Source organism: Chryseobacterium oranimense, from assembly GCF_900129755.1.
Classification (GTDB): Bacteria; Bacteroidota; Bacteroidia; order Flavobacteriales; family Weeksellaceae; genus Chryseobacterium; species Chryseobacterium oranimense.
In genome coordinates, this window is sequence record NZ_FQWT01000004.1 from 288,358 (window position 1) to 346,028 (window position 57,671).

Consider the following 57,671-nt stretch of genomic DNA (forward strand, 5'->3'; position numbering starts at 1 on the left):
TAAACGGAGGGTTTTCTCAATACACAAGATTGATGTATACTCTGAATGTAATTTCTACCGATGAAGCTGTAATTGGCTGGAACGATGGAAACTTGCATACTATCCATAAAATGACCTGGGATTCTTCCAATGAATTTGTGGCTGCAATGTATTACCGAATTTTTACAGAAATTGCTTTCTGTAATGAATTCCTTAGAAACGTGACAGATGAAAAGCTGACATCTAACAATATCACCGGAGATAACCTGGCAGAAGCTAAGCGTATGCGTGCTGAAGCAAGATTTTTAAGAGCACAATCATACTATCATGCTTTAGATCTTTTTGGAAACGTTCCATTTGTGGACGAAAATTATCTTCCGGGATCAGTTAATCCGCCTCAAAGAATAGAAAGAGGAGCTTTATTTAATTATGTTGAAAAGGAGTTATTAGCTTGTGAAAGTGATTTAAGAGATCCAAAAACAAATACATATGGAAGAGCTGATAAAGCAGCTGCATGGTCATTGCTGGCAAGATTATATTTAAATGCAGGAGTATATACAGGTACACAAAGAAACAATGATGTTATCACATACTGTAATAAAATTATTGGTGCAGGATATTCATTGAAATCTAATTATGGTTCTTTATTCTTAGCAGATAATAATGTCAATAATCCGGAAGCAATTCTTACAGTGAATTTTGATGGAATTAATACTCAGACAAATGGTGGAACAACCTATTTGGTACATGCTTCAGTAGGAGGAACAATGCCAGCTTCAGATTTTGGGATAAATGGTGGATGGAGTGGTATCAGGACAACAAAAGCGTTCGTAAATAAGTTTCCGACAAATGGAAGTGATAAAAGAGGTAATTTCTATACAAGCGGACAAAACTTAGAAATAAATGATTTAGGATCATTTAATGATGGATATGCATTCATCAAATTTAAGAATGTTAAAAGCGATGGAACTCCGGGAGCTAATAATAACTGGGTTGAAGCAGATATTCCTTTATACCGATTAGCAGATATTTACTTAATGTATGCAGAGGCAACACTTAGAGGAGGAAACGGAAATATGGCCACTGCAATTAGCTATGTTAACCAATTAAGACAGAGAGCTTACGGAAATACAAGCGGAAATGTAGCTTCAATTTCTTTGGATTTCATTTTGGATGAAAGAGCAAGAGAATTATCTTGGGAAATGACGAGACGTACTGACTTGATCAGATTCGGGAAATTTACAACAGGAGATTATCTATGGCCTTGGAAAGGAAATATAAAAGATGGAAAAGCAGTAGAAAATTACAGAAATCTTTATCCGATTCCTGCTAAAGATATCATTGCGAATCCTAATTTGATTCAGAATCCTGGATATTAATTAAAAACACTATAAAATGAAACAAATATTTAGATTTTTAACCATAGCCTTGATTGGTTTTCTGGTTATTTCCTGCGAGAAAGATGAAGATCAGGCAGTCATTAATGAAACAACTACAGGCAAGCTATCTGCTGATAAAAGTGCTGTAATTCTTAATGAGCTTACTGCCAATGATGCGGCAATCAGTTTTACATGGACAAAACCCACATTTAATATTGCTGTAGTTTCCACTCAGCAGATTGAGTTTGGAATCAAAGGAGACAATTTTAAAAAAAGTGCTACTGTTGATTTCGCCAATGATGCTACATCAGGTGCTATTACCCACGCTGCAATGAATGCTGCGATGTTCAGTATTGGTGCAACAGCAGATGCTGTAAATGATATTGAGGCAAGATTAAAAACATCTGTAGGAGCAGCAGCTTTCTATTCAAATGTTTTAGCTCTTAAAGTAACGCCTTATACTCCGAACCCGGATTTGGTATATCCTAAGATCAATGTACCTGGCGGATATGCCGGAGCAGCAGGATATGCAACTTGGAATCCTGCTAATTCTCCTAACTTATTCTCGCCTGAGAAAAATGACAAATACAGAGGATTTATTCTAATTAGTAGTCTTACAGGTGAAAACGGGCAGTATAAATTTGCTATAAACCAGGATTGGCCAGGAAATAAGGGTGATGATGGAACTAATACAGGAAAACTAGTTGGGGACGGAGCAAATATAAAAGCACCTGCAATAGGGACATATTATATTAAAGTTGACTGGGCTGCGAATACCTATTCTTCCGTATTGGCAAACTTCGGAGTGATCGGAGATGCTACACCTACGGGATGGGGTTCAGATACAGATTTTGTATATAATCCAGCTACTAAAACTTATGTAATTAACTCCATTGCTTTAAATAATACTGGAGTATTCAAATTTAGAGCAAATGACGACTGGGCAATGAAGTTCCAGCCCAAAAAAGATGATCAAACTCTGGTTTCAGGAAAGGCTGTACAATCTTATTTCAGTGCTGAAAATACAGTAGACGGTGATCCTAATTATAAAGTATCCGAAGCAGGAAACTATAAAATAGAACTGGATTTACATAATTCAGCGTTTTATAAGCTAACTGTTACAAAATTGTAAAACATACAAATAATTTGATAAAGTGTTGCTTTACCGCAGCACTTTATCTATTTTTAAGGTTATAAATAATCATTATGAAGAAAATTACAGTTGGAGCGATGTTGCTCACAATGATGTTCGCAGGTGTTAATGCACAGTCTTTGAAATCACCGGATGGAAAGTTCGAAATGAATTTTCAGTTGAAGCAAGGGGTACCTTATTACAATCTGAAATATAATGGTGCCGTAGTGGTAGAAGATTCTAAATTGGGATTGAGATTATTTAAGGATACTTCCATAAAATTCGCATCAGAAATTGCGAAACCCGAAGATGTAAAGTTTGACCTTAACAACGGTTTCACTAAAACGGACGAAAAAAGAGATTCTAAAAATGAAACCTGGCAGCCTGTTTTAGGTGAAAAGAAAAATTATATCAACAATTATAACGAATTGGCTGTTACCCTTAATCAGGCTTCAACAGAAAGAAATATCGTTGTAAAATTCAGATTGTTCAATGATGGGTTGGGATTCAGGTATGAATTTCCACAGCAGAAAAACCTGAACTATTTCACCATCCGTGAAGAAGATTCTGAAATCGATTTCCCGACAGATATGAAGTCTTGGTGGATTGTAGCGGACTACGATTCTCAGGAATACAAATATCAGGAAACAAAGATTTCTGAAATTCCGGCAAGATGGCCGCAGGCGGCAGATGCAAATGCTTCTCAGACTTTAATTAAAAATGCGGTTCAGTCACCTTTAATGCTTAAAAAAGAAGGAAAAGAGCCATTATATATCAACGTAGCTGAGGCAGCAGTGCTGGATTATCCTGCTTCACATTTAGAAGTAGACGCTCAGAATTTTAAGCTTAAAACACATCTTACTGCTGACAGACAAGGAGCGAAAGGTTATATTCAGACCCCTTCCGTAACGCCGTGGAGAACGATAATCGTAGCACCGAAAGCGGAAACGGTAATGGATTCGAAAATGATTTTCAATCTTAATGAGCCTACAAAATACAAAGACACTTCTTACATTCACCCTACGAAATACATGGGAGTTTGGTGGGAAATGATCATTGGAAAATCTCAATGGGCATACGGTCAGCCTGAATCTAACGTTCGTCTTGGGGTAACAGATTTCTCCAAATTAACGCCGAACGGAAAACATGCAGCCAACAATACAAAAGTTAAAGAATACATCGATTTCGCTGCAGAAAACGGTTTCCAGGGTCTGTTGATTGAAGGCTGGAATGTTGGTTGGGAAGACTGGTTCGGTCACTCCAAAGAATTTGTTTTCGATTTCATTACGCCTTACCCGGATTTTGATATTAAAATGTTAAATGAATATGCTCATTCTAAAGGAATTAAATTAATCATGCACCACGAAACTTCAGGTTCGGCAACGAACTACGAAAGATGGGCAGATAAAGCATTCCAGTTGATGAACAAATATGGTTATGATGCGGTGAAAACAGGTTATGTGGGAGACATCATTCCAAGAGGAGAGCACCATTATTCTCAGTGGACGATCAACCATTTCTACAGAATTGCGGAGAAAGCCAATGAATACAAGATCATGGTCAATTCTCACGAATCTGTACGTCCGACAGGGGAAAGCCGTACCTATCCGAACTATATTTCTGCAGAAGCAGCTCGTGGAACGGAGTACGAAGCATTCGGAGGTAACAACCCCGATCACCAGACTATTCTTCCTTTCACTAGATGGATGGGAGGATCTATGGACTATACACCGGGAATCTTCCAGACAAAACTGGATTATTACTTCCCGGGTGATAAGCGTTTCGTAAAAACAACACTTGCAAAACAGCTTGCTTTATATGTAACCATGTACATGCCACTTCAGATGGCGGCAGATCTTCCTGAAAATTACAAAAAGCACATGGATGCATTCCAGTTCATCAAAGATGTTGCAGCAGACTGGGACGATACTAAAATCTTAGCTGCAGAACCGGGAGATTATGTAGTGACAGCCAGAAAAGCAAAAGGTACAGATAACTGGTTTGTAGGAGGGATCACTGACGAAAATAAACGCGATTACACCGTAGATTTCTCTTTCCTGGACAAAGGGAAAAAATATGAGGTAACCGTTTATGAAGATGGAAAAGATGCAGATTATATTGATAATCCTCAAAGTTATAACATCTATAAAAAACAGATCACCAGCAAATCCAAATTGAATTTCAAAATGGCGAGAAGCGGCGGTTTTGCAGTTTCTGTCAAGCCTGTCAATTAAGATTTAATTTAATAAGTTTGTTATGCCCCGGTTCATTATATTCGGAAAAATGGGCCGGGGCATTACTTTTAACCAAAACACTGAGAAATATAAGATACAGAACAGAATTAACCTTGTTGATCAAAATACATCCATAAATGAAAAAAATATACACAATTTTTGCTCTTTCAGCAGCTTCAGTGGCTTTTTCCCAGATTCAGAAAGTAGAACCTGCTTTTTGGTGGAAAGGAATGAAAAATCCTGAACTTCAGATTTTAGTGTACGGAAAAAATATTGCCAATAACGAAATTGAGCTTTCGGATCATATTCAGATTAAGGATATTCAGAAGGTAGAAAACCCTAATTATGTTTTCATTACGGTAAATACAAATGAAATTAACGTCCCGGCCTTTAAAATCAACCTGAAAAAAGGAAAGAAAAATATAAATTCTTATTCGTATGAATTGAAACAGAGACTTCCCGGATCTGCAGAACGTGAATCTTTTACCTCAAAAGATGTCATGTATCTCATCATGCCGGACCGTTTTGCCAATGGCGACGAAAAGAACGATTCAAGACCGGATCTTACTGAAAAAGCAGATAGAAAGCTGCCCAACGGAAGGCATGGCGGTGATCTTCGCGGAATTATCAATAATCTTGATTATATTCAGAATCTCGGTGCCACATCTGTATGGCTTACTCCTGTTAATGAAGACAATGAAAAAGTATACTCCTATCACGGATATGCACAGACCGATCTTTATAAAATCGACGGACGATTTGGTACCAATGAAGAATACCGTGAGCTTTCGCAGAAGCTGAACAAACGCAATATGAAGCTGGTTATGGATTATGTGACCAATCACTGGGGTGTTTCCCACTGGATGATCAAAGATCTCCCTTCCAAAGACTGGATTCACTGGTTTGATGAAGGAAAGAACGGCTTTTACCGTTCCAATTACAAAACGACCACCCAGTTTGACACCAATGCTTCAGAAATTGATAAAAAGTATGCCCTGAACGGATGGTTTGATACTACAATGCCCGATATCAACCAAAAGAATCCTTTAGTTCTGAAATACCTTACCCAAAATGCAATCTGGTGGATAGAATATGCAGAATTGGGAGGATTCCGTGTAGATACTTATCCGTACAATGATAAAGAAGCTATGGCCAAGTGGGCAAAAGCCATCACCGACGAATATCCGAAATTCAATATCGTAGGAGAAACATGGCTTAATACGGCAGGACAGATCTCTGCGTGGCAGAAAGGCTCCAAAACCGGGGAAGCGGCAGGCTACAATTCAAATCTGCCTTCTGTCATGGATTTTATGCTGTATGGCGATATGCCGAAAGCGATTAAAGAAAAAGAAAGCTGGGACACCGGAATGGTTAAGCTGTACAACGTTTTTACCAGCGATTTCCTGTATCCCGATATCAATAACGTTTTAGTCTTCTTTGAAAATCATGACACCGAAAGATGGAACGAAATCTTCAATGCGGATCCTAAAGCTTACAAACTTGGACTTACCTTAATCTCCACCGTTCGTGGAATTCCACAGATCTATTACGGCTCAGAAATTGGTATGAAAGGAGACAAAAACAAAGGAGGAGATGCAGATATCAGAAGGGATTTTCCGGGCGGTTGGAAATCAGATGTTCAGAATGCCTTAAACCCTTCGTCTCAGACTCCTGAACAAAAGGATTTTTATCAGTTTACCCAAAAGCTGTTGAACTGGAGAAAAGGAAAAGAGGTGATCCATACCGGGAAAACTAAAAATTACGTTCCGCAGGATGGCGTTTTTGTATATTTCAGATACGATGGTAAAGAAAGTGTAATGGTAGTCCTTAATAATAACGAAAAAGACCAGACACTGGATTTAAAACGTTTTGCAGAATCTCTGGGGAACATCACAAAAGGGAAAGATATCATTTCAGGAAAAGAACTTTCTGTTCAGAATACCTTAACAGTTCCGGCAAAGACTTCGATGGTTATTGAATTACAGAACTAAATAAACAAACTATGAAAAATATAACACTTATCTGCGCGATGGTACTGCTCATATCTGGTATTACAGGAATGTATGCACAGTCCGGTAATACCAGATTTGAAAAAGATAAAACAGAAATAGGAACAATGCTCGATGGTTTCAATATTGCAGCAGCAAAAGCTGACTTCAATACTTATTTCAACTATTTTGCAGACGAATCTACATTTATCGGAACCGATGCTACAGAAGTTTGGGACAAAAAAGCCTTCATGATCTGGGCAAAACCTCATTTCGACAAAAAGAAAACCTGGAACTTCACTTCACTTAAAAGAAATATTTATTTCAGCAAAGATGGAAAGCTGGCCTGGTTCGATGAGCTGCTCGATACCCAGATGAAAATCTGCCGCGGTTCAGGCGTTGTAGAAAAAATAAACGGAAGCTGGAAAGTGAAGCAATATGTACTTTCTGTAACCGTTCCCAATGATGTTGTAGATAAAGTGGTTGTAGAAAAAGCTCCAATAGAAGATGTATTAATTCAAGAATTAAAAACTAAAAAATAAACACAATGGCAGAAATGGCAGGCAAGTATGATGCCGGTAAATCAGTTAGAAAGAAAAAGCCGAATTTATCGATGCTTCAGATTATTAATATGAGTATGGGATTTTTAGGAATCCAGATGGCTTTCGGTTTGCAGAATGGTAACGCAAGCAGGATTCTTGCCAATTTCGGGGCAGATGTCCACGAATTATCATGGTTCTGGCTCGTTGCACCCATTACTGGACTGATCGTTCAGCCGATTATCGGGCACATGGGAGACAATACCTGGAGTCCGCTTGGCAGGAGAAAACCTTACTTTTTAATCGGTGCCGTTTTATGTGCAATCGGTCTGGTGATGCTTCCTAATGCAGCTTCTGCAACACAGATGATGGCCGCCAATGTTTTACTGATGGCCGTGATTTTCCTTGCTATGATGGATGCTTCAATCAATGTAGCGATGGAACCTTTCCGTGCATTGGTAGGAGATATGCTTCCTAAACATCAGGCAACGGTCGGCTTTTCTGTTCAGACTATTTTAATCGGAATAGGTGCTGTTATTGGCTCCGATTTACCGAATTGGTTAACAAAATTAGGGGTTTCGAATGCTGCCCCAAAAGGTTTTGTGGCAGATAATGTGATCTATGCATTCTATATAGGAGCAGCCGTTTTGATCCTTTCAATTTTATATACGATTGTTACCACCAAGGAATATTCTCCGGAGGAATTTGCATCATTTGAAGGTGGAAAACCTATAGCAGAGCATAAGTCGAAACTTTCGGACATTTTTAAAGACTTCAGGAATGCTCCTTCTCAAATGAAAAAGCTGGGAGTTGTACAGTTTTTTTCATGGTTTGCGTTATTTACCATGTGGGTTTTCACAACCAGCGCTTTGGCCACCCATCATTTCGGTCTTTCCCCTGAAGATACCCATTCTGTAGAGTTTAACAAGGCAGGGGACCTTACGGGAAGTTTATTTGGCAGCTATAATTTTTATGCGATTTTCTTTGCGTTTGCCTTAACCCCGATTGCAAAATTTATAGGTAAGAAGCAAACTCACGCTTTAGCTCTTGCTTGTGGCGGATTGGGCTTGATTTCCATGTATTTTATTAAAGACATCCACAGCCTATGGATTTCAATGGTAGGATTAGGGTTTGCATGGGCAAGTATTCTGGCAATGCCTTATGCCATGCTGATCGATTCAATCCCGCAAAAGAAAATGGGAGTGTATATGGGAATTTTCAACTTCTTTATTGTCATTCCGCAAATTATCAACGGGGTTTTCGGAGGGCCTATTGTAAGCGGTATTTTTGGAAAACAGGCCATCGATTATATCGTAGTGGGAGGTGTCTGCATGCTGATTGGAGCTGTCGTTACCATGGTCTTTATAAAATCAGAGGACGAAACTCCAAAGGAAATAGAAGAAGAGATCCAGCAGGTACATTTTTAATCATCGATCTTGAAATTGGATATCAGAGAATGAAAATCTGAATATCTCTTACAAATTATTATAATAAAAATTCAATAGGAGCGGGCTTTAGCCCGCTTTTATATTTTAACGACAATACAAAACGGCTTTAGCCAAAACATAAAAAATAAACCAAGGTTTTGACCCTTTACACATCGTTTTATAAAGACAATCGTATATAATGTATCCATTTTCCATTTATATAATCAATTGAAATTTAATTTTTTATTAAGCTACCCAGTATTTTAATTTTTTACCTTACATAGATTAAAATAGTAAAAAATGTACGACATCATTATTATAGGAAGTGGGGCAGGAGGAGCAACCATGGCATATAAGCTTGCAGACAGTGGGAAAAAAATCCTGATCGTGGAAAGAGGAGATTATGTACCTGTAGAAAAAGAAAACTGGGATTCTGTAGAAGTCTTTGAAAAAAATAAATACACTACCACTGATCTGTGGCTGGATAAAGACGGGAGGCAGTTTCGTCCCGGAATGCATTATAACGTAGGCGGAAACACTAAATTTTACGGAGCAGCTCTGTTCCGTTTGAGAAAAGAAGATTTTAAGGAAATAAAACATTACGGAGGTGTTTCACCTGCATGGCCTATTCAGTATGAAGATTTAAAAGATTATTACCTGGAAGCCGAGAAACTTTTCCATGTACACGGAAAAAGAGGTTCGGATCCTACAGAGCCTTTCGACTCAGAACCCTATCCCTATCCGCCTTTACCCCATGAACCCAGAATTCAGGAAATTGTTGATGAGTTGCGGGATTATGGTCTGCATCCTTTCGAATTACCGATAGGAGTCAATTTTAAGCCTCATGAAACAGCTAACGCTTCCTATATCCTGAACCGTTTCGACGGATTTCCCGATGCTGCTGAAAGAAAGGCTGATGCCCACCTTTGTGCTCTGGCAAAAGCTTTGGAGCATCCTAACGTTGAGCTGATGACCAATACAAAAGTGATAAAGATCAATACCAATGATTCAGGAACAAGAGTTTCAGAAATTGTGGTAGAACAACAGAATGGTAATACACAAACATTAATCTGTGATCTGCTGATTCTTTCTGCAGGCGCCATCAATTCTGCTGCGCTGTTACTGCAAAGTAAAAATGAAAAATTTCCTGATGGCCTGGCCAATACTTCAGATCAGGTCGGGAGAAACTATATGTTTCATCAGAATACCGCGTTAGTAGCTTTATATACCCAACCGAATCCCACCAAATTCGGGAAGACATTCGGCATTAATGATTTCTACCATGCAGGCAGAGATTACGATTTTCCTTTGGGGCATATCCAGATGCTGGGGAAATCAGATGAATATCAGATCAGGGCTGATAGTCCTGTGGCAGCACCGGGTTTCACTTTTGAACTCATGGCTGAACACGCCGTTGATTTCTGGCTTACTTCAGAAGACCTTCCCGATCCGGAAAACCGGGTAACTTTAGAAAACGGACAGATTAAAATAAGTTACAGCTCCAATAACGAAGAAGGACATCAGCACCTTAAATCCGAACTGATAAAAGCGCTCAAAGCATCAGGTAAATTTGAAAGCTTCCTGTTTAAAGGTATTTATTTCAGCAAAGGAATGGATATCGCCTCTCCGGCCCATCAGAACGGAACCACAAAGATGGGACTGGACCCTAAAACTTCAGTGGTGGATACCCATTGTAAGGCACACGACCTGGAAAATTTATACATCGTGGACGGCGGCTTTTTCGTTTCCAGCGGAGCGGTAAACCCTGCTCTTACTATTATCGCGATGGCCCTGAGAGTGGGAGAGCATCTTAAAAAGAATATTCTGACATGAATTCCAAACCGGTCAAAATTATAATCATCTTTTTATTAGCTTTTCTTACAGGAGTTAATTTTGTTGTATTTCCTGCATTGGGAACTGCTTTTACAGATTCTTCACTCTTTGGGCTTTCCTCCTCTCAATTTGGAAATTTATTTATCCCACAGGTCATCTGTATTATTATTTCCTGCCTTGCTGCCCCGTTTTTAGTTAATAAATGGGGTCCGAAGATCATTTTGGCTATTGGATTATTACTGATGATTATTTCCACCGGAACTTTATGGATACTTCAGTATCATATGAAGGATGCATCCTTATTATTCCCGGTATTAATGATTCTGGTGGCATTTACAGGCTCAGGTTTCGGCCTTTCGATAACGACTTTGAATCCTTTGGCGGCAAGTCTGTTTGAAGATAAAAAATCTTCTGCAATCCTGATTCTGCAATTCCTTGTAGGCCTGGGAACATCTGCCGCTCCGCTGATGATGAACCTGATAGGAAATGTAAAAAACTGGATGTATGTTCCGGGATGCATATTTGTTTTGGTAAGTACAGCATTCATAGCTTTTTTGCTTTTAAAATTAGAAAAAGGAACTTTTTTCGAGCTTCCGGGGCATTTTAAGATTCCCCCGAAACTGTGGGGCTTTTTTCTGGCAATTGTTCTCTATGGCTTTGTTGAAGGAACTTTCGGAAGCTTTGGAGCTATCATTCTTACCAATCAGGGGATAGACAGCAGTAAAGCCAGTCTGGGACTTTCCTTATTTTGGGGCGGGATTGCCTTGAACCGTCTGCTTTTTGGAATATTTTCAGAAAAGAATAACCTGTCCGGTGTGTTCCTTATTTCTCCTTTAATAGTAGCGGGATTATTGCTTTTACTCATATATGCCAATCCGTACATCATTCTGCTTATAATGTTTTTGATCGGTTTTTTTATGGGAAGCATATTTCCGGGGTCTATTGGTTGGGGAACTGTAGAATTTCCTACACTTTCAGTATTGGTTTCCGGATTTTTAATGGCAGCCAATCAGGTTGGAACGGGCAGTATAACCAATATTCTGGGGCATTTTTCCAATGAGAATACCACTGTTTTCCGGTTTCTAATTCTTTGTCTGCTTATCATCTTCGGTTTATTTTTCTACCTGAAAAGAAATTCTAAAATAAAAGAGGCTTTTTAAAATAATGCGAGGAACATTTATACGGCTGCCGGAAGCAATTTGTCCCTTTAATAAACCCTGAAATCCTTTCTTAACCTACATCAACACTTTCAGACGCCGGTTTCCCTACTTTTGTACCATAAATAATCACAATATGAAAACAGTATATCATAAAGCAGATTCAAGAGGCCATGCGGATCATGGATGGTTAAACAGCTACCATACCTTCAGCTTTGCCAACTATCAGAATAAAGACAGAACGAACTTCGGGGTATTAAGAGTTTTAAATGATGATACCGTTTCTCAGGGAATGGGATTTGGTACCCACCCGCACAGGGATATGGAAATCATTTCTATTCCTCTGGAAGGAGACCTGGAGCATAAAGATTCAATGGGAACCACTGCCGTGATCAAAAAAGGAGAGATCCAGGTAATGAGTGCGGGAACAGGTGTAATGCATAGCGAATACAACAAAAATAAAGATGAAGCGGTAAAATTTCTTCAGATCTGGATATTTCCCAAAGAACTGAATGTTGAGCCGAGGTATGACCAGAAAAGCATCAAAGAAGGTGAAAAAATTAACGGGTTCCAGCAGATTTTGTCTCCCAATAAAAACGATGACGGCGTTTGGATTCATCAGGATGCCTGGTTTAATCTGGCGAATTTTAAAGCCGGAAACGGTAAAAACTATATGCTGAACAAAAAAGGAAACGGTGTTTATGCATTTGTTTTAAAGGGAAGCGCCAAAGTAGGAGACAGAATCATGAACGAAAGAGACGGTCTTGGAATCTGGGATACCCAGAGCTTCAACATTGAAGCCGTGGAAGATACAGAAATCCTGTTAATGGAAGTCCCAATGGAACTGCCGGCATATTTAAAATAATAAAAAATAATGATTGTCCTGTTTTTGAATGTCAATACCTTTGTGATCTTTAAAAATAGGACATTCATTAAAAAAACTTAGCGATCTTTGCAGTAAAAACAGAACACAATATAAATTAAAATAGACAATACATGAAAGTTTTAGCAATAGCAGGAAGCAACTCGGAAGTTTCCATGAACAGACAGCTGGTAGCCTACGCATCATCACTTTTCGAAAATGCAGAAGTAGAAGTAATAGACCTGAACCCTTTTGAAATGCCTATCTATAAGCATGAAAGAGAACTTACGGGTGGAGTTCCGCAGCAGGCCCATGATTTTGCATCAAAAATTGATGGAGCTAATATTCTTTTGGTTTCATTGCCTGAGCATAACGGAACTTATTCTACAGCATTTAAAAATGTTTTTGACTGGGTGTCCAGAATTAAAGACAGAACCGTATGGAATGAAGTGCCTATGTTGCTGATGTCTGCTGCCCCGGGAGGTAGAGGCGGAGCAGGAGTTTTGGAAGCTGCAACCAAGCGTTTTCCTTTCCACGGGGGAAATATTGTAGAAACTTTTTCACTTCCTTTCTTTAATGACAACTTTGATAAAGCTGAGCAAAAAATCTCTAATGAAGAGAAAAACAGCGAATTAAAGGAAAAAATAAAGAAGATGGCGGCCCTTGAAACGATCCTTGAAAAATAGAGTTTGAATATTAATTTAAAATTACTATTTTTGCAAAAAGAAAAAAGATGAAAATTCAGACCACTTTTAAAGAATGTTTTTCAAAGAAAGGGAAAACTATGGGCTCTGAAATTCTGAGATAAAATAACGGCCGATAATCTACCAAGATTGTCGGCTTTTTTATTTTCTAAATTTGAATAAAAAGTAAATAGAAATAAATGTACCAGTATATCAATGTATCAATATATCAGTTTTTGGGTTTCCCAAACAATATGATTGTTACATTGTTAGACTGATAAATTGCTACATTATAAAATTATTAAGCATGAGCAACACTTACAAATCAGCAGGCGTAGACAAAGAAGAAGGATACAAAACGGTTGACAAGATCAAGAAAGCAGTGGGAGAAACCCATAATTCAAACGTATTGAACCACCTGGGAAGTTTTGGTGCTTTCTATGAAATCGGAGGATACAAAAATCCTGTACTGGTTTCCGGAACAGACGGTGTGGGAACAAAGCTGAAAGTAGCCCTGGATACCAAACAATACGACTCTATCGGTATCGATTGCTTTGCCATGTGTGCCAATGATATCCTGTGCCACGGTGCAAAACCTTTATTCTTTTTAGATTATCTTGCTTGCGGAAAGCTTGATTCTGAAATCGCTGCCGAAATCGTTCTTGGAATGGTAAAAGCATGTAAAGATAACAACTGTGCACTGATTGGTGGAGAAACTGCCGAAATGCCCGGAATGTATCAGGCCGGAGATTATGATGTAGCTGGATTCTGTGTAGGAATCGTTGAAAAAGACCAGATCATTGACGGTTCTGCGATCAAAGCCGGAAATAAGATTATAGCTCTGCCAAGTTCAGGATTCCACTCCAATGGGTTTTCACTGGTAAGAAAAGTATTCCCGAATTTCGAAGAAGAATTTGAAGGAAAACCTTTATACGAAACCCTTTTGGTACCTACAAGACTTTATTACCAGGACATTCACAAAGTTTTGGAAGAAGTTAAAGTTTCAGGGATTGCCCATATTACAGGAGGCGGTCTTTATGAGAATGTACCAAGAATTATCCCGGAAGGATTATGTGCTTCCATCGATGCAGCTAAGATTAAAATTCCTAGTATCATGACCGAGCTTGAGAAAAGAGGTGGAGTATCCCGTGAAGAAATGTTCGGAACCTTCAATATGGGAGTAGGGATGATCATCGTTTTAGATGCCGATCATGCTGAAAAAGTATTACACCTTTTAGATGATGCTTACGAAATAGGAGAGATCACGGAAGGAAACGAAAAGATTAATTTAGCAATATAACAATTGATCAATGTACCGGCGTACCAATTAAATTTATTGTTACATTGTTAGACTGATACATTGTTACATTAACAATATGAAGAACATTGTTGTACTCGTTTCAGGTTCCGGAACCAATCTGCAAAGGATCATAGATACTATTGATAACGGAGAGATCCAGAATGCAAAAGTAACTTTGGTGGTGGCAGACAGAGAATGTTACGGACTTGAAAGAGCAAAAAACCATAAAATAGAAAACATCCTGATCCCAAGAGGGAAGAATTTCAGCAGTGAATTGGCGAATGTGATCCCAACAGATACGGACCTGATCGTATTGGCCGGGTTCTTATCCATTCTGAAGCCTGAATTCTGTGAGAAATGGAACGGTAAAATTATCAATATCCATCCGGCTTTGCTTCCGAAATTCGGAGGAAAAGGAATGTGGGGGCATCATGTTCATCATGCGGTGATTGAAGCCAGAGAAAAAGAAAGCGGAGCAACAGTACATTTTGTAACCTCCGGAATTGATGAAGGTGAAGTTATTCTTCAGAAAGCATTTGAAGTTACAGAAGAAGATACTCCGGAAACCATAGCAGAAAAAGTACACCATATTGAATACGAAATATTTCCAAAAGCGATCAACAAAGTATTGGGAAACAATTCGTAGGATCATATTCCCCTCCCTCGGAAGGGCAAAAATTCAAAGAATTTTTGACGGGGTGGTCATATACCAAAGTATAAAAAAAACACATTAGATTTTTAAAAATATTTCGAAAAAGCTAAAAAATCTAAGTAAAATAAAGTAAACCGGAGGTGAAAGACCCGGCTACAGTTTGAAATAACTGTAAAAAGTAAAAAATTGAAAGTAATGAGTAAAAAGAGAGTTTTAATCAGTGTTTCTGACAAAAGCGGATTGATCGAATTCGCCCGGTTCTTGGAAGCCCAGAATTATGAGTTGATTTCTACGGGAGGAACGTTCAAACATTTGAAAGATGCTGGTTTAAATCCGATTCAGATCGATGAAGTGACCAATTTCCCTGAAATGCTGGATGGAAGAGTAAAAACCCTTCACCCGAAAGTTCACGGAGGCCTTTTGGCTGTACGTGCCAACGAAGAGCATATGAAAACCGTTCAGGAACACGGAATAGAGCTGATCGATATGGTTATTGTGAACCTTTATCCTTTCTTTGAAAATGTAAACAAAGACATTTCTTTACATGAAAAAGTAGAGTTTATCGATATCGGAGGCCCTTCAATGCTTCGTTCTGCAGCTAAGAATTTCGATTCTGTTACCGTAATTACCGATGTGGAAGATTACGCAACCGTAAGACTGGAAATGGAACAGAACGGTGATTCGTACATCGAAACCCGTAAAAAACTTGCCGGAAAAGTATTCAACCTGACTTCAGCGTATGATGCTGCTATCTCCAGAATGCTTTTAGATGAAGAATATCCGACTTATCTTAATGCATCTTACAAAAAAGTATCCGACCTAAGATACGGCGAAAACCCTCACCAGACTGCTGCTTATTACGTTTCAACATTCGAGAACGGAGCAATGAAAGATTTCGAACAGCTTGGCGGTAAAGAGCTTTCCTTCAATAACCTTCGTGATATGGACCTTTGCTGGAAAGTAGTCACTGAGTTTAAAGAAGAAATGGCTTGCTGCGCTGTGAAACATTCCACTCCTTGTGGTGTAGCCATCGGAACTTCAGCTCTGGAAACTTACCAGAAGACTTTCGAATGTGATCCGGTTTCCATCTTTGGCGGAATTGTTGCAATGAACTACAAAATCGATGCAGCAACAGCTGAAGAGCTGAACAAAACGTTCCTTGAGATCGTAGTGGCTCCGGATTTTGATGAAGAAGCTCTTGAAGTTTTAAGAAAAAAGAAAAACCTTAGAATCATAAAGATTATAAACCCTGTTTCCGACAAGCAGACGTGGGTGAAGATCGATGGTGGTATCCTGGTACAGGATAACGATACCCATTTTTCTGACGACATTAAAGTGGTAACCAATGTACAGCCTTCAGAAGAGCAGAAAAAAGCCCTTCTATTCTCCCAGAGAGTTGTGAAGTATGTAAAATCAAACGCCATTGTGGTTTCCAACGGTATTCAGGCCTTCGGAATCGGTGGCGGACAGGTGAACAGAATCTGGGCAACCGAACAGGCCATTGAAAGAGCAAAAGAGAAATTCTCAGGAGATCTTGTTTTGGCTTCCGATGCATTTTTCCCTTTCCGTGATGTAGTAGATTTCTGCGCCAAAGAAGGGATCAAAGCCATCATCCAGCCGGGTGGAAGTGTAAAAGACCAGGACAGTATAGATGCTGCCAACGAGCACGGTATCCCAATGATGTTTACCGGAGTAAGACATTTTTTACACTAATTAAAATAGAATTAAAAAATAATTTGGGATTGTATTTATAGCATTCAAAATTATATATTTGTAAAATAGACTAGATAATAAATAAAGTATGAGAATATTAATCATAGGTGAAGGCGGTAGAGAATCTGCTTTAGCGGCAAAGCTTCAGAATGACCCGAGAATTTCTAAAATGTTTTTTGCTAATGGTAATGCTACCACCGATGTAATAGGGAAAAATGTTCATTTGTCAGAGATCAAGGAATTAAGAGATTTTGCGATCAAAGAAAAGGTAGACCTTACAATCGTAGGTCCTGAAGCCCCTCTTGTAGCAGGACTTAAGGATGAATTCAAAAAACACGATCTTAAAGTTTTCGGTCCGAACCAAAAAGTAGCAAGCCTGGAAGGAAGTAAGGCTTTCTCTAAGAAATTTATGCAGACCTATGATATCAAAACAGCTAAAGCTGTAGTATTTGATTCATACAACGACGCTAAAGAATATGTTCAGACACAGCAGTATCCTTTAGTGATTAAGGCAAGCGGTCTGGCAGGCGGAAAAGGGGTGGTAATCTGTGACAACCTTGAAGAAGCTGAAGCTACGATCCACGACTTCATGATCAGAAGAATCTATGGAGATGCCGGAATCCGTCTGGTTATTGAAGAATATTTAGAAGGTTTTGAGGCTTCAATCATTGCATTCTCAAACGGTGAAAAAATCTTCCCTTGTATTGCGGCAAAAGATTACAAAAAAGCCGGAAACGGTGATACGGGACCTAATACAGGAGGTATGGGATCTGTAGCTCCAAGCCCTGATTTTACACAGGAACATTATGCAGATTTTGAACAGAATATCTTACAGCCTACCATCAACGGTCTTAAAGGAGAAGGGTTCAGCTTCAAAGGAATCATTTTCTTCGGATTGATGGTTACTAAGAACGGAACTTACCTTCTTGAATACAACATGAGATTCGGAGATCCTGAAACTCAGGTACTGATGGCATTGATGGAGAACAATCTTCTTGATGTGATCCAGGACTGCATGGAAGGAAAAGACATCCAGCTTAAGTTTAAAGACGAAAAAGCAGTATGCCTTGTGATGTGTTCGGGAGGTTATCCTAGAAATATCGAAACAGGGTACGAAATTGTAGGGGAGGACAAAATGAAACATGCTAAACTTCTGTATGCCGGCGCTGTAAGAAAAGGCGACAAAGTGGTTTCCAACGGCGGAAGAGTTCTGAATATCGTGGCTACGGGGGCTACTTACGACGATGCCCGCAAAAAAGTTTACGAAGACGCAAGTCATATACATTTCGATTACGGTTTCTACAGAGAAGACATCGGAAAGTTTTAAAATAAATCACGAAAAAAGATTTGGAAAATTTCCAAGTCTTTTTTTGTAAAACAATTAAGTAAGCAATAGGCTTTAGACCTATTATAATAAAAAGCTTACTGCCTCGGGCTTATTGCCTGAAGCTTTTAACATCATTTATCAATCATCAATTATCATTTATAAAATGAACAACGGTATTATCATATTAGATTTCGGATCACAGTACAACCAGCTTATCGGAAGAAGAATCCGTGAAATGGGTGTATATTCTGAAATTCTCCCTTTTAACACGCCTTTACAGGATATTTTAGCCAGACAGCCAAAAGGAATCATCCTTTCCGGAGGACCAAGCTCTGTGAATGCAGAAAATGCTCACCTTGTTGAAAAAGAACTGTATGAACAGGGAGTTCCTGTTCTGGGAATTTGCTACGGAATGCAGCTTACAGCACACCTTTTAGGAGGAAAAGTAAACAAAGGAGAAAAAGGGGAGTATGGAAAAGCTCACTTGGATATCATTAAAGAAAGTTCTTTACTAAAAGGAGTTACCCAGAATTCTATCGTATGGATGAGCCACTTTGACGAAGTAGGAGAGATGCCTGCAGGTTTTGAATTGAATGCAAAATCAGGGGTAATGGCTTCCATGTCCAATGAAGACAGAAAAATTTATTGCGTTCAGTTCCACCCGGAAGTTTCCCATACAGAAGAAGGCGGGAAAATGCTTGAAAACTTTGTTTTCGCAATCTGTAATGCTGAAAAAAACTGGAAACTGACGAACTATATCGATAAAACAGTTGAAGAGATCCGTGAAAAGGTAGGAGATAATAAAGTTATCCTCGGACTTTCAGGAGGGGTTGATTCTTCTGTAGCTGCGGTTTTAATTCACAAAGCTATCGGTGATCAGCTGACATGTATCTTTGTAGACACCGGATTATTAAGAAAAGATGAAGGCAAAAAAGTAATGGATAACTATGGAGAACATTTCCATATGAACATTAAAATGGTGGATGCTAAAGAAAGATTCCTTTCAAAATTAACTGGAGTAGACGATCCGGAGGCGAAGAGAAAAATCATCGGAAACGAATTTATTCATGTTTTTGATGAAGAATCCCATAAAATTGAAGGCGCTAAATTCTTAGCTCAGGGAACCATTTATCCTGACGTTATCGAAAGCCAGTCTGTTAACGGACCATCTGCCGTGATCAAATCACACCACAATGTAGGAGGGCTTCCTGAAGACATGGAATTCGAATTGTTAGAGCCATTGAGAGAGCTTTTCAAGGATGAAGTAAGAAAAGTAGGTGAGGAGTTAGGTATTCCACATCATTTGGTACACAGACATCCATTCCCTGGCCCTGGATTAGGAATCAGGGTATTGGGAGCTGTAGATGCAGAAAAAGTAAGAATCCTTCAGGAAGCAGATGATATTTTCATCGAAGAATTATATAAAAACGATCTTTACGAAAAAGTATCTCAGGCTTTCGTTGTCCTTCTTCCTGTAAAATCTGTAGGAGTAATGGGTGATGAAAGAACTTACGAATATACAGCAGTAGTTCGTTCTGCCAACACGATCGACTTTATGACCGCAACATGGAGCAGACTTCCTTACGAGTTCTTAGATACTGTTTCAAGCAGAATTATCAATGAAGTAAGAGGAATTAACAGAGTCGCTTACGATATTTCAAGCAAACCGCCTGCGACTATTGAGTGGGAGTAATTTTTGACTTGAATTAATAATATAAATCCTGCCCGTTTGGGTGGGATTTTTTGTTAAAACTGTTTTAATGAAAAAATGATCAGTAAAATATTTAAAGCAATTAATAAGCAATACACCAGTTTGAAGAGTATATGCTTATGGAAAATAGTATAATTTATTAACATTGTGATCATTAAATAAAAGTAAATAAAACTTTTTGCTTCCTGTGGTTTTATTTCAGATGCTGAAAACAAGTTAAGATTGTGTGAAACATTGATAGATGTGTCAGCATAAAAAATTCTTAAAATAAAAATAATGGTGATACTTATAGCTAGGATTAATGCATAGAATTTCCTTTATAAAAGAGTAATTATAGGATTTTAATGATATCCATTGTTAAGTTTATTTAAATGATTTGAAAAGTACTTCCTTCAAGAATTTAAGTAAAATATTTTCCCTAAATTTAAGTAAAATTACGTCAAATGCAAATAGAAACGAGACCCCTGACGGTTCAGGATTATGATGAACTGGTCATTACAATGAAGCGTGCTTACCCCCAGATGTCAGAATCGATATGGTCTAAAAAAAGCATCGAAAAACTTACCAAAATATTTCCTAAAGGACAGATCTGCATTACGGTAGACGGAAAACTCGCTGCTGTAGCCCTTTCCATTATTGTCAATTATGATGATTTTGGGGATGATCATACTTATGTGGATATTACCGGAAATTATACATTCAATACCCATTCATCAACCGGAAATGTACTTTATGGAATAGAGGTTTTTGTAGATCCTGAGTTTCGTGAACTGCGTTTAGGAAGAAGACTCTACGATGCCAGAAAAGAATTATGTGAGCTGCTTAATCTCAAATCCATTATTCTGGGCGGGAGAATTCCGAACTATCATAAATACAGCAACGAATTGTCCCCAAGGGAATACATCCGCAGGGTAAGAGACAAGGAAATCTATGATCCCGTACTGTCTTTCCAGCTTTCCAATAATTTTTTACCGATAAAGATTCTCAAAAAATACCTTCCTGAGGATGAATCATCACTGGAAAATGCCGTTTTGCTCCAGTGGAACAATATTTATTACAGCAAAAAGCCCAACACTATGCAGGACAGTATCATCCGTCTCGGACTGGTACAGTGGCAGATGAGGCATTTTAAAAATATCGATGCTTTTTATGAGCAGGTAGAGTTTTTTGTGAATGTAATGGGAGATTATAAATCCGACTTTGTTCTTTTTCCAGAGCTTTTCAATACACCGCTGTTGGCTCCGTTCAATAAACTTTCGGAAAGAGACAGCATGATAGAGCTGGCTAAACTCAGTGAAGAGATCAAGAACAGGATTTCCGAACTCGCCATCAGCTACAATGTCAATATTATTTCTGGAAGTATGCCCGTTTTTGAAACTGAGACCAATGACCTTTATAATGTAAGCTATTTACTCCATCGTGATGGCCGTATCGATGAATACCGTAAAATTCATATCACGCCGAACGAAAGAAAATATTACGGAATGAAAGGTGGAAACGAAATCCGTGTCTTTGATACCGACTGCGGGAAAATAGGCCTTGTCATATGTTACGACGTCGAATTTCCCGAGCTTCCTAGAATTCTGGCAGATCAGGGAATGAAAATTCTCTTTGTTCCTTACCTTACCGATACTCAGAATGCCTATATCAGGGTACGTCACTGCGCCGCAGCAAGAGCGATTGAAAATGAATGTTATGTTGCTATTGCAGGCTGTGTAGGGAACCTTCCGGGTGTGAATAATATGGATATCCAGTTCGGGCAGGCCGCTGTGTTCACTCCTTCGGATTTTGCCTTCCCATCCAATGCTGTGAAAGGAGAAGCGACTCCTAATACGGAAATGACCCTTATTGTAGACGTTGACCTTAATCTTTTGAAAGACCTTCACCACCACGGCTCCGTCCAGGTAATGAATGACCGCAGAAAAGATCTCTATGAAACCTACCTTAAATAACCTTTAAAGAAATATCCTGTCCGTTTGGGCAGGATATTTTAAAATAAAAAAGAGCAGATCGATGCCTGCTCTATGTTGAAATTGAATTCAGATTTTTACAAATACTGAGGGCAAACTACGGCCGGGCATATCAGTCTTGGACATCTAGGTCTTCCGTCGGTAGGGCAGCATTCGTTTGAACAGTTGCCGATAATAATACCGCTTCCGTTAATTCCTTTTAATTGCTCTCTTGAAAGTTTGTTGTTACGTAAATTTTTCATTTTTTAATATTTATAGGTTAGTTTGGAATTTGTAGCTATAAAGATAAAAAAATCCTGTAAATAATATAATTTTTTCTTTGAATTTAAAATAAAATATCTGGCGATTAGCGAAAAATAATTGAAGAATATATGTTTTTTTTCAACATGTTCTTAAAAATTTATTATCTTCACTAATCAATTTAAATAAAATATAATGACAGGAACAGTAAAATGGTTTAACGAAACAAAAGGTTTTGGTTTTATTACACCAGACGGAGGCGGAAATGATATTTTTTGCCATCATACAGCCATTCAGGCATCAGGCCTTAGATCTTTAAAAGAAGGACAAGCTGTAGAGTTTGACCTTAAGGATGGTAAAAAAGGACCTGAAGCAGACAATGTTAAAGTAGTAGGATAATAGCCTTATTAAGATATTGTTAAAGAAAGCTGCCCTTTAAGGCAGCTTTTTTCATAAACGCATAGATCATTACTTTTCAGTCAGGTTTTTATTACAGAAAGTGAGTTCGGTTACTGTGAACCAATTTCAAATAAAATAGCAATAGGAACAATTTTTGGAGTAATTTGCAGCAACTATTTAGAAATATATGTTTGATAAGCAGCAAAGAAAACTGAAAAGATCGGCCAGACTTATTTCCGTACTCAGTAAATACGGGTTTAAAGATATGCTGGCGAGGATGAATACAGGGAATAAACAGGAACCGGTTTCTGTTGATCCGGATGAGGTTATTTCTAAAGGAACAGTATATGAAAGGATCAGGCTTGTCCTGGAAGAGCTTGGACCTACATTTGTAAAGCTGGGACAGACGTTCAGCAACAGGGAAGACCTTCTTCCGCCAGAGCTTATTCAGGAACTGCAGAAACTTCAGGATAAAGTAGATACCGTGGATATGGACGTTGAAGAAATCCTGGAAAATGAGTTCAACATATCCGTTAAAGATCATTTTCAGGAAATTCAGAAACAGCCTTTAGCCACTGCCTCGATCGCTCAGGTTTATAAAGCGGTTTTGCTGGATGGAAGTCCTGTGATCCTTAAACTAAAAAAATCCGATGTACAGGCGGTAATTGAAGATGATTTACTCCTTATAAAAGATCTTGAGAAAATTGTTTCCGCCTATTCTGAAATTGGAGAAAAACTTAATCTGAAACAGGCTATTTCCACTTTCGAAAAATCTTTGCTGGAAGAAGTTTCCTTAGTCAATGAAAAAGAAAATATCCTGCATTTTGCCCGGAATTTTAAAAATAATAAAGAAACCTATGTTCCCAAAATCTATGAAGAATATTCCAACAACAATATTCTCTGCATGGAATTTATCGACGGGATCAAAGTAACTGATAAAACTGCTCTTTTAGCCCATAATATTGACCCTGTAAAAGTGTCCGAAGTAGGATTAAGGCTGTTTGTGTCCCAGATCCTGGACTATGGATTTTTCCATGCTGATCCGCATGCCGGTAATATTCTGGTAAAAAAAGACGGGAAAATAGTTTTCATTGATTTTGGTGCCGTAGGAAAGATCCAGCCGAACGATAAGGAAATCCTTGAAAGTCTTATTGTAAGCTTTGTGGCTAAAAATTCACATAAGATTGTACGCTATCTTAAAAAAATGGCAGTCAGTTACGAAATTCCTGATGAAAGAAGATTTGAAAACGATGTGGAAGACATTCTGAACTTCGTACACAGTTCATCTCTGCAGGATATCAACGTTCAGGTCATCATCAATAAAATGAAAGATATTCTGAAGGACAACAGGCTCCATATGCCGGATTATTTTTATCTTTTATTTAAAGGAATAAGCCTTATAGAAGGCGTTGGAAGAACGATCAACCCGGATCTGGATATCGTGAAGAGTCTTCATCCTTACACCAGGAAAATCCTGACCAAAAAGATCAAACCCAAAAATCTTTTAAAAACAGGAATGGACAGGATGATGAATTTCACAGATAATGTAGATGAAATTCCCAAAGAGCTCAGATCCGTACTTCAGAAACTGGATGACAACAAATTCACGGTTTCCAGCGAGATTAAAAATATTGAAAAAACCAACCAGCTGATCAAATCAAGTGTGGTCAATTTAATTCTGGCTATGATTTTGGGAGCCAATATCATTGCTACAGCCATTGTTTTTGTTTCAGAATCCGGCCCAAGGATCGGGGAATTGTCTTTGGTTGCGGTTTTAGGCTTTGTATTTTCCGTTATATTGGTTTTAGTGCTTTTACTGAGAGTGACGAGGAAATAAGAAGTGGTTTCGGGTTTTGGGTTACGAGTTCCGAGTTTCGGGTATTGAGTTCCGGGATAAAGGATACAGAACTTAGTTTAGGCTAATGAAATGAAGAATTGTAATTTTCACAACTAATTCTATCTCGCACCTCGCACCTTGAACCTCGTAATTCGAAACCCGAAACTCGAAACTCGAAACCAAATTTAAATACCTATCTTTGCACCATGGAAAAACTCACTTTTGCGGATTTTGACCTGCCGGTTAAAATTCTTGATGTTTTAGCGGATCTGGAATTGTTCGAACCTACACCGATTCAGGAAAAAAGCCTTGGGCCTATACTTTCCGGAAGAGATGTGATGGGCATTGCGCAAACCGGAACCGGAAAAACATTAGCCTATCTTCTGCCCGTTCTTAAAACATGGAAATACAACAAAACAGGGAATCCTACTGTCTTGATCCTTGTTCCTACAAGAGAACTGGTGGTACAGGTTGCTGAAATTGTTGAGAAGCTGACAGAAAATATAACCGCAAGGGTGATCGGAATATATGGCGGGAAAAATATCAATACCCAGAAACTCTTATTTAATGACGGATGCGATATCCTGGTAGGAACTCCGGGAAGGGTAATGGACCTTGCCATTGATAATGCGATTTCATTGAAAGAAGTGCAGAAGCTGATCATTGATGAGTTTGATGAAATGCTGAACCTTGGTTTCAGGCCGCAGCTTACCCACATTTTCGAAATGATGAAGCCGAAGAGACAGAATATTCTTTTCTCTGCTACCATGACGGAAGCTGTGGATGAGATGCTGGACCAATACTTTGCCAGTCCCGTGGAAATTTCCTTGGCAAAATCCGGAACACCTCTTGAAAAAATAGAACAGACCGGTTATAAAGTTGAAAACTTTAATACCAAGATCAATCTTCTTGAACATTTACTGAAGAACAACGAAGACATGTCCAAGGTGCTGATCTTCACCAATAATAAAAAGAATTCTGATCTTCTGTTTGCTAAAATTGATGAGCTTTTCCCTGAACAGTTTGATGTGATTCACTCAAACAAATCTCAGAATTACAGGCTTAAAGCCATGAAAAGATTTGAAAATGAAGAGATCAGAGGACTGATTACTACCGACGTAATGGCCAGAGGTCTTGATATTTCAAATATTACCCACGTCATCAATTTTGAGACTCCTGAAATCCCTGAACAGTACATCCACAGAATAGGAAGAACGGGTAGAGCGGATAAAGATGGTAAAGCGGTTACTTTCGTGACTAAAAAAGAAGAAGCTTCCATTCTTGATATCGAGCTGTTAATGGACAAAGACCTTAAGTTTGCCGATTTCCCTGCAGAAGTGAAAATTAACCCTAAAAAGATCGCTTCTGAAGAGGATGTGGTGATCATGAAAAATCCTGCACAGGTAAAGCTGAATGAAGGAGGAGCTGCATTTCATGAGAAGAAGGACAAGAATAAAAAAGAAAACTGGGGCGGACCATCCAAAAGAAAAGCTCCCAAAAAATTCGGAGCGAACAGGGCCCAGCAGAAAGCCATATCGAAATCTAAAAGAAAGAAATAAAAAAATCCCGTTAAGGGATTTTTTTGTTATAAATATTATTTCATATAAGGTTTCATTACCTTCGCCCAGACGGCATATCCTTCCGGAGTCAGGTGAAGCATATCTTCCACAAAAAGGTCTCTTCTTACATTTCCGCTGGCATCCTCCATCGCTTTTGTAATATCAATGAATTCGGCATTAGGCTCTTTTTTCATGAAAGCGGCAATTTTTTTATTCGTTTCCTTCATCTTTGGCCAAAGAATTTCGCGGCTTGGCGAATATTTTATGGAAATAAAATCGACCTCGATATTGGGGAATCTTTCACGGATCTTTTTATAGAATGTTTTAAATCTGTTGACCACTACCTTGGCTTTCAGGTCATGATTATCCGCAAAATCATTATCACCACAGTAGATAATGATCTGTTTAGGCTGGTAGGGGCTTAAAAGATCATCTGAAAAGTAATTCAGGTCTGTTAATCTTGATCCTCCGAAACCTCTGTTGATGATTGTTTTTCCGGGGAAATAGCTGGCGACATCCGTCCATTTGGTGAAGGAGGAGCTTCCAATCAATAAGATAGCATCTTTAGGCGGTGGATTGTCCTGATCAGCTTTTTTGAAATTCTGAATGTCCTGCCAGAACATCGGTTTTTTGTCCTGTGAAAAGGATAGGGTGAAATACAGCAACAGGAATGCTGAAAGAATCTTCTTCATTGTAATCAATTTTAAATATCTTATAAATGTAATAAAAAACTCCCGATAAAATCGAGAGTCTGTATTTATCTTTTGTAGCTAACGTAGGTCAGATCGGCAACACCATCACCATCCTCATCAAAAGAACTGAATAACTGTGCCAGTTTCAGATCATGGCTGGTAAGCACTTCCACTCTGTACCATCTTTCAGTATCATTGTCATTTTTTATACTTAGCAGTTTAGACTCTTCAGTGTAAGTATACTTACCTTCAGTTTTTCCTGCCAGCTGGCACTCAAGACCAACTTCGGAATAGTAGGTAAAGCTTGTATAATAATCACTTCTGAAATGCAGAATGTTTTTAGCCTCACAGTCAGAAGGTGTTTGGGTCTTAATTACTGTTTTATTGTCCTTTCCGGAAATAGTTTCTATTTTGCTCACCTTCCAGTCTCCGCTCATCATTTCTAATTCATAAGCTTCGATATTGTCATCTTTACAGGAAGTTAGGGTCAAAGCAGAAAAGGCAAATAAAAGTAGCTGTTTTTTCATTTTCACAAATTTAAGAATATGCTAAAATATAAATAAATTTGAAATATCTGCAATGAAATCCAGCTTTTTTAAACGAATGTTTATAAATAAAAGAATTTTATAGGGATTGGGATGCGAGGTTCAGGTTTCGTATTGCAAATTTCAGGTTTTGAAAACCGAATAATAAACTTTCAGGCCCGGAAATTAAACTTTCATACTCGAATCTCGAATCTCGAATTTCGAAACCCGTACCCCGCATCCCGAAACTCTAATAACTCATCTCCACAATTTTATAAGCATCCTGAGGCGTCAGTTTTTTGTATTCACCAAGGCCTGACCAGTTTCTGTCCGTAAATGCTTTTTCCACTCTTTCTGCAGTTCCTTTATAGTCTTCCGTATATTCCGAAAGTTTGGTTTTAATGTTGAGACTATGGAAAAATTCCTCCATCTTTTTAATTCCTTGTTCTGCTTTTTCTTCTACTGTTCCGTCTTTAATTCCCCATACTCTTTCAGCATACTGGGCCAGTTTTCCTTTCTTTGTCTCAAAATTATAACGGTAATGGGACGGGGCTATAACAGCTAAAGTCCTTGCGTGGTCAATTCCGAAATAAGCGGTCAGTTCATGGCCCATGGCATGTACGGCCCAGTCTGTGATCACTCCTTTCTGGATAAGCCCGTTAAGAGCCATTGTACAGCACCACATGAAATTCCCGGCAGCATCATAATCAAAATCATCAGCCAAAACCTTAGGAGCTGTTTCCTGGAGGCTGATCAGAATACTTTCTGCAATTCTTTCCTGAAGATCGGCAGAAGAGGGAGCGGTCATATACTGTTCCAGAACGTGGGTGTAAGCATCGGTAATCCCGTTCACAATCTGGTTTTTAGGAATCGTTCTGATCACTTCCGGATCCAGAACAGAAAACTGTGGAAAAAGCCCCGGACCGCCGGAAGAAAGCTTTTCATTGGTTTCTCTTCTTGATATTACATAACCTGAATTCATTTCAGAGCCGGTTGCAGGCAAAGTCAGGATACTTCCGAAAGGCATTCCTTCACCTTCAAACGTTCTTACTGAATTTCTAAGGATATCCCATGGTTCACCTTCATAATGAGCAGCTGCTGAAAGAAATTTGGTTCCGTCAATAACAGATCCTCCGCCTACAGCCAGAAGGTAATTGATGTTTTTTTCTTTGATAAAGCTTAGGGCATCCAGCAGTACTTCATATTCAGGATTGGCAGGAACACCACCAAATTCATATAATTCATGATCTTTCAGAGCTTCTTTTACCTGATCGTAAACACCATTGTTTTTGATGCTTCCGCCCCCGTAGATCATTAATATTCTGGCATCTTTTGGGACTTCACGGGAAATTTTAGCGATTTCACCTTTTCCAAAAAGTATTTTTGTAGGATTTTTGAATTCGAAATTAAGCATTGTTCTAAATTTATTTGATTCAAATTTACGCAATGCCATACAAAAACTGAGTTAATGAAATTTTAAAATTCCTATCAAAGTGTTTTATAATAACAATATAAATTTCATTAGCTTGTCTTGATAATATTTTTGTATAAAGAGCTTTAGGAATTATTTTAGGCTAGAGAATTTTTTTAAACGCAAAGATGATGTTTCATCCTATACATTTTAAGAAAGCAAAGAGGAGAATCAACAAAGTTGATTCGATGAAGCAGTTTATTAAAAATACTACAAAAAATCTGCGTAATCTGCCCAATCAGCGAGAGAATTAAATAGAAAATAAAGATATACTTTCTGTTTTTTTTAATAAAACAACTCCCTCTTACTGAGAAACAGCTTCATTACAATTTTCACCTTTAAAGTAAATACCATTGTTTTTTGATTCAAGCTTTCCGTTTTTCCTGTTGATCTTTATAAAATAAGATTCTTTAATTTCCGGACAGCCTTTAGACTTTGAGAGGTACAGATCAATATGTTTGTCTTCAATTTTATAGGATCCGCTGAGTTTATTACCGGTATCCACTGAAAAGCCATAGGTTTTAGCCAGCAGAATAGCTTCCGGAAGATTATCTACGGTTCCGATGAAATCCCTCAATTGCTGCTCATTCACAAAATAAATAGCTCTGTCTTTTTTGCAGGCCAGAATATAGGTGAAACATTTTTCACCAACGCATTTCTGGAAAAAACCTTTCTCGGGAAAAGGTTCATTAATGGTCATGAAATCCGGCATTTGGCTTTCGTATACCACCGCTTTATCCGGATCGGGATCATTAGTCAGTACTCTCCAGTAGCCATATTCTTTATCAGGAACAATGAACGGGTAGAGTAGTTCAATATTGTCGAGGATTTCCGGGATTTTTTTGAAATCGGCGGGGACTGCATTTTGAGAAAGCAGCAAACCCGGGATCAGAAAAGAGATGATCGAAATAATTTTCATAATTATTATTTTCTTAAACAGCATAAATACTGACTCAATTATTTCAGTATAATTTTATAATATCCTTTTTCATCAGTTACATCAATCCCTATGCCTGTAAATGTTAATTTATTAATCTGATATCCATCGCAGCCTCCTTTAAACTCGGACGACTGTATTGAAAAATCAAAAGTTTTGATATTAGACTGGAAATTGTACTTTTTTGTTCCATTATAGGCCCCAACATTTTCTAATATAATCATGTCGTCGGATGTTTTGGTTAATTGTACTCCATTCTGGTTTTCATCCTTGATGGAATAGGCAGTGAGGGTTCCGTTTGTGATCAGATTTTCATCGTCAGAATTAACGAATTTAAAAGCTATCGTCTGAGGAGCATTATAACAATCTTCACCGCATGCTGTGAAAATAAAACTCATTAAAAGGAATATGAATATATTTTTCATGGAATACTGATTAATTTGTGTGAAAAGTAAAATTAATCATTAAACTGCTGTATTCAAAAAATAATTTTGTTCCTGCGGCTGTATTTTTTGTCATTTATCAATTAATTTAATTTCAAAATCTATTACATTTGTTATATGATACACGACCAACGAGCAGAAAAATTCAGGCAGATCGTGGAGAATAAGTTCCAGATCTACAATTCATTATTTATGAGCCTGCCTTATGATAAAATGACCAATATCGGGATGCTTCTCCCGTTCCTTTACGAGGAAAGCAGAAACGGATATGAAGAAGGCAAAACCCCTGAGGAAATTATCGAAGAATTCTTTAAAAATCATACCGATCTTCAAAAGGAGGAGCAGAAAGTAGAGCTGCTTTTCAAGATTATCCAATATATTGAAAGACAGGTAGTTTTGTTTGATAGTATTGAAGATGCAGCTTTTCCAAGCCTCCATTCCGAAAGCGACAACGGAACGGTTACCAATCTTTTCGAACGTTCTTACCAGGATCACAAACTTGAAAAAGTTCGTGAAAAGCTGAAGGATTTTACGGTAAAAGTAGTGTTTACGGCACACCCGACGCAATTTTATCCAAGCTCGGTACAGAGGATTATCCAGGATCTGAGGGGAGCTATTACCAGCGATTCCGTTACCCAGATTGATATGCTTCTGCAGCAGTTGGGGAAAACACCCTTTGTCAATAAAGAAAAGCCAACGCCAATTGATGAAGCGCTGAGCATCATTTCTTATTTAAGATATGTTTATTACGATACAATCGGAGAGCTGTTTACCAAGATCAAAAAGACCTTTGGAAACGGTCATTTCCATCTTCACGAAGATATTATTCAGCTTGGTTTCTGGCCGGGTGGAGACAGAGACGGAAATCCGTTTGTGACTGCGGATGTTACCAAAAGAGTGGCAGAAGAACTCCGTTCCGCCATTCTGAAATCTTACTACAGCCATTTGAAATTTATCAGAAGGAGGTTAAGTTTCAGAGGCGTATCTGAAGTGCTGACCCAGCTGAGCGATGAGCTTTACAGTGCCATTTTCAACGGAAAAATGATCACGGCAGATGATATTCTGAAAAAAGCTGAGGAAGCAGAAAAAATACTGGTGAATGAGCATAATTCTCTGTTTTTAGATCTTCTGGTAAATTTCAGAGACCGTGTGAAAATTTTCGGAACTCATTTTGCGACATTGGACGTCCGCCAGGACAGCAGAATCCATCAGAAAGTAATTGATGACGTTTTTGCAAAAGTTTATGGTAATGCCGAGGCCGGGGAAGAAGAAAAATTCAATAAGCTGATCCAGCTTGGTAATAAAGTTGATGCAGATCAGTTTGAAGATATCGTTAAAGATACTTTATTAACTGTTTGCCAGATTTCTGAAATTCAGGATCTCAACGGGCAGAGAGGGATGAACCGTTATATTATTTCCAATTCCGATGCTGTAAAAGATGTGATGAATGTGTATGCATTCTTTAAAATCTGCGGCTATAAGGATGAAGAGATCAAAATGGATATTGTTCCTCTTTTTGAAACAATGGAAGGCCTTGCCAATGCTGAAAATGTAATGAGTGAGCTTTACCGGAATCCTGTCTATAAAAAACATCTTGAAAGAAGAGGAAATCAGCAGACGATTATGCTTGGTTTTTCAGACGGGACAAAAGATGGGGGCTATCTTAAAGCCAACTGGGAGATTTATAAAGCCAAAGAAGTCTTAACTAAACTTTCCGTCCAGAATGGTATAAAAGTAGTGTTCTTTGATGGCAGAGGCGGCCCGCCGGCAAGAGGAGGAGGTAAAACCCATGATTTCTATGCATCACAGGGAAATACCATCGCGAACAATAAAATCGAACTGACCATACAGGGACAGACGATCACCAGTATTTTTGGAAATAAAGAACAGGCCAAATACAACTTTGAGCAGCTTCTGACCGCCGGAGTTGAAAATGATGTTTTCAAAAATTCCAAAAAAGACCTTACGGAAAAAGAAAGAAAGCTCATCATTGAACTGGCAGAGATCAGCTATAAAAAATACTCGGATCTGAAAGCACATCCAATGTTTGTTCCTTATCTTCAGGAAATGAGTACCCTTGAATATTACGGTAAGACCAACATCGGAAGCCGCCCGTCCAAAAGAGGAAACGGAAGCGAGCTGAAATTCGAAGATTTAAGAGCCATTCCTTTTGTAGGCTCCTGGTCTCAGCTGAAGCAGAATGTCCCAGGGTTTTTCGGGTTCGGATTTGCCATGCAGCAGATGAAAGAGAAGGGAAGGCTGGATGAGGTGAAAGAACTGTATAAAGGTTCGGATTTCTTTAAAACTTTAGTCCTGAATTCTATGATGAGTATGAACAAGTCTTATTTTCCGCTGACGTATTACATCAAAAATAATCCTAAATTCGGAGCATTCTGGAATGTCCTTTATGATGAATATGTCCTTTCAAGAGATATCATGCTGGAACTTACCGGCTTCAAGATGCTGCAGGAAGAAGATCCGTTATCCAGAAAATCTGTGAAAATAAGGGAAAAGATTGTTTTGCCGCTATTGAGTATTCAGCAATATGCCTTAATGAAAATCCAGAAAGGAGAAGGAAACAGAGAAGCTTATGAAAAGCTGGTAACAAGGTCATTATTTGGAAACATCAATGCGAGCAGAAATTCAGCTTAACTGATATATAAACGCCTCTCAATTGAGAGGCGTTATTTTTTTGATTTAAATTTTGGCTAAAGCCTTTGGTAAAATGTTTAGATTATTGAACGAATGAACGGGCTGAAGCCCGTCCTAATTCAATATTTGTTATTACCAATCTGAGTGATCTGAGCAATCTGTGCGAAATAAAAATTACCGATCTGCACCAGTTTAACCGTTATTTAATTACTCTTTTAAGAACTTTTCATAAAAAGTGTCATTCTTCATCTTAATTTTCAGGTAGTACGTTCCTTTCGGAAAGTCCTCAACTTTTACAGATTTTTGCCCGCTATTTTTCCTGATCAGCTTCCCTAAATTATCATAGATTTCCAATGATATAACTTCACCTTCAGAAGCCACATTCAGAATGTTTTTTACAGGATTGGGAAATAGGGCAAACTTTTCTTTCTTCACTATTTCAGAGGTATTCAGCACTTGATTGTAAACGCTTCCAAAATTGAGAATTCCATACCCCATCTGGTCTGTGTGGACAGGGTATAGCGAAGCGGTCTGGCGGAGTTTTGTTCTGATCTGTTCCCTGTTCATCGATGGGAAAGCCTGAATAAGACATGCGACACCACCTGCGGCGATGGGAGTTGCAATAGATGTTCCGCTGACTGAGGTTAATGTACCGTTGGTAACGGTTGCCGCAGCACTTCCTCTTGAACTTCCGTCAGGTTTTACCACACCCAAGGAATTAGGCCCATAAGATGAAAATCCTGAAGAGCTTCCTGCTGCATCCACAGATCCTATGCTGAATACCTTGGCGTTATCTGCCGGGGTCATAATGTAATGCCAGGGCTGGGCTCCTGAATTTCCTGCTGCCGCGAGAACAAAAATCCCTTTATTGGCAGCTATTTCAGCAGCTCTGGCAATAAAAGAAGTAGTTCCGTTCATGTCCGAGTATGTGTAGTTGTACCTGGAGTCGTCAAAAACATTGTAACCAAGTGAGGCTGTGATGATATCAACACCTTTTCTGTCTGCTTCTTCAGCTGCTTCTATCCAGTATAATTCTTCTTCGGGAATTTCACCGACAGCATTTTCGCTGCGGTAAAGGTAAAAATCGGCATCCGGGGCAGATCCTACAAAAGTATTTTCAATATATCCGCCAATAGCTCCTAAGACAGCAGATCCGTGATTGCTGATGGAAGTATTGTATACATTGGGAGTTTTGGTGACAAAGTCGTAAACGGCTTTGATTTGGTTATTGTTGCGCAGTCTTTCAAATGCAGATCCGGTATCCACATAAGGAAAACCGGCATCAATAACCGCAATAGAGATCCCCGTACCTGTAAACCCGGTAAGGTGAAGGGGCCTTAAATTAATCTGGTCGATCTGTGCGGATCCAGAGCCATAATCAAAAACAGTCAGTGTCTTTTGCGTTTCAGAAACCGGATTCCATTTATTCTGAACTGCTGTTTTAGGGGCCGAAGTGTTATTTTTTGCAAACCGTCCCACCGACTGTACATAAGGCTGTGTCTGCAAAACTGTTATTTGTGCCGGAGTTGCGTTTACAGCTGCTCCGTTAAGCCATTTGGAATAGTCGGTGACGGTAAAGCCTAGGTTCTGAAGATTCTGGATGTAAGACTGCTCAATAGGAGCATCCTGGTCGTTCAGAACAATACCCAGCGAAGTACGTCTGTTGAGGGATTTCTGGCTCAGTTCAGAAAGCGGATTGGCATAAAAAGCAGCTTTATTCGGTTTGTCCGTAAAATAAACAAAAACAAGCTCTGTTTGCGCATTTACAGTAGAGTAACCCACTAAAAGACAAAAGAGTAAAAGTTTTTTCATAAAGTTATTTTCCATAAAGATAAAACAAAATCAATAAAATTTTTGATAGGATTTTAAATTCCTTATTTTTACACAAATATTTATTTATGAAAAAAATTCAGATGGTTGACTTGCAAAGTCAGTATTACAAAATAAAGAATGATGTAGACAATGCGGTTTTAAATGTAATGGATTCTGCGGCTTTCATCAACGGCCCGGAAGTAAAGTCTTTCCAGAATGAATTGGAATCTTATTTAGATGTAAAGCATGTGATCCCGTGTGCTAACGGAACGGATGCTTTGCAGATCGCACTGATGGCTTTGGACCTGAAAGAAGGGGATGAGGTGATCACTGCAGATTTTACTTTTGCCGCTACAGTAGAAGTTATTCATCTGCTTAAGCTGAAATCAGTACTGGTAGATGTAGATTACGATACATTCACAATTTCTACGGAAGAAATTAAAAAAGCAATCACTCCAAGAACAAAAGCAATTATTCCGGTCCATATCTTTGGACAGTGTGCGAATATGGAAGAGATCTTAAAAATTGCGGAAGAACATAACCTGTATGTTATTGAAGATAATGCACAGGCCATAGGAGCACAGTATACATTCTCTGACGGAACTCAGAAATATGCGGGAACAATGGCAACGGTAGGAACTACTTCATTTTTTCCTTCCAAAAATCTAGGATGCTATGGAGATGGCGGGGCTCTTTTCACAAATAATGATGAACTGGCACACCGTCTGAGAGGAATCGTTAACCACGGAATGTACGAGAGGTATTATCATGATGAAGTAGGTGTGAATTCCAGATTAGACAGTATTCAGGCGGCAGTTTTAAGAAAGAAACTTCCTCATTTGGATACTTACAATGAAGCAAGAAGAAAAGCAGCCGATTATTATGATGAGGCATTTGCAGGACATGCAGATATTCTTACTCCACAAAGATCAGAAAACTCAACGCATGTATTCCACCAATATACTTTAAGAATCCTGAACGGAAAGCGTAATGAGCTTCAGAAATTCCTTGCAGAAAAGGAAATTCCTGCAATGATCTATTATCCGGTAGCGTTGAGAAAGCAGAAAGCCTATTTCCAGGAAAGCAATGATGAAGATTTTGTGAACACAGACAAGCTTCTGGATCAGGTGATCTCTCTGCCCATGCATACGGAACTGGATGAAGAGCAGCTGAAGTATATTACGGATGCGGTGCTTGAGTTTATGAAGTAGATGAAAAAAAGAATTTTTAAATATAAAATATTTAAAGTACTTGTTGTTTTAACGAGTTCAATAATGTTGTCTCTATTAGGAATTGGCTTATTTGACTTAATCAATAGAGAAGATTTTTCTTTACAATCATATGGTGATAAACTGACAATAATTGTTGTGGCTATTTTATTTTTATTAAAATTAATAAGCTTGATATTTATTTTATTTAAACTTTCAAAAAGTATTTTGTTGCTTAATATTTATTATATTTCTTCTCTTAGTATTCTAGTTGTAAGTACTGCAATAAATGAATTATATTCTGCAATAAATTTATTTTTAATTTTTTGTTTATCAATTCTAATTTTTTTGGTAAATAAATTTAAATATAAGAAGGTACATTACGAAAACATAGAACTTATAGGAACACAAAACGATTAAAAATATTAATAAAAAATGGCAATATTAGTCACAGGAGGACTTGGATATATTGGTTCTCATACAGTTGTGGAACTTTTGAATAATGGCTTTGATGTTGTCATTGTTGATGATCTATCCAATTCTGAAAAATTTATTTTAAAAAATATTGAGGAGGTTGCAGGGAAGAAACCTGTTTTTTATCCTTTTGATTTAAAGAGAAGGGAGCTTCTTACTCAGGTTTTTGATGCCCATCAGATCGACGGATGCATCAATTTTGCAGCTTCCAAAGCGGTTGGAGAAAGCCAGGTAAAGCCGATAGATTATTACGAAAATAATTTATTTACGCTGATCAATATTCTTCAGGAATTTAAGGAAAGAGGGATTTCAAACTTTATTTTCAGTTCTTCATGTACGGTGTACGGGCAGGCAGAGAAAATGCCGATTGATGAGAATACACCACTGAAAATGCCTGAAAGTGTTTATGGCAAAACAAAACAGATGGGCGAAGAAATTTTGATTGATTTTGCAAAAGCTTATAACAGAAAAATTTCTCTTTTAAGATATTTTAATCCTATCGGTGCTCACCCGTCCGGAAAATTAGGCGAACTTCCATTGGGAATTCCCAATAATTTAATTCCTTATGTTACTCAAACTGCTGCCGGAATTCGCGAAAAACTGAGTATCTGGGGTGATGATTACGATACGGAAGACGGAACTGCGGTTCGTGATTATATTTACGTTGTTGATTTGGCGAAGGCGCACGTAAGTGCCCTTAAGAACTTGTTACATAGCAACGAAGAGACAGTCATTGATATATTTAACCTTGGAACAGGAAAGGGCTCATCCGTACTGGAAGTTGTGAAAGCTTTTGAAACGGCTAATGATGTGAAAGTTCCTTATCAGATCTGTGCGAGAAGAGAGGGGGATATTACCATTGCTTATGCTAATGCAGATAAGGCTGAAAAAGAACTTCACTGGAAGTCTGAGACTTCATTGGAGGAATCTTTAAGAACGGTTTGGAAATGGCAGCAGTATCTTGACTCAAGAGCTGTTTAAAAAAGAATTAAAAAAACAATTATATAACAATCTTTTCCTGCAATAGGAGCTTTTTAACGATTTAAAATAGCTGATATGCCGGAATTTTAATTGACACTGTTATGAAAACACAAAAAATAGGTATTACGTTTTCCTCATTCGATCTGCTGCATGCAGGACACATCAAAATGCTTGAAGAAGCTAAAACGGTATGTGATTATTTAATTGTAGGACTTCAGGTTGATCCTTCGCATGACCGCCCGAATAAAAATAAACCCAGCCAGAGTATTGTTGAGAGGTATATTCAGCTGAAGGCAGTAAATGCCGTAGATGAAATTATCCCTTACTATACGGAAGAAGATCTTCTTGATATTTTAAAGTCTTTTGTGATCGATGTAAGGATCATTGGGGACGATTATATGAACAGAGACTTTACAGGGAAACAATATTGTGAAGAGAAAGGAATTGAGATCTTTTACAATAAAAGAGACCATAGGTTTTCCACGAGCGACCTCCGAAGAAGAATCTATGAAGCGGAGAAAGAAAAAATAGAAAGAGCAGAAGCTGCAAAATAAAAAAATCCCGAAAAATATTTTCGGGATTTTTTGTGTATTACATCGGGGCTTGCTGGTCGTCGCCCGTCGCATTGGAGTTGATATCTTTTTTCTTTTTAGGCTGTTCTACCTTCTCGCCTTGCTTGAATCTGTAAGTCAGAGAAACAGAGAACTGTCTTGGCTGCCATTGCATATAAGAATCTCTTATACTGTTTGCTGTATACGTCGTAGATCTCATTGCTCTGGTATTGAAAATATCCTGAATATTGAATGCTAAAGTTCCGTCACCCTTCCAGATTGTTTTAGAAGCACCTAGACTGATGGCATACATGTCTTTTCTATCCTGGTAAGCTGTTTTCTGCCCTCCTCTGTAGAATCCTTGTAGTTGGAAGCTGAATGTTTTATCCACCTTAATCGTTGAAGAAAGCCTTGCTCTCGTTGAAAAACCTTTACCGTTAAAATCAGCAACAGCCTGAACAGGATTTCCATCTTTATCAAAGGTGTCATATAGAGTGCTGCCTTTTGTATTGTAACCAAACATATCTACATTTCCTAAGAATTTCAGCCAGCTTGTTGCATCCCAGTTGAAGTTTAAATCTAAACCGAAACGATCATCCGTACCAAGGTTAATTGGTTTTGTATGAGATTCTATACGCTTTGGATCAATAATAGCTCCGTTTTCATCTGTAGCCAGAATATTATACACTAACATTTTTGTATCATCAGTCTGATGTCTGTAATACAATGTAGGGTTGATTGTGAATTTCTTTTTTGAAATGCTGTATCCGAATTCAAAAGAGTCTACATATGATGGATTAAGATCAATGTTTCCGTCAAAAATATTCTGGTTATCATTATAACTCGGGTTAGGAATCATAAAGAATGATCTTGGGCGGTCTATTCTTCTTGTGTAGTTTAACAGCAACTGATTATCCTTGGCGAATTCATAGCTTAAATAAACGCTTGGGAATAAGTTATTGTAATTTTTAGTCGTTGCAGGTACATTTTTCTTAGGATCAAGGCTTATGTAATTAATATCTACATTGGACAATTCATCCCTCACTCCTAACTGATAACCTAATTTTCCGATTTTACTTTTGAATTGCAAATAAAAAGCATTGAAAGTCTCCTTGTAGGTTGCATCATAAGTGTATGGCTTAAGGAAATCTAACGGTTTTGTTGTTGTGCTCTCACGAACATCATTACTATAATCATTGGTATTGATATCAATTCTGTATCCTGCTTCTAATTTTGAAGATTCACCAATAGGCAACTCATAATCAGCCTTAGCAATAACAGATCTGTTAATGGTATTCTGATTAATGACATTTTTCAGATTATCAATAGTATCATCGATATTGGTATCGTTGTATGACCGGCTTCTCTGTAAACTTAATGATAATGATAAATTCTGCCCTTTATCATCAAATTTATGATCTAACCCAAAATCACCTTGAAAAGCCAGGTTATTGTTTGTTCCGAAAGTACTTCTGTTTGATGTATAAAAAGGATTTGTAAGAGGAGTGTAGCGATAATCAATATTACCAAAGTTTTCACTGTCAAAAGTTCTTACGGTTCCGGATGCATTTACTGAGGTTTTTTCGGAAATGTCATAAACGATACCTACGGAAGCGTTATAGTTGTTATTTTTACTTTTGGTTTCAGAGTCGGTATTTCTTTGTACCAAATCATCAGCTAATTTGGCATTGTTAAAATAATCATCATTTCTACTGGTATTTTTGGATTCCCTGTAGCCTCCGCCACCATTTAGAAACCATGTAAAGTTTCCTTTTCTCCAGTTAAGATTCGCATTAAGGTTGGTTTGGGGAAGATAGCCTAAAGTTCCGATAACACTACCGTTAAAACCGGTCTTCTTGCTTTTCTTTAAAATAATATTCAAAATACCGGCAGTACCGCTAGCCTCAAATTTAGAAGAAGGGTTGGTAATTACTTCAATCTTCTCGATCTGGTCAGCAGGAATACTCTGAAGGGCGTTGGCACCATCATCTATCCCAAGAAGGGCAGAAGGTTTCCCATTGATCAGGAACTTCACATTGGAGCTTCCTCTCATCGAAACAGTACCGTCAGTATCCACAGAAACGGAAGGAACATTGGAAAGCACATCCTGAAGATTTCCTCCCTTGCTTACAATATCCTGGGAAGGGTCGTAAGTCCTTTTGTCAAGCTCCACTTTATACGGTTTTGTTGCCGCTGCAGTGATCACCACACCTTGTATTTCCTGGGTCTTGCCGTCCAGAGTGCTTGTAGCTTCCGGCTGTATGGATAATGCACCGATATTTCCCGGGCCTGCAATACTTTTATTGACTACACTTTTTTTGTAGTCGATTGCTTCTACTGTAATGTCGTAATTTCCAGGTGCCAGCTCCAGTTTGTACTGTCCTTTTTCGTCGGTCAATACAGCGTCACTTAAGGTCTTGTTCGCTTTATTGCTGAACGTCACAGAGGCATAAGGAACCGGTTGATTGTTTTTGTTGACGATCATTCCCGTAACTCCTGCTTTCTCCTGGGCAAATGCCATTGCTGCTGCCGAAAGTACAAAAGTAAGTGCTAGCGTTTTTTTTGTGAAAATGTTGACAATTTCCGTCTGATTCATAAGGTATTTTTTGTGTAAAATCGTAAAGGTATAAGTCTTAATATTGTGAAATCTTTAATTGGGTTTGATTTCAGATATTACGATTTATGTATTATTTATAGATGTATAAGTCGTATAGAAGTGTTAAAAGTTAATTATCATATTGTTAATAAAAGTTAAATTTATCTTTTATTTTATATTTTTGGAATTCAGCCAGTCCTGATAAGCTTTTGCATTGATGGCATGCTCTTCTGCACTTGCTGTAAATTTATGATAGCCAAATCTTTTAGGATCAGCACACATAAAGATATAATTATTGTTTTCTGCATTCAAAACCGCATCTACAGAGTTTTTATCTACGATACAGATAGGTCCCGGAGGAATTCCTGCATTCGCATAGGTGTTGTAGGGCGATGGTGTTGACAAATGTTTGTACAATACTCTTTTAATAGGCTCCTTAAAATTAGTCTGCTTATTGATTGCATAAATTACCGTAGGATCCGACTGAAGTTTCATGCCTTTTCTGTAACGGTTCAGGTACAATCCTGCAATGGTTTTCATTTCATCCTTTTTTCCTCCGGATTCTTTGTAGACAATAGAGGCCAGTGCATAGATCTGGTCCCTGGTCAGTCCGGATTGCTGTTCGCGGTTCTTCCTTTCGCTTGTCCAGAATTCATTATACTGTTCATCAAACTTTTTAAAGAATTCTTTCGGGCTTACCGTCCAGAAAAAATTATAAGTGTCTATGAAAAAATATTTTTTTAAATCTTCTGCATTGTTATATCCTTTTTCTACCGCCACTTTATTCAGGTCATTCACAAACTGTAAGGAATCCAGCTCCGTTTTTTTGGTAACCTTTCCTATCATCTGGTACATGTCTCCGAAATCTCCTATTCTGAAAGTATTTTCAGATTGGTTTCCGGCTTTAATCATATTCACAAGGTTGGTGTTTCCTGCTCCCGGTTGGAAATGATAGCGGCCCGGCTTAAAGAACCTGTCCAGATTCTTATCCTTTGCCACTGCTTCAAAAGCTTCCTTATCTTTTACATATGGAGCCACGGAATCAAGAATCTGCTTGAAATCCGCTTTATGCGGAATCAGAACATAGCCATCCTTTTCCACGTTATTTCCATAATATTTATTATAAAATCTCAAACCAAAAAATCCTGCCGCTCCAACAATAATGAGAGCGATAATAAGAACAGTTTTTTTCATTATTAAAATGTTGATTAAAAGTTTAGTTTTTAAATAAGATCTATTTTACCTCTAAAAACTTGCTTTGCAGGACCTTCAAGCCAAATGTTTTGGAAAGAATTTCCGTTTTTTTCAGCATGAACTTTAAGATTTCCTCCTAAAGTTTTAACTTTTACAGAAATTAGATTGTTTTTTTGCAGAAAAGTTAAAGCAGAAGCAGTAACTCCTGTTCCGCAGCTGTAAGTTTCATCCTCAACGCCTCGTTCATAGGTTCTTACAAAAATTTCATCATCCGTAATTTTTTCAACAAAATTCACATTGATGCCATTTTCCTTATAATTTTCCGAGTTTCTGATGCCGTGACCTTCTGCAAAAACATTGTAGTTCACCAGATCTTCCACATATTTTACATAGTGAGGCGATCCCGTATTCATGACAGTGTCTTCTCCGTCACCGGAAATAGTATCCACGTCAATCATCTTTAATTTGATGATCCCATTATGGATTTCTGCTTCATGCTCACCGTCTATGGCAATGAATTTACATCTGTCTTCAAAAATATCCAGAAAGAAGGCAAATGCGACAAGACATCTTCCACCGTTTCCGCACATGGTACTTTCGCCGCCGTCAGAATTGTAGTATACCATTTTGAAATCGTAATCCTTATCATTTTCAAGAAGGATCAGTCCGTCTGCGCCGATTCCGAAACGTCTGTCACATAATTTTTCAATAATATCTTTATTCTTGGGAAACTGCAGGTCACGGTTGTCTATCATTACAAAATCATTTCCGGTTCCCTGATATTTATAAAATTCCATATTTTTAGTCTAAAATTAACGAGCAAAATTAATATATTTAAAATGAAAAACGAACAGTGTTAGCTGCCCGTTTTCTTATTTATAATTGTTTTATCTAAATCCGCCTCCGCTGGACTGCTGTCTTGAAGAGCTAGTGCTTTGCTGAGTGCTTGAACTTCCCCTGAAACCGCCGCCGGAAGATTCCGTCCTGTTGCTGTTCTGGTTTTGCTGCTGCGTATTTCTGAAACCTCCGCTGTTCTGGTTGTTCTGGTTTCCCTGATTGTTCTGGTAGCTTCCGCTATTTCTGAATCCTCCGCTGTTTTGATTACTTTGTGGTCTCTGGTTGTTATTGTTATAGTTTCCGCTGTTCGAATTTCTGAATCCGCCATTCGTACTGCTGTTTCTTGTGCCGGTTCTGTTATTATTGAATCCGCCGTTATTATAACTTCCGTTGTTACCTGTATTACGGAATCCGTTACTTGGTCTTGAAGAGGTAGTAGTTCTTCTCTCTATATATACTTTTCTTCGGTCGTTTCCATTGTTATAGTAATAATAAGGAACACCGTTGTCGTAATAATAATTAACGTCGTTTCTGTAATAATAGCCATCATTTCCGTAGTAACCTCCGCTTCCGTAATATCCGGAAGGAGCATAGTAATATCCGTTGTTATAATATGGGTCACCGTAGCCGTTGTTTGCATACCCGTCGGAGTATGCCAAACATGATGTTAAACTACTGATAGCTACGATACTGAAAGCTATTTTAAATAAATTTTTCATGACTTTATTGTACTTTTTTCTTTTAAACTTTTTTTCCAATTGACATATCCTGAGATAGCCATAATAGTAAATACCAAATATTGAACCGAAGTGATACCAAGTTCCTTAAAAATCATCATAGGGATACAAATAAAATCTCCGATGATCCAGAAAATCCAGTTCTCAATGCGCTGTTTCGCCATAAACCACATTCCTACTAAAAATATAGAAGTGGTGATCACATCAAGCCAGTTGGCCCAATCAAGATGATATAATCCTAAGTTTGTACCTTCCATAGAAAATTGATTATCTATATAAGGTTTGTAATAATATATAAGCGTAACCAATGCCAGGCTTAAAATAAACAGGCCGCCGGCATATAACCTTTCCCTGTTGGTAGCCCAGCTTACCTCTACATGAACATGGTCTTCAGAATTTTTTGACCATAAGATCCAGCCGTAAATACTCATTGCTGTATAATATACGTTAATCATACAGTCGCCAAGCAGTCCGAAATTAAAGAGAATATACACATAGATCAGGGTAGAAATGATGCCGGTAGGGTAAACCCAGATATTCTTTTTAATTGAAAAATAGACGCTCAAAATTCCGAAAAATGCACCGCTGGCTTCCAGTAGAATTTGTATGCTACTGTAGTTTTCATACGGCTTTACGAAAAGATCATATAAATTCATGCGATCAAAAATACGCAAAAATTAGCAGTTTTGAAAATAAATTAAATAATGTGGATGTCAGATTTTTAAAGACTTTTATTTAAAATAAATTAGGAAAGTTTATCAATAAACGTTAAGGTTTGTAAAATTTTTATATTTTCGTAAATCTTTAATTAAATAATAAAACATGTCTAAAATTTGGGTTAAGAAACCAATGAGCGCTTATGAAGCTGATATCAAAAAAAGTCAGCTGAAACGCGTTCTGGGAAAATGGAGCCTTACTGCTATCGGAATCGGAGCAATCATTGGAGGAGGAATATTTGTACTTACGGGAACGGGTGCTTATTATAATGCAGGGCCGGCTTTGGCGCTTTCATTCGTAATTGCGGGGATTGCCTGTGTATTTGCAGCACTTTGCTATGCAGAATTTGCTTCCATACTCCCCGTAGAAGGTTCAGCATATGCTTACGCGTATGGAACAGTGGGGGAGATCTTTGCCTGGATCATAGGCTGGGGACTGATACTGGAATACGCCATGGGATCTATGACCGTTGCCGTATCCTGGTCGGGATATTTTGGAAAACTTCTCAAAATGTTCGGGCTGCATCTTCCTGCTTATCTTACCACAGATCCGCAGACTTATATTGCGGCAGGAAATTCAGGTTTTTCGATGAATTTACCTGCATTTTTAATTGTTTTCTTCGTTATTTCTATTCTTGTACGGGGAACCAAGGGTGCTGCAAAAGCCAATAACTTTATCGTAATTCTTAAAGTTTCAGCTATTATTTTTGTAATTATTGCGGGGGCTTTTATTATTTTCGGTTCTGCTGATCCTTTTAAAAACTGGATTCCTTTCATTCCTGAAGCTGCAACCATTACAGAAAATGGGGTCTCGCATTCCGCATACGGTATTGCCGGAGTAGTGGCCGGAGCATCAGCCATCTTCTTTGCTTATGTAGGTTTCGATGCTGTTTCCACGCAGGCAGGAGAAGCTATTAATCCTAAAAAAGATGTACCATTTGCCATCATCGCTTCGCTGATTATCTGTACACTTTTATATATCCTTGTATCTCTGGTATTAACAGGAATGATGCATTATACAGACTTTAATCCATTGGGTAAATATCCGGATGCCATTAAAGCTCCTGTAGCGTATGCATTTGATATTGCCGGCTATGCATGGGCAGGATACATTATTACTATCGCCGCTACTGTTGGATTGATCTCTGTACTGATGGTAATGATCATGGGACAGTCAAGAATCTTCTTGGGAATGTCTAAGGACGGATTGATCCCTGCTACTTTCTCAAAAGTAAACCCTGAAACAGGTGTACCTACGAAAAACCTTGTTATTTTAGGAATCGTAATTGCTACTATTGCATCTCTTACCCCAATCAATGACCTTGCGCATATGACCAGTTTCGGGACATTATTTGCATTCACCATGGTATGTGTGGCGGTTTGGGTATTAAGAGTAAAAGAGCCTAATTTACAGAGAAACTTTAAAGTTCCTGCTTTGCCTCTTATTGCCTGTTTAGGTATCGCGATCAACGTTTACCTGATCTTTAACCTGAGCAAAGAGGCACAGATGTATTCTTTTGCATGGTTGATCATTGGATTCTTTGTTTACTTCCTGTACAGTAAAAAACACTCAAAACTTCAGAACGGAGAATTTGGGGAAACTTTCAAAGCAGAACAGGAGCCATTGGAAAAACCTGACTTAGATTAAAAAATATAAACCACAAATCCGCAGAATATCTGCGGATTTTTTATTTTTGTTACTTATGAAAAAAACATTTTCTATCCTGTTTTTCTGTTTGGGAGTAATAGCCTTTTCCCAGCAGATCGAGAGCTTTACTACTATTTTGAATGATAAAATCAGTATAAGAGCTCTCGAATTGTATGATAACAAAGTCTGGTACAGCGGAACGGATTCAAAATTTGGTTTTGTGGACCTTAAAAATCATGAAAATCAGAAACAGATAAGTCTTTCTGATAAAAAATTACAGTTCAGGACACTGGCGCAGGATAATAATGCTTTTTATGCTATCAATATTGAAAGTCCCGCTAATTTTTTTAAAATCAATAAGAAAGACCTGAAATCGGAAATCGTTTTTGCAGATACTGCGAAAACTGCTTTTTATGATGCCCTTCATTTTGTGAATGATAAACTGGCTTTCACTTTCAGCGATGCAGACAAAGATAATTTGTTGAAGCTGGCTGTTTACCGTAATGGAAAATGGGTAATGTTCAAGAATAACGTACAACTGAACAGCGGTGAAGCCGCATTTGCAGCAAGCAACACCAATATTGCTTCTTCCAAAAATTTCTTATGGATTGCAACAGGCGGCAAAGCATCAAGAATTTTAAGAATGGATCTGAAAAAAGAAAATCTGGAAGTTATTGAAACCCCTTTCATCCAGGGAGAATCTTCACAGGGAATGTATTCCATAGATTTTTATGATGATAAATTTGGGATTGCAGTTGGTGGAGATTATACCAAGCAGGATGAAAACATCAACAATATTGCAACAACCCATGATGCCGGGAAAACATGGCAGATACAGGCTTCCGGGAAAAATGCAGGTTATACGACCTGTGTGAAGATCAAGCCGGGTTCAAAAGGAAAAGAAATCATTGCAGTAGGGGATAAACATATAAGTTATTCCTCTGATTTCGGGAAAACCTGGAAGAAAATTTCTGATGAAAAAGGATTTTTTGTCTGCAGCTGGGTGAATGGAAACACCATAGTTTTTGCAGGAAACAGCAGAATCTCTGTAATGAAATTAAAATTTTAAATTTTAGGTATAGAATTTATCATTATTCGAAAGATTTCAGTAACCATCGTATTTAGACTCATTATAAAATACAGGCTAATATATTTCATGGTTTAAAATTCATTCGTAATGGTTAATTTTGCAGGATGAAACTGATTTAGGCTCAGTTTCGATAATATTTTAATTTTTGAAATGAATTCTCTAATAGATAAGTATAATATTCCCGGACCCCGTTACACGTCTTACCCTACTGTTCCTTATTGGGACGAAACTACGTTTTCGGCTGAAAAATGGAAAGAAACCGTGATCCGGTCATTCCATGAAAGTAATTCAGAGGAGGGAATTTCTATTTATATTCACCTGCCTTTCTGCGAGGCCCTGTGTACGTTTTGTGCATGCCACAAACGTATAACCAAACAGCATAGCGTTGAAATTCCTTATCTGGAAAGTGTTTTAAAGGAATGGAAACTCTATCTTGAACTGTTTGAAGAGAAACCGAAGCTGAAAGAGCTTCATCTTGGTGGTGGTACACCTACCTTTTTTTCGCCGAAAAATTTAAAGACCTTATTGGAAGGTGTTTTTGAAACGGTAGAAATTGCAGAACACCCTGAATTCTCTTTTGAAGGACATCCTAACAATACCACCAGAGATCATCTTCAGACTTTATATGATCTTGGCTTCAGAAGAGTAAGCTTTGGAGTTCAGGATTATGATCCTAAGGTTCAGAAGGCAATCAACAGGATACAGCCTTTTGAAAATGTAAAAAATGTGACGGAATGGGCTAAGGAAATCGGTTACAGAGGGATCAGTCATGATCTGGTATTCGGACTTCCGCACCAGACCTGGGAGGCAATGGAATATACGATCCGAAAAACAATGGAACTGAAGCCGGACAGGCTTGCCTTCTATTCTTATGCCCACGTTCCATGGGTAAAAGGAGTGGGACAGAGAGGATTTGATGAAAATGACCTTCCGAGCGGTGAAGAAAAACGCCGTTTGTACGAAGACGGGAAAAAACTGCTGGAGAAGTTAGGATATATTGAAGTGGGAATGGACCATTTTTCCCTGGAACATGATGATCTGTACCAATCTTTAATCCATAAAAAACTTCACAGAAACTTTATGGGGTATACTTCAAGCAATACCCAACTGATGATAGGTCTTGGAATGTCTGCTATTTCAGATTCCTGGTATGCTTTCGCCCAGAATGTAAAAACGGTGGAGGAATATCAGAAAATGGTGGAAGAAGGCAAAATTCCTGTAGTAAAGGGACATATCCTTAATGAAGAAGATCTTATCGTGAGAAGACATATTCTGAACCTCATGTGCCAGCTTGAAACTACCTTTACCGATAAAAATTCTTTCCCTGAACTTGAAAATGCATTTGAAATGCTGGAAGAAATGGAAAGGGACGAATTGGTGGAAATCTTCAATAATCAGATCAAAATTACCGAAAAAGGACGGGCATTTACAAGAAACGTTGCGATGGTTTTTGACCTCAGAATGATGAGGAACAAACCGGAAACAAGGATTTTCTCTATGACGATATAAAACAAAAGCGACTCAGATTTTGAGTCGCTTTTGTTTTATTTAAAAGGTTTTAAAAGAATCAAAATAGGTCATATTATTTAATAATTAATTTCTGGCTGTAAGATTTCACGTCTCCTGATTTTATAATAAGATAATACGCTCCGGGAGGGATTCCTGTGATATCAACGCTGCCGTCATTTTCAATCTTGACTTTTTCAAGCACTATTTTTCCTTCTGTACTGATGAGATCAATGGTATTATTCATGTCCGGAAGTCCCTCAATGAAAACTTTCTCTGAAGCCGGATTAGGATGGATGCTTACAGAAGGCAGGTTTGAAATTTCGTCCGTTGCCAGAGATCCTGTTGTAATTTTAAATATTTTTCCGCTGTTTACGGCTGCTACAAACAGCTCTTTTTGAGAATTCTCCCCGAAAGTGGAAAAATTATTGCCTGAACTTGCCGGTCCCCATACAATGGAATTGTCCGGATTCATAAACCCTATCTGGGTAGAGCAATAATCTGCGAAGAAATATTTCCCCTGAAGTGCCGGATACTGGCTTCCTCTGTAAACATAGCCTCCGGTGATCGAGCATTTCCCGCCGGAATGATCATAGACAGCAGCCGGAAAAGTCATAGAAGCCATATTGCCGCATCCGGCCGTATTGTAAGCATTGTTCCCTTCGTAGCAACGCCATCCGTAATTGATTCCGGCTTGTGTAATGGGCATTTTGTTGATTTCCTCAATTGCTCCCTGACCCACATCAGCAATCATCACATTTCCTGTGGTGGTGTCAAATGAAAATTTCCATGCGTTTCTAAGTCCGTATGACCAGATTTCGTCCGCACCGGTTACTAAATTTCCTGCAAAAGGATTTCCTGGTGGAATATTATATGGTCCTGTGGCATTCACGTCGATCCTTAACATTTTTCCCAGAAGTGAATTGATGTTTTGAGCGTTGTTGTTGGGGTCGCCACCGCTTCCGCCATCTCCTGTAACGATCCAGAGGTTTCCGTCGGGAGCAAAATGGATACTTCCTCCGTTGTGATTGTCAAACGGCTTGGGAATATTCAGAATGATCTTTTCGGAAGCAGGGTCTGCAATATCCGGATTGGTAGCGTTTACAGAATATCTTGCTACTGTAATATTTCCGTTCGAGGCATTGTTGTAATACACGAAGAAATATCCGTTGGCAGAATACTGGGGATGAAATGCAAGCCCGAGAAGGCCTCTTTCTCCGCCATAAAGAACTTTAGAGCTGATATTCAGAAAATCAGCACCATTGACTGTTCCGGTGGGCTGGACAATTTTGATGATTCCGTTCTGCTGTACGACGAAGAGACGGGTATCATTGGCGTTCGTAATTTCAACGGGACTGGTAAGCCCGGACGCAAATTCTACTAAATTAATGCTTTGAGCATTAACAATTAAAGAAGAAAAAACGCAGAGGGTAAAAAATAGTTTTTTCATAATATTTTGATATTTAGTGTATTGATAAATGAATGAAAATTTTATACCAATCGAAATTTGAAAATTTCATTACAATAAGGAAGAAAAATTATTAAATCTTAAATAGAAGTTAAAACTCGGATATATCTGAAAATAAACCATTTCTGCTGTTAAAAAATTCATAAAATAATAATAAAATCATTATATTTGCCGACTTAATTTAACGTAGTTATAACAAAATGCAAGGAAAAGGACTTATTACAATTGTTGCTATTGTACTAGGGTTAATTTGCTTAAATGAGCTATTACCAACTTGGTACGCCAGCAAAATTGAAAGGCAGGCGACTGCTGTTGCAGGAGACAATCCGGAAAAGTATCAGAAAGAAATTGCAAGACTTTCTAAGGATACTTTGAACCTGGGATTCACAAAACTTTATTACACAAAAGCCAAAGACAAGGAAATGAAACTTGGTCTTGACTTGAAAGGAGGGATCAACGTTCTTTTGGAAATCAACCAGAGAGACCTGGTGAATGATTTAACCAATTATTCTACGAACCCTGTTCTTATTGAGGCTTTAAACAAAACTGATGAAGTTCAGAAGAATTCCACAAAATCTTATATTGATAATTTCTTCGACCAGTTTGAAGCGATCAACAAGGCAAAAGGAACTAACCTTAAGCTGGCAGATCCTGAACTTTTCGGGAATACCAATTTATCAGAAATCAAGTACAACACTTCTGATGATCAGGTAAAAAGTATTATCAAAAGAAGAATTGATCTTTCTGTAGGGACAGCTTTCGAGGTAATCAGAACCAGAATCGATAAAATGGGTGCGGTGCAGCCTAACGTTCAGAGAGTACCTGGTACAGCAAGAATTTCTGTTGAAATGCCTGGTATGAAAGACATCGACAAGGTGAAGAAAATGCTTCAGACTTCTGCAAAACTTCAGTTCTGGGAAGTACAGCAGGTTCCGGAAATGGCGCCATATTTCCAGACATTGACTACAATGGTGGCTATAAAAGGAGATTCTATGGGAGTTGCGAAGAATATCAACTTCATGAACCTTTTAAACCTTGACAAATTAAGATCAAATGGTGTTGCCAGCGTAAAGCTTTCTGATACTGCTGTTGTAAACAAAATCTTAAATAGCAAAGTTGGTCAGTCATTACGTCCTGCCAACATTAAATATACCCAGTTCATGTGGGGGTACAAACCTGAAGCTACAGATACTGAAAGTTTAGTATTGTACGCAATCAGAGGGAATATCAACCAGAAAGCTCCGGTAGACGGTGCTGTTGAAAGCGCAAGCATTGGCTATGATGAGCTGAGCAGAGTGGTAGTAGATATGCAGATGGACTCCAAAGGAGCTAAAGAATGGAAAACATTAACTGAGAAAAACGTAGGTAAACCAGTTGCTGTAACGCTTGACGGAAGAGTATATACTGCACCGAACGTTGTGGGTGCTATTCCTAACGGTAGAACTCAGATCTCTGGTAACTTCTCTCAGGAAGAAGCTAAGGAACTGGTAGATGTTTTGGGAGCAGGTAAATTACCGGCAGGTGCAAAAGTAGTTCAGGCTACGGTAGTGGGACCTTCATTAGGACAGGAATCTATTAACGCAGGGGTTATCTCATTTGCTATCGCATTTTTAATTATTATTGTTTACATCATTTTCTATTACGGTGGTGCAGGAGTGTACGCGGTAATTGCAATGATTGTTAACTTATTCTATATTTTCGGAATTATGGATTCCGGAGACTTTACCCTTACACTTCCTGGTATCGCTGGTATCGTTCTTACAATGGCCATGGCCGTGGATACGAACGTAATCATCTACGAAAGAACCAAAGAAGAACTATTCGCAGGTAAAAGCATTCTTGAAGCTTATAAAGACGGTTTCAAACATGCATTAAGTGCGATTGTTGATGGTCACTTAACGACATTATTAACGGCTGGTGTACTTTTCTTATTCGGAACGGGACCTATTAAAGGATTCGCTTTGACTTTAGGAATTGGTATCTTAATGACATTCTTTACTTCTGTACTGCTTTCAAGAGTAATGATCTTCTCAAGACTGAATAAAGGAAAACACCTTTCTGTATGGACACCTCCTACAAAAAATCTATTCAGAAATACATGGATCGATTTCATCGGAAAGAGAAAATATGCTTATATCGTTTCTGCTGTTTTAACGGTTGTTTGTATTGCATCTATTGCTATTCACGGATTCAAATACGGAATCGATTTTACAGGAGGTAGAAACTACGTGGTAAGATTTGACAAAGCAGTTAATGCTGAAGACGTTGAACAGAACCTAATAAAAGTATTCAAAACTGAAGACGGTAAAAACTCTTCTGTTGAAGCAAAAACTTTCGGAAACGACAAGCAGTTGAAGATCTCTACAGATTACCTTATTGAAGATGAATCTTTAAAAGCTGACCAGACAATAGAGCAAAAACTATATGAAGGGTTAAAAACACATTTACCTGTCAATGTAACATTGAGCGATTTCAAATCTGCGGATAAAGACCATGCGGGAATTATTTCTTCTGAGAAAGTAGGACCTACGGTAGCAGACGATATCAAAACTCATGGTGTGCTTGCAGTAGTAGCTGCTTTGGCCGGTATCTTTATCTACATTTTGTTAAGATTCAGAAAATGGCAATTCTCACTAGGAGCTGTTGTAGCATTATTCCACGATGCGGTAATTATTTTAGGAGCTTATTCATTGCTTCATAAATTTATGCCGTTCAATATGGAGATCAATCAGGATTTCGTTGCAGCAATCCTTACTGTATTGGGATATTCAATTAATGACACCGTTATTATCTTCGACAGAATCAGGGAGTATCTGAGAGAAAAGAAATCTTTAACATTAGCCGGATTATTTGATGACTCTATTTCAAGTACATTGGGTAGAACATTCAACACTTCATTCACAACGATCCTTGTAATTTTAGCCATCTTCATTTTTGGAGGTGATAACCTTAGAGGATTTATGTTTGCTATGTTGATCGGTATCGGATTCGGTACGTATTCATCTATCTTTATTGCATCAGCTATCGCTTATGACTTCCTTAAGAAAGGAAAAGAAGAAGGTGTGCATGGTAAAACAACGACCAGCAAAGAAGTGCTTGCTTCAAAGTAATATATACTACAATAAATAAGTAAGGCCGCTTCTTTCGAAGCGGCCTTTTTTTGTGCGGGATGTGGGTTTTGAGTTTCGGGTTTCAGAGTGTAGCCGATTTGGGTTACAGTTTTTTTAAAGTTTAGATTCTAAATTGAAATTTGATATCCGGGCCTGCATCCCCGCATCCCGAAACCCAAAACCCAAAACTCGAAACCGGGAACCCGAAACTCTTCAAAATTCGCAATTTAGAACCATTATATTTCGGATTTCATTAATTTTGCAGCATTATGGAAAACTCAAAGAAAAAAGCGGCCATTGGCTTTATATTTATTACCTTACTGATTGATATTACAGGCTGGGGGATTATTATCCCTGTGGTTCCCAAATTAATTGAGGAACTGATCCATGCCGATATCAGCGAAGCAGCAAAATATGGCGGCTGGTTGGGTTTTGCCTATGCATTTACTCAGTTTATCTTTTCTCCTGTGGTAGGAAATCTGAGTGATAAATATGGAAGAAGACCCATTATCCTGATTTCCCTTTTTGGATTTGCAGTAGATTATATTTTGCTGGCGCTTGCACCAACTATATGGTGGCTTTTCGTGGGAAGGATTATTGCCGGGCTTACGGGAGCAAGTATAACAACTGCAAGTGCTTATATTGCCGATATTTCTACAGATGAAGACAGAGCCAAAAACTTTGGGCTTATTGGGGCTGCATTTGGTCTCGGATTTATTATAGGACCGGTATTGGGAGGAATCTTGGGAGAATATGGTGCCAGAGTACCTTTCTATGCGGCAGCAGGCTTATGTCTTTTAAATTTCCTTTACGGCTATTTCGTCCTTCCTGAAAGCTTAGATAAAAAGAAAAGAAGAGAATTCGACTGGAAACGTGCCAATCCTGTTGGCTCATTTAAATTTTTAGGAAAGCACCCGGAAATTTCAGGACTGATCTTTGCCCTGATCTTAATTTATATAGCCGGCCATGCCGTACAGAGTAACTGGAGCTTTTTCACCATGTATAAATTCAACTGGACCGAAAAAATGGTAGGAATTTCTTTAGGTGTGGTAGGATTACTGGTAGGTTTGGTCCAGGGCGGATTAATACGTTGGACGACTCCAAGGCTTGGTGAGCAGAAAAGTATATATTACGGACTTGCTCTGTATGCAGTGGGGATGCTTCTTTTTGCTTTTGCTTCCGAGGGCTGGATGATGTTTGTATTTCTGGTACCATACTGTCTGGGAGGGATCTGCGGACCTGCACTGCAGTCGGTGATTACGAAAAGTGTTCCTTCCAACGAGCAAGGAGAGCTCCAGGGAGCTTTAACCAGTTTAATGAGTGCCACTTCCATCATAGGACCGCCGCTGATGACCAATCTGTTTTACTTTTTTACCCATGATGAAGCCCCATTTAAATTTTCAGGAGCCCCGTTCTTCCTGGCATTTATTTTAATGGCGGTAAGTGTGGTAATGACTTACTCGACTTTTCAGAAAAAAGACAAAAAACCGATTAAAAATGATTTCTAAATCAAAAGAGAGTAAATTATAAAAAAACAGGGAAGCCCTTAAGCTTCCCTGTTTCTATTGAAATATAGTGTTTGAGATTTTTACGGATAAAGTGATTTTGTACCGTTGCTTACGATATTACTTCCCAATCCTGAAAAAGATACAGAAAAGTTACTGCTGTTGAAACTTAATGAACCGGTTGGAGTACACAGCCCAAGCGCATACCTGCACTGGCCGTAAGCTCCGGTTCTTTTGGTCACTTTACTTTCACTTTTCGCTTTCCCAAGGCTGATATTTCCCCAGTCGCTTACATCCACATTGGAAACTGTAGAACCGGAATAATAAATAGTAATCTGGTAGCCGATTTCACCTCTTTTAGAACCCCAAAGCCAGTTGGCGGTCCACCATTGCTTGTACCATTTTGAAGCTACTTTGGCCTGTGAATTGATAGGAGAAGTTTCAGAATTTCCTCTTGTATCCATCATGACAAGGCCTGCAAATACATTGTCCCAGATAATTCCTGATTCATTGTAAAAGCATAGTGAGGTAAACTCTTCTCCCTTATAGTTCCAGGAAATTTCAAGAACCTCAGTTCCTGTTTTGATCTGCTCTGAAGCTGCTTCTTTCAAGCCTTTCTGAGCTTCAGATAATTGGTCACCTGAAAATAATGATCCAATTTTACTTACTTTTACCGTTTCTGGTTCAAGAATGTTTCCTTCTGCCGTAAACTGGTTTCTGTCTGAAATGAGGTCCTGGGAGATTTCAATGCCTTTCTGTGTAGAAAGCTTCCCTAAAATAGTAATTCCAGTGATCTGAAGATCGTTTTTCAAATACTGTTCAAGATTTTTCTTTGAATCATTAATCTGAGCCTGAACATGATCCGGAACGGCCTTTAAGCCCGGAGTGATTTCCTTTTTCAAGTCAGAGGCTGAAACTTTGGCAGCAGGAGATTCCTGCGGCATTTCACTGGTTTCATCCTGACAGGCGGTAAGCGTTAATACCGATATAACGGCAAAAAGCTTAAAAGTGGTTACAAGTTTTTTCATAATAAAAATATTAAATGGTTTTGTCTAATAAATATAGTAAAATTAATTATAAATCTCTATTTATTGAATTAAATATTTGTTAATTGAAAATTGTGAAAATTTAATAGATGAATAAATAATCGAAGGATAAAATGTATTATGAATGTCAGTTATGAATTTTTCTTTGCAAATGAAAAGTGAATTTTTAAAGGTGAAATCAAGAATATTTAAGATCAAATAATGACTCTGCTTGCCGGTTTCCATTCTATAAAAACGCTCAAACCTTATAACTCGTAACTCGAATCCCGGGACACCCAGTACTCAAAATTCTTAAAATTTGTTTAAAATTTTAGTTTACGGTAAATAAATGTATAAACTTTCGTAATTTTACCAAATGGAATTAAGCATTGGAGAAATGGCACTGATCGCGGTAGCGATTGTTGTATTATTCGGTCCGGATAAACTCCCTCAGATAGCGCGTGACTTAGGTGCAGGCGTTAGGAAAATGCGTGGAGCAGTGGAAGACATTAAAACTGAGATCATGAAGGAAACGGATAACCCTGTTTCTGAGATCAAGCGCGAAATTGAGAAGGTGAAGGATGCAGCAAAAGATTTCAATCCCATGAAAGATATTGAAAAAGATATCGTAAAGGAACCTTTAGCTACCAATGAACCTCCAAAACTTAAGCCTGCCGATGACGAAACTTACGAAGGGCCTATAAGCAGATAATTCATGGAGGAGATTATTCAGGAAGATAAAAAGGTTTTTCTATATCTTAATAATTTGGGCGATTCCTCTTTCGACCAGTTTTGGATGCTGATTTCCAGTACCTGGATCTGGGTACCGCTTTATGTCATATTCCTTTACTTTTTATACAAAAATTATAAGCTAAGGTCTTTAGTTTTCATTCTTATATTTATAGGATTGGGAGTTACGGTTTCCGATCAGCTGGCAAGTGTTTTCAAATTCGGGGTAGCAAGGCTAAGGCCCTGTCACGATCCGAGTCTGGAACCTTTTATGCGGATTGTAAAATGTGGCGGACAGTACGGTTTTTATTCTGCCCACGCATCCAATACTTTCTTTCTGGCAGCTTATTTAAGTATTTTATTGAAAAAGAAACTTAATTGGTTTCCATATGCTATATTTGCATGGGCTGTGGTAGTTTCTTATAGTCGTATATATTTAGGAGTGCATTTCCCGATAGATATTTTGGTGGGGGCGTTTGTTGGATCTTTATTGGGAGTAATATTTGGAGTACTCGCCAAAAAAGTCATCAACAAACAAAATATACCTTCATGAAAAAAACTTTATTACTTACAGCATTCATATGCTCCTCATTCACCCTTTGCGCCCAAGACAAAACTAAAGCGGAAGAATGCTTTAAAAAAGCCGATTACAAATGTGCGGAAGAGCAATATACCAAACTTGCAGAAAAAGAGCAGATTCAGAAATACCAGTCTGAATACTACAATAATCTGGGAACGGCTCAAAGAAGGCTTGGAAAAACAGCATTAGCTATGAAATCCTACGAATCCGCTATGAAAGCCAATCCTTTATCGGCTCCTGTATATGCCAACCTTGCTTCTCTGAACAGCCAGAAAGGGAATAAAGCTAAAGCCCTGGAATATATCGCTACCGGCCTTAAGATCGATGCCGAAAATCCGGAATTTTACCTTACCCGTTCCAAAATCTATGACAGCCAGGGAAAAAAGGACCTTGCGTTGGGTGATCTGAAACAAATTCTGAGCTTTGCACCGGATAATATCTATGCCAAAACAGGATTAGCCAATCTGAAGAAAAATAATGGTGATCTGGATGGAGCCCTTAAAGATTACAACCAGCTTATCTCCGAAAAACCGGAATCGCTTCTTTATAACGGAAGAGCAGATGTTTACCTTAAAATGAAAAAGCCCAAAGAGGCTCTTACAGACGTCAATAAGGCCATTTCCATAGATCCGAAATTTTCTAATTCTTATGTAACCAAGGCATTGGTTCTGTTTGATACGGCAAAGCCTAAAGAAGCTTGTGAAAATCTGGATAAGGCCGTAAGCTTAGGTTATGAAAAAGCTATTCTGGCCGATTATTATGCCAGGTGTGTGAAAAAATAATTTTTTTAATTATAAGTTTCGGGCCCGGCATGAAATGCCGGGCCCGAAACTGTTTTATCAGAAAGAAACAGCTGTCAATTCTTGCTAGCTGTTCCTAACTGAACATTTAAATTTTTAAATTGATAAAGATATAGACATATTAAACATTGTTCTTGTAGAACCCGAAATACCCAATAATACAGGCAACATAGGAAGGTTATGCGTAGGTACGGAAAGCAGATTGCATCTTGTTCATCCGTTTGGATTTGTAATTAATGACAAGAACCTGAAAAGGTCAGGATTGGATTACTGGGTGCATCTTGATGTTACGGAGTACGCCAATGTTGAAGAATGGATCAAAAATATCCCCGATCCCTCACGTGTTTTCCTGATGAGTTCACATGCGGAAAAATCCTATCTGGAAACTGAATTCCAGGATGATGACTGGCTGGTTTTCGGTAAAGAAAGTGTGGGATTGAGTAAGGAAGTTCTGGATCAGTTTG

Annotated in this window: 47 protein-coding genes (2 of these 47 only partly in view); 33 read left to right on the forward strand and 14 right to left on the reverse strand. The window is 38.3% G+C overall.

The window, feature by feature from the left end; translation table 11 throughout:
- The 16 genes from BUB03_RS14325 to BUB03_RS14400 all read left to right on the forward strand — a co-directional run.
- Positions 1 to 1,358, forward strand: the 3' portion of a protein-coding gene (locus tag BUB03_RS14325; RefSeq protein WP_073064310.1) for a RagB/SusD family nutrient uptake outer membrane protein. 241 nt of this gene lie to the left of the window's left edge; only the last 1,358 of its 1,599 coding nucleotides appear in the window; its start codon lies off the left edge, out of view; it ends in the stop codon at positions 1,356 to 1,358.
- Between the two features lie 16 nt (positions 1,359 to 1,374).
- Positions 1,375 to 2,490 carry a SusE domain-containing protein gene (locus tag BUB03_RS14330; protein WP_073064312.1) on the forward strand — a complete coding sequence of 372 codons (1,116 nt, stop codon included), beginning with the start codon at positions 1,375 to 1,377 and terminating at the stop codon, positions 2,488 to 2,490.
- A gap of 74 nt (positions 2,491 to 2,564) precedes the next feature.
- Complete coding sequence (locus BUB03_RS14335; protein ID WP_073064315.1) at positions 2,565 to 4,724, forward strand: glycoside hydrolase family 97 protein; 2,160 nt, start codon at positions 2,565 to 2,567, stop codon at positions 4,722 to 4,724.
- Positions 4,725 to 4,861: 137 nt separating this feature from the next.
- A complete protein-coding gene (locus tag BUB03_RS14340) occupies positions 4,862 to 6,715 on the forward strand; it encodes a glycoside hydrolase family 13 protein (RefSeq protein WP_073064318.1) in 1,854 nt (617 codons plus the stop codon).
- Between the two features lie 11 nt (positions 6,716 to 6,726).
- Positions 6,727 to 7,254: a nuclear transport factor 2 family protein gene (locus BUB03_RS14345; protein WP_073064321.1), complete on the forward strand. Its 528-nt coding sequence runs from the start codon at positions 6,727 to 6,729 to the stop codon at positions 7,252 to 7,254.
- Positions 7,255 to 7,259: 5 nt separating this feature from the next.
- A complete protein-coding gene (locus BUB03_RS14350; protein WP_073064323.1) occupies positions 7,260 to 8,678 on the forward strand; it encodes an MFS transporter in 1,419 nt (472 codons plus the stop codon).
- Between the two features lie 300 nt (positions 8,679 to 8,978).
- Entirely contained in the window at positions 8,979 to 10,511 is a 1,533-nt protein-coding gene (locus BUB03_RS14355) for a GMC oxidoreductase (RefSeq protein WP_073064326.1), read from the forward strand.
- Positions 10,508 to 11,671, forward strand: coding sequence for an MFS transporter (locus tag BUB03_RS14360; protein WP_073064328.1), 1,164 nt, complete (start codon positions 10,508 to 10,510; stop codon positions 11,669 to 11,671). The genes BUB03_RS14355 and BUB03_RS14360 overlap by 4 nt, the downstream gene beginning before the upstream one ends.
- A gap of 133 nt (positions 11,672 to 11,804) precedes the next feature.
- Positions 11,805 to 12,533, forward strand: a complete 729-nt coding sequence (locus BUB03_RS14365; protein ID WP_073064329.1) for a pirin family protein — start codon at positions 11,805 to 11,807, stop codon at positions 12,531 to 12,533.
- Positions 12,534 to 12,664: 131 nt separating this feature from the next.
- Complete coding sequence (locus BUB03_RS14370) at positions 12,665 to 13,216, forward strand: NADPH-dependent FMN reductase (RefSeq protein ID WP_040996137.1); 552 nt, start codon at positions 12,665 to 12,667, stop codon at positions 13,214 to 13,216.
- A gap of 304 nt (positions 13,217 to 13,520) precedes the next feature.
- Entirely contained in the window at positions 13,521 to 14,513 is a 993-nt protein-coding gene (gene purM, locus BUB03_RS14375) for a phosphoribosylformylglycinamidine cyclo-ligase (RefSeq protein WP_073064332.1), read from the forward strand.
- Positions 14,514 to 14,589: 76 nt separating this feature from the next.
- Entirely contained in the window at positions 14,590 to 15,159 is a 570-nt protein-coding gene (gene purN, locus BUB03_RS14380; RefSeq protein WP_040996141.1) for a phosphoribosylglycinamide formyltransferase, read from the forward strand.
- A gap of 201 nt (positions 15,160 to 15,360) precedes the next feature.
- Positions 15,361 to 16,878, forward strand: coding sequence for a bifunctional phosphoribosylaminoimidazolecarboxamide formyltransferase/IMP cyclohydrolase (gene purH / locus BUB03_RS14385; RefSeq protein ID WP_073064335.1), 1,518 nt, complete (start codon positions 15,361 to 15,363; stop codon positions 16,876 to 16,878).
- A gap of 88 nt (positions 16,879 to 16,966) precedes the next feature.
- Positions 16,967 to 18,205 (forward strand): phosphoribosylamine--glycine ligase, encoded by a 1,239-nt coding sequence (gene purD / locus BUB03_RS14390; protein ID WP_040996143.1) that lies wholly within the window; start codon positions 16,967 to 16,969, stop codon positions 18,203 to 18,205.
- Positions 18,206 to 18,368: 163 nt separating this feature from the next.
- Complete coding sequence (gene guaA / locus BUB03_RS14395) at positions 18,369 to 19,898, forward strand: glutamine-hydrolyzing GMP synthase (RefSeq protein WP_073064338.1); 1,530 nt, start codon at positions 18,369 to 18,371, stop codon at positions 19,896 to 19,898.
- Positions 19,899 to 20,359: 461 nt separating this feature from the next.
- Complete coding sequence (locus BUB03_RS14400; protein ID WP_073064341.1) at positions 20,360 to 21,868, forward strand: carbon-nitrogen hydrolase family protein; 1,509 nt, start codon at positions 20,360 to 20,362, stop codon at positions 21,866 to 21,868.
- Positions 21,869 to 21,963: 95 nt separating this feature from the next.
- Here the strand turns inward: BUB03_RS14400 and BUB03_RS21920 are convergent, their stop codons facing one another.
- Complete coding sequence (locus BUB03_RS21920; protein ID WP_167409427.1) at positions 21,964 to 22,128, reverse strand: hypothetical protein; 165 nt, start codon at positions 22,126 to 22,128, stop codon at positions 21,964 to 21,966.
- 193 nt (positions 22,129 to 22,321) lie between these two features.
- Here BUB03_RS21920 and BUB03_RS14405 point away from each other — a divergent pair, with 193 nt between their 5' ends.
- The 3 genes from BUB03_RS14405 to BUB03_RS14415 all read left to right on the forward strand — a co-directional run bounded on the left by BUB03_RS14405 (position 22,322) and on the right by BUB03_RS14415 (position 25,921).
- A complete protein-coding gene (locus tag BUB03_RS14405; protein ID WP_139258864.1) occupies positions 22,322 to 22,525 on the forward strand; it encodes a cold-shock protein in 204 nt (67 codons plus the stop codon).
- 187 nt (positions 22,526 to 22,712) lie between these two features.
- A complete protein-coding gene (locus BUB03_RS14410) occupies positions 22,713 to 24,362 on the forward strand; it encodes an ABC1 kinase family protein (protein WP_073064343.1) in 1,650 nt (549 codons plus the stop codon).
- 206 nt (positions 24,363 to 24,568) lie between these two features.
- Positions 24,569 to 25,921: a DEAD/DEAH box helicase gene (locus tag BUB03_RS14415; protein ID WP_073064345.1), complete on the forward strand. Its 1,353-nt coding sequence runs from the start codon at positions 24,569 to 24,571 to the stop codon at positions 25,919 to 25,921.
- Between the two features lie 35 nt (positions 25,922 to 25,956).
- Here the strand turns inward: BUB03_RS14415 and BUB03_RS14420 are convergent, their stop codons facing one another.
- The 5 genes from BUB03_RS14420 to BUB03_RS14440 form a co-directional block, all read right to left on the reverse strand.
- A complete protein-coding gene (locus BUB03_RS14420; RefSeq protein WP_073064348.1) occupies positions 25,957 to 26,613 on the reverse strand; it encodes a GDSL-type esterase/lipase family protein in 657 nt (218 codons plus the stop codon).
- Between the two features lie 65 nt (positions 26,614 to 26,678).
- Entirely contained in the window at positions 26,679 to 27,140 is a 462-nt protein-coding gene (locus tag BUB03_RS14425) for a lipocalin-like domain-containing protein (RefSeq protein WP_073064350.1), read from the reverse strand.
- A 247-nt stretch (positions 27,141 to 27,387) separates the two neighbouring features.
- Positions 27,388 to 28,551: an iron-containing alcohol dehydrogenase gene (locus BUB03_RS14430; RefSeq protein ID WP_040996159.1), complete on the reverse strand. Its 1,164-nt coding sequence runs from the start codon at positions 28,549 to 28,551 to the stop codon at positions 27,388 to 27,390.
- A 361-nt stretch (positions 28,552 to 28,912) separates the two neighbouring features.
- Complete coding sequence (locus BUB03_RS14435) at positions 28,913 to 29,527, reverse strand: hypothetical protein (RefSeq protein ID WP_073064352.1); 615 nt, start codon at positions 29,525 to 29,527, stop codon at positions 28,913 to 28,915.
- A gap of 38 nt (positions 29,528 to 29,565) precedes the next feature.
- Positions 29,566 to 29,970 (reverse strand): hypothetical protein, encoded by a 405-nt coding sequence (locus BUB03_RS14440; protein ID WP_073064355.1) that lies wholly within the window; start codon positions 29,968 to 29,970, stop codon positions 29,566 to 29,568.
- Between the two features lie 135 nt (positions 29,971 to 30,105).
- Between BUB03_RS14440 and BUB03_RS14445 the strand changes: the two genes are divergently transcribed.
- Positions 30,106 to 32,640: a phosphoenolpyruvate carboxylase gene (locus BUB03_RS14445; protein WP_073064358.1), complete on the forward strand. Its 2,535-nt coding sequence runs from the start codon at positions 30,106 to 30,108 to the stop codon at positions 32,638 to 32,640.
- A gap of 207 nt (positions 32,641 to 32,847) precedes the next feature.
- Here BUB03_RS14445 and BUB03_RS14450 read toward each other — a convergent pair whose 3' ends face one another.
- Positions 32,848 to 34,452 carry a S8/S53 family peptidase gene (locus BUB03_RS14450; RefSeq protein WP_073064600.1) on the reverse strand — a complete coding sequence of 535 codons (1,605 nt, stop codon included), beginning with the start codon at positions 34,450 to 34,452 and terminating at the stop codon, positions 32,848 to 32,850.
- 86 nt (positions 34,453 to 34,538) lie between these two features.
- Between BUB03_RS14450 and BUB03_RS14455 the strand changes: the two genes are divergently transcribed.
- The 4 genes from BUB03_RS14455 to BUB03_RS14470 all read left to right on the forward strand — a co-directional run bounded on the left by BUB03_RS14455 (position 34,539) and on the right by BUB03_RS14470 (position 37,669).
- Positions 34,539 to 35,663, forward strand: coding sequence for a DegT/DnrJ/EryC1/StrS family aminotransferase (locus BUB03_RS14455; protein ID WP_073064360.1), 1,125 nt, complete (start codon positions 34,539 to 34,541; stop codon positions 35,661 to 35,663).
- Positions 35,664 to 36,080 (forward strand): hypothetical protein, encoded by a 417-nt coding sequence (locus tag BUB03_RS14460; protein ID WP_073064363.1) that lies wholly within the window; start codon positions 35,664 to 35,666, stop codon positions 36,078 to 36,080.
- Between the two features lie 15 nt (positions 36,081 to 36,095).
- On the forward strand, positions 36,096 to 37,115 hold the full coding sequence (gene galE, locus BUB03_RS14465; RefSeq protein ID WP_073064365.1) for a UDP-glucose 4-epimerase GalE: 1,020 nt from the start codon (positions 36,096 to 36,098) through the stop codon (positions 37,113 to 37,115).
- Positions 37,116 to 37,216: 101 nt separating this feature from the next.
- Positions 37,217 to 37,669: an adenylyltransferase/cytidyltransferase family protein gene (locus tag BUB03_RS14470; RefSeq protein WP_040996172.1), complete on the forward strand. Its 453-nt coding sequence runs from the start codon at positions 37,217 to 37,219 to the stop codon at positions 37,667 to 37,669.
- Positions 37,670 to 37,706: 37 nt separating this feature from the next.
- Here BUB03_RS14470 and BUB03_RS14475 read toward each other — a convergent pair whose 3' ends face one another.
- From BUB03_RS14475 to pnuC, 5 genes are all read right to left on the reverse strand, one after another.
- Positions 37,707 to 40,262: a TonB-dependent receptor domain-containing protein gene (locus BUB03_RS14475; protein ID WP_073064367.1), complete on the reverse strand. Its 2,556-nt coding sequence runs from the start codon at positions 40,260 to 40,262 to the stop codon at positions 37,707 to 37,709.
- A 168-nt stretch (positions 40,263 to 40,430) separates the two neighbouring features.
- Positions 40,431 to 41,456 carry an endolytic transglycosylase MltG gene (gene mltG, locus BUB03_RS14480; protein ID WP_073064370.1) on the reverse strand — a complete coding sequence of 342 codons (1,026 nt, stop codon included), beginning with the start codon at positions 41,454 to 41,456 and terminating at the stop codon, positions 40,431 to 40,433.
- Positions 41,457 to 41,485: 29 nt separating this feature from the next.
- Positions 41,486 to 42,253, reverse strand: coding sequence for a diaminopimelate epimerase (gene dapF, locus BUB03_RS14485; protein ID WP_073064373.1), 768 nt, complete (start codon positions 42,251 to 42,253; stop codon positions 41,486 to 41,488).
- Between the two features lie 90 nt (positions 42,254 to 42,343).
- Positions 42,344 to 43,012 (reverse strand): hypothetical protein, encoded by a 669-nt coding sequence (locus BUB03_RS14490; protein ID WP_073064602.1) that lies wholly within the window; start codon positions 43,010 to 43,012, stop codon positions 42,344 to 42,346.
- Positions 43,009 to 43,686: a nicotinamide riboside transporter PnuC gene (gene pnuC, locus BUB03_RS14495; protein ID WP_040996179.1), complete on the reverse strand. Its 678-nt coding sequence runs from the start codon at positions 43,684 to 43,686 to the stop codon at positions 43,009 to 43,011. The genes BUB03_RS14490 and pnuC overlap by 4 nt, the downstream gene beginning before the upstream one ends.
- 166 nt (positions 43,687 to 43,852) lie before the next feature.
- Here pnuC and BUB03_RS14500 point away from each other — a divergent pair, with 166 nt between their 5' ends.
- The 3 genes from BUB03_RS14500 (at position 43,853) to hemN (ending at position 47,993) form a co-directional block, all read left to right on the forward strand.
- Complete coding sequence (locus BUB03_RS14500; protein ID WP_073064376.1) at positions 43,853 to 45,394, forward strand: APC family permease; 1,542 nt, start codon at positions 43,853 to 43,855, stop codon at positions 45,392 to 45,394.
- A 55-nt stretch (positions 45,395 to 45,449) separates the two neighbouring features.
- Entirely contained in the window at positions 45,450 to 46,463 is a 1,014-nt protein-coding gene (locus BUB03_RS14505; RefSeq protein WP_073064379.1) for a WD40/YVTN/BNR-like repeat-containing protein, read from the forward strand.
- Positions 46,464 to 46,634: 171 nt separating this feature from the next.
- Positions 46,635 to 47,993: an oxygen-independent coproporphyrinogen III oxidase gene (hemN, locus tag BUB03_RS14510; RefSeq protein WP_073064382.1), complete on the forward strand. Its 1,359-nt coding sequence runs from the start codon at positions 46,635 to 46,637 to the stop codon at positions 47,991 to 47,993.
- A 73-nt stretch (positions 47,994 to 48,066) separates the two neighbouring features.
- Here hemN and BUB03_RS14515 read toward each other — a convergent pair whose 3' ends face one another.
- Entirely contained in the window at positions 48,067 to 49,440 is a 1,374-nt protein-coding gene (locus tag BUB03_RS14515) for a PQQ-dependent sugar dehydrogenase (protein ID WP_073064385.1), read from the reverse strand.
- 218 nt (positions 49,441 to 49,658) lie between these two features.
- On the opposite strand from BUB03_RS14515, the gene secD reads away from it, so the two are divergent.
- Positions 49,659 to 52,568: a protein translocase subunit SecD gene (gene secD / locus BUB03_RS14520; RefSeq protein ID WP_073064388.1), complete on the forward strand. Its 2,910-nt coding sequence runs from the start codon at positions 49,659 to 49,661 to the stop codon at positions 52,566 to 52,568.
- A gap of 269 nt (positions 52,569 to 52,837) precedes the next feature.
- The gene (locus BUB03_RS14525) at positions 52,838 to 54,076 is read left to right on the forward strand and encodes a TCR/Tet family MFS transporter (RefSeq protein WP_073064391.1); all 1,239 of its coding nucleotides are present in this window, start codon (positions 52,838 to 52,840) and stop codon (positions 54,074 to 54,076) included.
- An 80-nt stretch (positions 54,077 to 54,156) separates the two neighbouring features.
- Here BUB03_RS14525 and BUB03_RS14530 read toward each other — a convergent pair whose 3' ends face one another.
- Positions 54,157 to 55,101 carry a hypothetical protein gene (locus tag BUB03_RS14530; protein WP_073064394.1) on the reverse strand — a complete coding sequence of 315 codons (945 nt, stop codon included), beginning with the start codon at positions 55,099 to 55,101 and terminating at the stop codon, positions 54,157 to 54,159.
- 373 nt (positions 55,102 to 55,474) lie between these two features.
- Between BUB03_RS14530 and BUB03_RS14540 the strand changes: the two genes are divergently transcribed.
- The 4 genes from BUB03_RS14540 to BUB03_RS14555 form a co-directional block, all read left to right on the forward strand.
- Positions 55,475 to 55,810 (forward strand): Sec-independent protein translocase subunit TatA/TatB, encoded by a 336-nt coding sequence (locus BUB03_RS14540; protein ID WP_040996189.1) that lies wholly within the window; start codon positions 55,475 to 55,477, stop codon positions 55,808 to 55,810.
- 3 nt (positions 55,811 to 55,813) lie between these two features.
- Positions 55,814 to 56,380, forward strand: coding sequence for a phosphatase PAP2 family protein (locus tag BUB03_RS14545; protein WP_073064430.1), 567 nt, complete (start codon positions 55,814 to 55,816; stop codon positions 56,378 to 56,380).
- Positions 56,377 to 57,189 carry a tetratricopeptide repeat protein gene (locus BUB03_RS14550; protein WP_073064433.1) on the forward strand — a complete coding sequence of 271 codons (813 nt, stop codon included), beginning with the start codon at positions 56,377 to 56,379 and terminating at the stop codon, positions 57,187 to 57,189. The genes BUB03_RS14545 and BUB03_RS14550 overlap by 4 nt, the downstream gene beginning before the upstream one ends.
- Before the next feature lie 136 nt (positions 57,190 to 57,325).
- Positions 57,326 to 57,671: the 5' portion of a tRNA (cytidine(34)-2'-O)-methyltransferase gene (locus BUB03_RS14555; RefSeq protein WP_073064435.1), read on the forward strand. The gene runs 113 nt beyond the window's last position; only the first 346 of its 459 coding nucleotides appear in the window; the start codon lies at positions 57,326 to 57,328; the stop codon falls past the right edge of the window.

What these genes read in the sequence shown, in the direction of transcription:
- BUB03_RS14330 (WP_073064312.1), top strand. Translation starts at nt 1,375, where the DNA reads ATGAAACAAATATTTAGATTTTTAACCATAGCCTTGATTGGTTTTCTG.
- BUB03_RS14335 (WP_073064315.1), top strand. Translation starts at nt 2,565, where the DNA reads ATGAAGAAAATTACAGTTGGAGCGATGTTGCTCACAATGATGTTCGCA.
- BUB03_RS14340 (WP_073064318.1), top strand. Translation starts at nt 4,862, where the DNA reads ATGAAAAAAATATACACAATTTTTGCTCTTTCAGCAGCTTCAGTGGCT.
- BUB03_RS14345 (WP_073064321.1), top strand. Translation starts at nt 6,727, where the DNA reads ATGAAAAATATAACACTTATCTGCGCGATGGTACTGCTCATATCTGGT.
- BUB03_RS14350 (WP_073064323.1), top strand. Translation starts at nt 7,260, where the DNA reads ATGGCAGAAATGGCAGGCAAGTATGATGCCGGTAAATCAGTTAGAAAG.
- BUB03_RS14355 (WP_073064326.1), top strand. Translation starts at nt 8,979, where the DNA reads ATGTACGACATCATTATTATAGGAAGTGGGGCAGGAGGAGCAACCATG.
- BUB03_RS14360 (WP_073064328.1), top strand. Translation starts at nt 10,508, where the DNA reads ATGAATTCCAAACCGGTCAAAATTATAATCATCTTTTTATTAGCTTTT.
- BUB03_RS14365 (WP_073064329.1), top strand. Translation starts at nt 11,805, where the DNA reads ATGAAAACAGTATATCATAAAGCAGATTCAAGAGGCCATGCGGATCAT.
- BUB03_RS14370 (WP_040996137.1), top strand. Translation starts at nt 12,665, where the DNA reads ATGAAAGTTTTAGCAATAGCAGGAAGCAACTCGGAAGTTTCCATGAAC.
- purM (WP_073064332.1), top strand. Translation starts at nt 13,521, where the DNA reads ATGAGCAACACTTACAAATCAGCAGGCGTAGACAAAGAAGAAGGATAC.
- purN (WP_040996141.1), top strand. Translation starts at nt 14,590, where the DNA reads ATGAAGAACATTGTTGTACTCGTTTCAGGTTCCGGAACCAATCTGCAA.
- purH (WP_073064335.1), top strand. Translation starts at nt 15,361, where the DNA reads ATGAGTAAAAAGAGAGTTTTAATCAGTGTTTCTGACAAAAGCGGATTG.
- purD (WP_040996143.1), top strand. Translation starts at nt 16,967, where the DNA reads ATGAGAATATTAATCATAGGTGAAGGCGGTAGAGAATCTGCTTTAGCG.
- guaA (WP_073064338.1), top strand. Translation starts at nt 18,369, where the DNA reads ATGAACAACGGTATTATCATATTAGATTTCGGATCACAGTACAACCAG.
- BUB03_RS14400 (WP_073064341.1), top strand. Translation starts at nt 20,360, where the DNA reads ATGCAAATAGAAACGAGACCCCTGACGGTTCAGGATTATGATGAACTG.
- BUB03_RS21920 (WP_167409427.1), bottom strand. Translation starts at nt 22,128, where the DNA reads ATGAAAAATTTACGTAACAACAAACTTTCAAGAGAGCAATTAAAAGGA.
- BUB03_RS14405 (WP_139258864.1), top strand. Translation starts at nt 22,322, where the DNA reads ATGACAGGAACAGTAAAATGGTTTAACGAAACAAAAGGTTTTGGTTTT.
- BUB03_RS14410 (WP_073064343.1), top strand. Translation starts at nt 22,713, where the DNA reads ATGTTTGATAAGCAGCAAAGAAAACTGAAAAGATCGGCCAGACTTATT.
- BUB03_RS14415 (WP_073064345.1), top strand. Translation starts at nt 24,569, where the DNA reads ATGGAAAAACTCACTTTTGCGGATTTTGACCTGCCGGTTAAAATTCTT.
- BUB03_RS14420 (WP_073064348.1), bottom strand. Translation starts at nt 26,613, where the DNA reads ATGAAGAAGATTCTTTCAGCATTCCTGTTGCTGTATTTCACCCTATCC.
- BUB03_RS14425 (WP_073064350.1), bottom strand. Translation starts at nt 27,140, where the DNA reads ATGAAAAAACAGCTACTTTTATTTGCCTTTTCTGCTTTGACCCTAACT.
- BUB03_RS14430 (WP_040996159.1), bottom strand. Translation starts at nt 28,551, where the DNA reads ATGCTTAATTTCGAATTCAAAAATCCTACAAAAATACTTTTTGGAAAA.
- BUB03_RS14435 (WP_073064352.1), bottom strand. Translation starts at nt 29,527, where the DNA reads ATGAAAATTATTTCGATCATCTCTTTTCTGATCCCGGGTTTGCTGCTT.
- BUB03_RS14440 (WP_073064355.1), bottom strand. Translation starts at nt 29,970, where the DNA reads ATGAAAAATATATTCATATTCCTTTTAATGAGTTTTATTTTCACAGCA.
- BUB03_RS14445 (WP_073064358.1), top strand. Translation starts at nt 30,106, where the DNA reads ATGATACACGACCAACGAGCAGAAAAATTCAGGCAGATCGTGGAGAAT.
- BUB03_RS14450 (WP_073064600.1), bottom strand. Translation starts at nt 34,452, where the DNA reads ATGAAAAAACTTTTACTCTTTTGTCTTTTAGTGGGTTACTCTACTGTA.
- BUB03_RS14455 (WP_073064360.1), top strand. Translation starts at nt 34,539, where the DNA reads ATGAAAAAAATTCAGATGGTTGACTTGCAAAGTCAGTATTACAAAATA.
- BUB03_RS14460 (WP_073064363.1), top strand. Translation starts at nt 35,664, where the DNA reads ATGAAAAAAAGAATTTTTAAATATAAAATATTTAAAGTACTTGTTGTT.
- galE (WP_073064365.1), top strand. Translation starts at nt 36,096, where the DNA reads ATGGCAATATTAGTCACAGGAGGACTTGGATATATTGGTTCTCATACA.
- BUB03_RS14470 (WP_040996172.1), top strand. Translation starts at nt 37,217, where the DNA reads ATGAAAACACAAAAAATAGGTATTACGTTTTCCTCATTCGATCTGCTG.
- BUB03_RS14475 (WP_073064367.1), bottom strand. Translation starts at nt 40,262, where the DNA reads ATGAATCAGACGGAAATTGTCAACATTTTCACAAAAAAAACGCTAGCA.
- mltG (WP_073064370.1), bottom strand. Translation starts at nt 41,456, where the DNA reads ATGAAAAAAACTGTTCTTATTATCGCTCTCATTATTGTTGGAGCGGCA.
- dapF (WP_073064373.1), bottom strand. Translation starts at nt 42,253, where the DNA reads ATGGAATTTTATAAATATCAGGGAACCGGAAATGATTTTGTAATGATA.
- BUB03_RS14490 (WP_073064602.1), bottom strand. Translation starts at nt 43,012, where the DNA reads ATGAAAAATTTATTTAAAATAGCTTTCAGTATCGTAGCTATCAGTAGT.
- pnuC (WP_040996179.1), bottom strand. Translation starts at nt 43,686, where the DNA reads ATGAATTTATATGATCTTTTCGTAAAGCCGTATGAAAACTACAGTAGC.
- BUB03_RS14500 (WP_073064376.1), top strand. Translation starts at nt 43,853, where the DNA reads ATGTCTAAAATTTGGGTTAAGAAACCAATGAGCGCTTATGAAGCTGAT.
- BUB03_RS14505 (WP_073064379.1), top strand. Translation starts at nt 45,450, where the DNA reads ATGAAAAAAACATTTTCTATCCTGTTTTTCTGTTTGGGAGTAATAGCC.
- hemN (WP_073064382.1), top strand. Translation starts at nt 46,635, where the DNA reads ATGAATTCTCTAATAGATAAGTATAATATTCCCGGACCCCGTTACACG.
- BUB03_RS14515 (WP_073064385.1), bottom strand. Translation starts at nt 49,440, where the DNA reads ATGAAAAAACTATTTTTTACCCTCTGCGTTTTTTCTTCTTTAATTGTT.
- secD (WP_073064388.1), top strand. Translation starts at nt 49,659, where the DNA reads ATGCAAGGAAAAGGACTTATTACAATTGTTGCTATTGTACTAGGGTTA.
- BUB03_RS14525 (WP_073064391.1), top strand. Translation starts at nt 52,838, where the DNA reads ATGGAAAACTCAAAGAAAAAAGCGGCCATTGGCTTTATATTTATTACC.
- BUB03_RS14530 (WP_073064394.1), bottom strand. Translation starts at nt 55,101, where the DNA reads ATGAAAAAACTTGTAACCACTTTTAAGCTTTTTGCCGTTATATCGGTA.
- BUB03_RS14540 (WP_040996189.1), top strand. Translation starts at nt 55,475, where the DNA reads ATGGAATTAAGCATTGGAGAAATGGCACTGATCGCGGTAGCGATTGTT.
- BUB03_RS14545 (WP_073064430.1), top strand. Translation starts at nt 55,814, where the DNA reads ATGGAGGAGATTATTCAGGAAGATAAAAAGGTTTTTCTATATCTTAAT.
- BUB03_RS14550 (WP_073064433.1), top strand. Translation starts at nt 56,377, where the DNA reads ATGAAAAAAACTTTATTACTTACAGCATTCATATGCTCCTCATTCACC.